Annotated in this window: 46 protein-coding genes (2 of these 46 cut by a window edge); 32 read left to right on the forward strand and 14 right to left on the reverse strand. The window is 71.9% G+C overall.

The annotated features are described in order from the left end of the window. Nucleotides 1–817, reverse strand: the 5' portion of a protein-coding gene (locus ACZ6TB_RS15955) for an LLM class F420-dependent oxidoreductase (RefSeq protein WP_465554909.1). The gene continues 110 nt to the left of window position 1, outside the view; 817 of the gene's 927 nt are visible here — the first part of the coding sequence; it begins with the start codon at nt 815–817; the stop codon falls past the left edge of the window. Between the two features lie 84 nt (nt 818–901). On the opposite strand from ACZ6TB_RS15955, the gene ACZ6TB_RS15960 reads away from it, so the two are divergent. Further along, nucleotides 902–1,699 (forward strand): SAM hydrolase/SAM-dependent halogenase family protein, encoded by a 798-nt coding sequence (locus ACZ6TB_RS15960; RefSeq protein WP_465554911.1) that lies wholly within the window; start codon nt 902–904, stop codon nt 1,697–1,699. Here the strand turns inward: ACZ6TB_RS15960 and ACZ6TB_RS15965 are convergent. Continuing rightward, entirely contained in the window at nt 1,690–2,349 is a 660-nt protein-coding gene (locus ACZ6TB_RS15965) for a hemerythrin domain-containing protein (RefSeq protein WP_465554913.1), read from the reverse strand. The genes ACZ6TB_RS15960 and ACZ6TB_RS15965 overlap by 10 nt on opposite strands. A 69-nt stretch (nt 2,350–2,418) precedes the next feature. On the opposite strand from ACZ6TB_RS15965, the gene ACZ6TB_RS15970 reads away from it, so the two are divergent. Next, nucleotides 2,419–5,133: a BTAD domain-containing putative transcriptional regulator gene (locus ACZ6TB_RS15970; RefSeq protein WP_465555561.1), complete on the forward strand. Its 2,715-nt coding sequence runs from the start codon at nt 2,419–2,421 to the stop codon at nt 5,131–5,133. 10 nt (nt 5,134–5,143) lie between these two features. Then, complete coding sequence (locus tag ACZ6TB_RS15975; RefSeq protein ID WP_465554915.1) at nt 5,144–5,938, forward strand: zinc finger domain-containing protein; 795 nt, start codon at nt 5,144–5,146, stop codon at nt 5,936–5,938. Between the two features lie 168 nt (nt 5,939–6,106). Here the strand turns inward: ACZ6TB_RS15975 and ACZ6TB_RS15980 are convergent, their stop codons facing one another. After that, a complete protein-coding gene (locus ACZ6TB_RS15980) occupies nt 6,107–10,633 on the reverse strand; it encodes an ATP-dependent helicase (protein ID WP_465554917.1) in 4,527 nt (1,508 codons plus the stop codon). A 172-nt stretch (nt 10,634–10,805) separates the two neighbouring features. Between ACZ6TB_RS15980 and ACZ6TB_RS15985 the strand changes: the two genes are divergently transcribed. The 6 genes from ACZ6TB_RS15985 (at nt 10,806) to ACZ6TB_RS16010 (ending at nt 17,885) form a co-directional block, all read left to right on the forward strand. Continuing rightward, a complete protein-coding gene (locus ACZ6TB_RS15985; protein ID WP_465554919.1) occupies nt 10,806–11,651 on the forward strand; it encodes a DUF4397 domain-containing protein in 846 nt (281 codons plus the stop codon). Between the two features lie 12 nt (nt 11,652–11,663). Then, nucleotides 11,664–12,569 (forward strand): sortase domain-containing protein, encoded by a 906-nt coding sequence (locus tag ACZ6TB_RS15990; RefSeq protein ID WP_465554921.1) that lies wholly within the window; start codon nt 11,664–11,666, stop codon nt 12,567–12,569. A gap of 78 nt (nt 12,570–12,647) precedes the next feature. Then, nucleotides 12,648–14,315, forward strand: coding sequence for a serine/threonine-protein kinase (locus tag ACZ6TB_RS15995; RefSeq protein ID WP_465554923.1), 1,668 nt, complete (start codon nt 12,648–12,650; stop codon nt 14,313–14,315). A gap of 119 nt (nt 14,316–14,434) precedes the next feature. Further along, entirely contained in the window at nt 14,435–15,742 is a 1,308-nt protein-coding gene (locus ACZ6TB_RS16000; protein ID WP_465554925.1) for a hemolysin family protein, read from the forward strand. Further along, nucleotides 15,739–16,761, forward strand: coding sequence for a hemolysin family protein (locus ACZ6TB_RS16005; RefSeq protein WP_465554927.1), 1,023 nt, complete (start codon nt 15,739–15,741; stop codon nt 16,759–16,761). The genes ACZ6TB_RS16000 and ACZ6TB_RS16005 overlap by 4 nt, the downstream gene beginning before the upstream one ends. Nucleotides 16,762–16,871: 110 nt before the next feature. Next, nucleotides 16,872–17,885 carry a sporulation protein gene (locus ACZ6TB_RS16010; RefSeq protein ID WP_465554928.1) on the forward strand — a complete coding sequence of 338 codons (1,014 nt, stop codon included), beginning with the start codon at nt 16,872–16,874 and terminating at the stop codon, nt 17,883–17,885. Nucleotides 17,886–18,274: 389 nt separating this feature from the next. Here ACZ6TB_RS16010 and leuE read toward each other — a convergent pair whose 3' ends face one another. Then, complete coding sequence (gene leuE, locus ACZ6TB_RS16015; RefSeq protein ID WP_465554930.1) at nt 18,275–18,943, reverse strand: leucine efflux protein LeuE; 669 nt, start codon at nt 18,941–18,943, stop codon at nt 18,275–18,277. A gap of 10 nt (nt 18,944–18,953) precedes the next feature. Then, the gene (locus ACZ6TB_RS16020; protein ID WP_465554932.1) at nt 18,954–20,216 is read right to left on the reverse strand and encodes a bifunctional pyridoxamine 5'-phosphate oxidase family protein/GNAT family N-acetyltransferase; all 1,263 of its coding nucleotides are present in this window, start codon (nt 20,214–20,216) and stop codon (nt 18,954–18,956) included. Nucleotides 20,217–20,267: 51 nt separating this feature from the next. On the opposite strand from ACZ6TB_RS16020, the gene ACZ6TB_RS16025 reads away from it, so the two are divergent. From ACZ6TB_RS16025 to rny, 7 genes are all read left to right on the forward strand, one after another. Further along, entirely contained in the window at nt 20,268–21,614 is a 1,347-nt protein-coding gene (locus ACZ6TB_RS16025; RefSeq protein WP_465554934.1) for an aminotransferase class I/II-fold pyridoxal phosphate-dependent enzyme, read from the forward strand. 56 nt (nt 21,615–21,670) lie between these two features. Then, nucleotides 21,671–22,333, forward strand: a complete 663-nt coding sequence (locus ACZ6TB_RS16030; protein ID WP_465554936.1) for a UdgX family uracil-DNA binding protein — start codon at nt 21,671–21,673, stop codon at nt 22,331–22,333. 36 nt (nt 22,334–22,369) lie between these two features. Continuing rightward, on the forward strand, nt 22,370–22,570 hold the full coding sequence (locus tag ACZ6TB_RS16035) for a DUF3046 domain-containing protein (protein WP_465554938.1): 201 nt from the start codon (nt 22,370–22,372) through the stop codon (nt 22,568–22,570). 201 nt (nt 22,571–22,771) lie between these two features. Beyond that, on the forward strand, nt 22,772–23,818 hold the full coding sequence (gene recA / locus ACZ6TB_RS16040) for a recombinase RecA (RefSeq protein ID WP_203377732.1): 1,047 nt from the start codon (nt 22,772–22,774) through the stop codon (nt 23,816–23,818). A 441-nt stretch (nt 23,819–24,259) separates the two neighbouring features. Beyond that, a complete protein-coding gene (locus ACZ6TB_RS16045) occupies nt 24,260–24,913 on the forward strand; it encodes a regulatory protein RecX (protein ID WP_465554940.1) in 654 nt (217 codons plus the stop codon). A 59-nt stretch (nt 24,914–24,972) separates the two neighbouring features. After that, the gene (locus ACZ6TB_RS16050; RefSeq protein WP_465554942.1) at nt 24,973–26,811 is read left to right on the forward strand and encodes a hypothetical protein; all 1,839 of its coding nucleotides are present in this window, start codon (nt 24,973–24,975) and stop codon (nt 26,809–26,811) included. A gap of 359 nt (nt 26,812–27,170) precedes the next feature. Further along, a complete protein-coding gene (gene rny / locus ACZ6TB_RS16055; protein WP_465554944.1) occupies nt 27,171–28,895 on the forward strand; it encodes a ribonuclease Y in 1,725 nt (574 codons plus the stop codon). Nucleotide 28,896: 1 nt separating this feature from the next. On the opposite strand, the gene ACZ6TB_RS16060 is transcribed toward rny, so the two are convergent. From ACZ6TB_RS16060 to ACZ6TB_RS16075, 4 genes are read right to left on the reverse strand one after another with little or no spacing between them, the layout of a single operon-like run. Continuing rightward, nucleotides 28,897–29,760 carry an amino acid ABC transporter permease gene (locus ACZ6TB_RS16060; RefSeq protein WP_465554946.1) on the reverse strand — a complete coding sequence of 288 codons (864 nt, stop codon included), beginning with the start codon at nt 29,758–29,760 and terminating at the stop codon, nt 28,897–28,899. After that, a complete protein-coding gene (locus ACZ6TB_RS16065; RefSeq protein ID WP_465554948.1) occupies nt 29,757–30,431 on the reverse strand; it encodes an amino acid ABC transporter permease in 675 nt (224 codons plus the stop codon). The genes ACZ6TB_RS16060 and ACZ6TB_RS16065 overlap by 4 nt, the downstream gene beginning before the upstream one ends. A 60-nt stretch (nt 30,432–30,491) precedes the next feature. Continuing rightward, entirely contained in the window at nt 30,492–31,358 is an 867-nt protein-coding gene (locus ACZ6TB_RS16070) for a glutamate ABC transporter substrate-binding protein (protein WP_465554950.1), read from the reverse strand. A gap of 53 nt (nt 31,359–31,411) precedes the next feature. Then, nucleotides 31,412–32,155 (reverse strand): amino acid ABC transporter ATP-binding protein, encoded by a 744-nt coding sequence (locus ACZ6TB_RS16075; RefSeq protein WP_465554952.1) that lies wholly within the window; start codon nt 32,153–32,155, stop codon nt 31,412–31,414. A 140-nt stretch (nt 32,156–32,295) separates the two neighbouring features. Between ACZ6TB_RS16075 and ACZ6TB_RS16080 the strand changes: the two genes are divergently transcribed. The 3 genes from ACZ6TB_RS16080 to ACZ6TB_RS16090 are packed head-to-tail and all read left to right on the forward strand — an operon-like array spanning nt 32,296 to nt 35,239. Continuing rightward, entirely contained in the window at nt 32,296–32,724 is a 429-nt protein-coding gene (locus ACZ6TB_RS16080) for a hypothetical protein (protein ID WP_465554954.1), read from the forward strand. Between the two features lie 20 nt (nt 32,725–32,744). Further along, complete coding sequence (miaB, locus tag ACZ6TB_RS16085) at nt 32,745–34,232, forward strand: tRNA (N6-isopentenyl adenosine(37)-C2)-methylthiotransferase MiaB (protein WP_465554956.1); 1,488 nt, start codon at nt 32,745–32,747, stop codon at nt 34,230–34,232. A 59-nt stretch (nt 34,233–34,291) separates the two neighbouring features. Beyond that, nucleotides 34,292–35,239 (forward strand): threonine ammonia-lyase, encoded by a 948-nt coding sequence (locus ACZ6TB_RS16090; protein WP_465554958.1) that lies wholly within the window; start codon nt 34,292–34,294, stop codon nt 35,237–35,239. A 133-nt stretch (nt 35,240–35,372) separates the two neighbouring features. Here ACZ6TB_RS16090 and ACZ6TB_RS16095 read toward each other — a convergent pair whose 3' ends face one another. After that, nucleotides 35,373–36,581: a DUF349 domain-containing protein gene (locus tag ACZ6TB_RS16095; protein WP_465554960.1), complete on the reverse strand. Its 1,209-nt coding sequence runs from the start codon at nt 36,579–36,581 to the stop codon at nt 35,373–35,375. A 67-nt stretch (nt 36,582–36,648) separates the two neighbouring features. Between ACZ6TB_RS16095 and miaA the strand changes: the two genes are divergently transcribed. Further along, nucleotides 36,649–37,671 (forward strand): tRNA (adenosine(37)-N6)-dimethylallyltransferase MiaA, encoded by a 1,023-nt coding sequence (miaA, locus tag ACZ6TB_RS16100; protein WP_465554962.1) that lies wholly within the window; start codon nt 36,649–36,651, stop codon nt 37,669–37,671. An 8-nt stretch (nt 37,672–37,679) separates the two neighbouring features. Then, a complete protein-coding gene (gene dapF, locus ACZ6TB_RS16105; protein ID WP_465554964.1) occupies nt 37,680–38,537 on the forward strand; it encodes a diaminopimelate epimerase in 858 nt (285 codons plus the stop codon). A 53-nt stretch (nt 38,538–38,590) separates the two neighbouring features. Here dapF and ACZ6TB_RS16110 read toward each other — a convergent pair whose 3' ends face one another. Then, nucleotides 38,591–40,051 carry an NAD-dependent malic enzyme gene (locus tag ACZ6TB_RS16110; protein WP_465554966.1) on the reverse strand — a complete coding sequence of 487 codons (1,461 nt, stop codon included), beginning with the start codon at nt 40,049–40,051 and terminating at the stop codon, nt 38,591–38,593. A gap of 173 nt (nt 40,052–40,224) precedes the next feature. On the opposite strand from ACZ6TB_RS16110, the gene hflX reads away from it, so the two are divergent. Together hflX and ACZ6TB_RS16120 are read left to right on the forward strand one after the other, a co-directional pair. Further along, nucleotides 40,225–41,646, forward strand: coding sequence for a GTPase HflX (gene hflX, locus ACZ6TB_RS16115; RefSeq protein ID WP_465554968.1), 1,422 nt, complete (start codon nt 40,225–40,227; stop codon nt 41,644–41,646). A 72-nt stretch (nt 41,647–41,718) separates the two neighbouring features. Beyond that, nucleotides 41,719–43,449 (forward strand): NHL repeat-containing protein, encoded by a 1,731-nt coding sequence (locus ACZ6TB_RS16120; protein ID WP_465554970.1) that lies wholly within the window; start codon nt 41,719–41,721, stop codon nt 43,447–43,449. Nucleotides 43,450–43,627: 178 nt separating this feature from the next. Here ACZ6TB_RS16120 and lexA read toward each other — a convergent pair whose 3' ends face one another. Beyond that, entirely contained in the window at nt 43,628–44,419 is a 792-nt protein-coding gene (lexA, locus tag ACZ6TB_RS16125; RefSeq protein ID WP_465554972.1) for a transcriptional repressor LexA, read from the reverse strand. 268 nt (nt 44,420–44,687) lie between these two features. Here lexA and ACZ6TB_RS16130 point away from each other — a divergent pair, with 268 nt between their 5' ends. The 8 genes from ACZ6TB_RS16130 to ACZ6TB_RS16165 all read left to right on the forward strand — a co-directional run bounded on the left by ACZ6TB_RS16130 (nt 44,688) and on the right by ACZ6TB_RS16165 (nt 54,673). After that, nucleotides 44,688–45,008, forward strand: coding sequence for a LysM peptidoglycan-binding domain-containing protein (locus tag ACZ6TB_RS16130; RefSeq protein WP_465554974.1), 321 nt, complete (start codon nt 44,688–44,690; stop codon nt 45,006–45,008). A 362-nt stretch (nt 45,009–45,370) separates the two neighbouring features. Then, the gene (nrdR, locus tag ACZ6TB_RS16135; protein WP_465554976.1) at nt 45,371–45,820 is read left to right on the forward strand and encodes a transcriptional regulator NrdR; all 450 of its coding nucleotides are present in this window, start codon (nt 45,371–45,373) and stop codon (nt 45,818–45,820) included. Between the two features lie 43 nt (nt 45,821–45,863). Beyond that, a complete protein-coding gene (locus tag ACZ6TB_RS16140) occupies nt 45,864–48,755 on the forward strand; it encodes a vitamin B12-dependent ribonucleotide reductase (RefSeq protein WP_465554978.1) in 2,892 nt (963 codons plus the stop codon). A gap of 106 nt (nt 48,756–48,861) precedes the next feature. Further along, nucleotides 48,862–52,413: a hypothetical protein gene (locus tag ACZ6TB_RS16145; RefSeq protein WP_465554980.1), complete on the forward strand. Its 3,552-nt coding sequence runs from the start codon at nt 48,862–48,864 to the stop codon at nt 52,411–52,413. A gap of 9 nt (nt 52,414–52,422) precedes the next feature. Then, a complete protein-coding gene (locus ACZ6TB_RS16150) occupies nt 52,423–52,683 on the forward strand; it encodes a hypothetical protein (protein ID WP_465554982.1) in 261 nt (86 codons plus the stop codon). A gap of 270 nt (nt 52,684–52,953) precedes the next feature. Continuing rightward, nucleotides 52,954–53,691, forward strand: coding sequence for a hypothetical protein (locus tag ACZ6TB_RS16155; RefSeq protein ID WP_465554984.1), 738 nt, complete (start codon nt 52,954–52,956; stop codon nt 53,689–53,691). Then, nucleotides 53,688–54,098, forward strand: coding sequence for a phage holin family protein (locus ACZ6TB_RS16160; protein ID WP_465554986.1), 411 nt, complete (start codon nt 53,688–53,690; stop codon nt 54,096–54,098). Before ACZ6TB_RS16155 ends, ACZ6TB_RS16160 begins: the two co-directional genes overlap by 4 nt. After that, on the forward strand, nt 54,074–54,673 hold the full coding sequence (locus ACZ6TB_RS16165) for a DUF3618 domain-containing protein (protein ID WP_465554988.1): 600 nt from the start codon (nt 54,074–54,076) through the stop codon (nt 54,671–54,673). Before ACZ6TB_RS16160 ends, ACZ6TB_RS16165 begins: the two co-directional genes overlap by 25 nt. Before the next feature lie 46 nt (nt 54,674–54,719). On the opposite strand, the gene ACZ6TB_RS16170 is transcribed toward ACZ6TB_RS16165, so the two are convergent. Both ACZ6TB_RS16170 and ACZ6TB_RS16175 read right to left on the reverse strand, forming a co-directional pair. Further along, a complete protein-coding gene (locus ACZ6TB_RS16170; RefSeq protein WP_465554990.1) occupies nt 54,720–55,532 on the reverse strand; it encodes an SAM-dependent methyltransferase in 813 nt (270 codons plus the stop codon). A gap of 66 nt (nt 55,533–55,598) precedes the next feature. Next, the gene (locus ACZ6TB_RS16175) at nt 55,599–56,636 is read right to left on the reverse strand and encodes a LacI family DNA-binding transcriptional regulator (RefSeq protein ID WP_465554992.1); all 1,038 of its coding nucleotides are present in this window, start codon (nt 56,634–56,636) and stop codon (nt 55,599–55,601) included. 151 nt (nt 56,637–56,787) lie between these two features. Here ACZ6TB_RS16175 and ACZ6TB_RS16180 point away from each other — a divergent pair, with 151 nt between their 5' ends. Beyond that, on the forward strand, nt 56,788–57,671 hold the beginning of the coding sequence (locus ACZ6TB_RS16180) for a glycoside hydrolase family 127 protein (protein ID WP_465555562.1). 910 nt of this gene lie beyond the right edge of the window; the window shows 884 of its 1,794 coding nt (coding positions 1–884); the start codon lies at nt 56,788–56,790; its stop codon lies beyond the right edge, outside the window.

The following is a 57,671-nucleotide window of genomic DNA, read 5'->3' on the forward strand; positions in this document are numbered from 1 at the left end:
TGATCTCGACCGCCTCGCCCGGCGTGCCCACCACGCCGCCGTTCTCCCGCATCTCCTCGACGTCGCGGCCGATCGCCGCGGCCCGGCGCCGCACCTCGGCGTCGTCGCGCCCGACGCAGAGCACGGCGGCCGCCGAGAACGCGGGCGGCGTCTCCCGGCCGATCTCGGTCGAGGCGGCACGGACCCGCTCGTACAGGGGCGCGATGTCCTCGATCTTGGAGAACGGCACGTTGAACTCGTCGGCGAAGCGGGCCGCGAGCGAGGGCGTGCGCTTCTTGCCGTGGCCGCCGATGATCACCGGCGGGTGCGGCGACTGCACGGGCTTGGGCAGGGCCGGCGAGTCGATCAGCTGGTAGTGCTTGCCCGGGAAGTCGAACGACCGGCCGGCCGGCGTCGACCACAGCCCGGTGATGATCTCGAGCTGCTCCTCGAAGCGGTCGAAGCGCTCGCCCACGGTCGGGAACGGGATCCCGTACGCGGTGTGCTCGCGCTCGAACCAGCCGCCGCCGAGCCCGAACTCGACCCGCCCGCCGCTCATCCGGTCGACCTGCGCGACCGTGATCGCCAGCGGCCCGGGCAGCCGGAAGGTGGCCGACGTCACCAGTGTGCCGAGCCGGATCGTGGACGTCTGCACGGCCAGCGCGCCGAGCGTGACCCAGGCGTCGGTCGGCCCCGGCTCGCCCGAACCGCCCATCGCGACGTAGTGGTCGGAGCGGAAGAAGCCGTCGTAGCCGCTGGCCTCGGCGGTCAGCGCGACCTTGGCGAGGTCGTCGTGGGTGGCACCCTGCTGGGGCTCGGTGAAGATCACAAGACGCATGACCCCAACCTGCCAGATCTTCGTCGGCGCGCCCTGTCGCCCCCGCCACACACCAAGCGTGTCGGGGCAGTAACGTTGGCCACCATGGCCGGGTATGCATTCATCAGCCTCACTACCGACTACGGGACGTTCGACGGTTTCGTCGCCGCGTGCCACGGGACGATCGCGCGCATCGCCCCGGGCGTACGGGTCCTCGACGTGACCCACCACGTGCCGCCGGCCGATGTGACGCGCGGCGCCGCCGTGCTGGCCCAGACCGCGCCCTACCTCCCGGCCTCGGTGCACGTGGTGGTGGTCGATCCCGGCGTCGGCACCTCCCGCCGCGGGCTGGTCGTCACGACCCCCGGCGGCCTGCTCGTCGGCCCCGACAACGGCGCGCTGATCTGGGCGGCCGAGGCGCTCGGCGGCATCGACGCTGCCTACGAGCTGTCCAACAAGGACTGGCTGCTCGGCGACGTGTCCCGCACGTTCCACGGCCGCGACGTCTTCGCCCCGGCCGCCGCCCACCTCGCGCTCGGCGCCGCGGCCGCCGACGCCGGCCCCGAGATCGACCCGGCCACGCTGGTGCGCCTGCCCGACCCGGTCGTGACCGTCGGCGACGGCTGGATCGAGGCCGAGGTGATCACGGTCGACCGGTTCGGCAACGTGCAGCTGGCGGCCGGCGGCGACGCGCTCGCCGGTCTCGGCCCCGACCTCGTGGTCAACGGCAACGTCCGGGCCCGGCGCGGCGCCACGTTCGCCGAGGTCGGCCCCGGCGAGCTGCTCGTCTACGAGGACTCGGCCGGCCACGTGGCGATCGCCGTCAACAACGGCCGGGCCGTGGTCGTGCTGTCGGTGCGTCCCGGCGACCAGATCCGGCTGACGGAGCGAAATCAGCCGTGACGTAGGCGGTCGCGGTACGAGCCGTACGTCCGGTCGCCGAACAGGCGCCAGATCAGCCGGGCCGGCGGCGGCAGCTCGGCCATGAAGCGCGCCTTCTCGGCCGGCGTCGCCTCCTCGAAGATCGAGCCGAGGAAGACCAGCGCCAGCTTGCCCTTCGGCAGCGACGCCCGGCCGCGCTCGCCGAGCGCGTTCCACTCGGCCTGGGTGATGTGGGTGGCGACGACCGGCAGGATCTCCTGCTCCTCGTCGGCGAGGTGCTCGTCGAGCGCCACCGAGGCCCGCGCGATGGTGTCGGCGAGCTCGTCCCGGTCGGCCACCCGCGCCCGCGCCCGCCACCGCGGGTTGAGCTCGGCGATCCGCTCGAGCGGCTCGTGGACGCGCTCGTGCTGCGCCTCCATCCGGTTGATCAGCTCGGTGTGCAGGGTGGCCCGTTCCAGCAGCAGCGGCCACAGCATCTCGTCCTCGGCGGTGTGGTGGTGGTGCAGCGCGTCGCCCATCTTCTCCAGGTGGAATCCGACGATCTCGGCGCGCGCGGTGTCCCCGTCCGGCACCGCGCGCACCAGCGCCGGCAGCATGCGGAAGTCGCGGCGGAAGGCGCGGTGCACGAGCACCATGTCCCAGGTGTCGGTTCGTTCGATTGTCGTCGTCATGCGAACACGGTCACCCCGTCCGCTTGCAGACTGCCTGCAAGCCGCCTGCACTCTTATGCTCGGCCGGTGATGATCGGCAGGGTCCTGGGGCCGACCGAGGTGGAGGCCGGCGGTCACGCGGTCGACCTCGGCGGTCGGCTGCCGCGCCGGTTGGTGACCGCGTTGCTGGCGGCCGGCGGCCATCCGGTCAGCGAGGCGTCCCTCGCCGAGACGATCTGGGAGGGGTCACCCCCGGCGAGTTTCTCCATCTCCCTTCAGACGTACGCCTCCCGTCTGCGCCGTTCCCTCGGCCCCGCCCGGGAGTCCCTCGAACGGTCGGGCGACGGGTACCGGCTGCTCGCGGAGACCGACGCGGCCCTGTTCACGGCCGGTGTCGCGCGCGGCCGGCAGCTGCTGGCGTCGTCCCCGGCGGCGGCGTTGCGCGCGTTCGACGCGGCGCTGGGGCTGTGGCGCGGGGACGCCTACGCCGATCTCGCGGACGTGCCGTCGGTGGCGGCGGCGCGGGCCGGACTGGCCGAGCTGCGCGCGGTCGCGGTCGAGGAGCGCCTGGCGGCGCTGCTGGCGGTCGGGGATGCGCCGGGAGCGGTGGGTGCGCTCGAGTCGGCCGTACGCGAGGAGCCGTACCGGGAGCGCCGCTGGGAACTGCTGATCGTCGCCCTCTACCGCAGTGGCCGCCAGGCCGACGCGCTGGCCGCCGTGCGCCGGGTGCGGACCCGCCTCGCCGACGACCTCGGCATCGACCCCGGCCCGGCGTTGCAGGAGCTGGAGGCGCGCCTGCTGGCCCAGGACCCGGCCCTGCTGTTCCCGCCGCCCGACCTGCCGGTCCCCGCTTCCGTCAATCGTCCCCTGTCGCACTTCCTCGGCCGCCGCGACGAGCTGGCCCTGCTCGCCTCCCTGGCGCCCGCGAGCCGTCTGGTGACGCTGGTCGGCCCCGGTGGCGCGGGCAAGACCCGGCTGGCCGTCGAGTTCGCCGCCGAGCTCCGCCCCTGGTTCGTCCGCCTCGCCGACGTCGGCGACCCGGCCCTGGTCGTCCCCGCCGTCGCCGAGGCCGCGGGGGTGCGCGCCTCGACCGCCGAGGCCCTGGCCGCCGCCCTCGGCGACCGTCCCGGTCTGCTCGTGCTGGACAACTGCGAGCACCTCGTCGACGCGGTCGCGGCCCTGGTGCTGACCCTGCTCGCCGCCTGCCCGTCGCTGCGGGCGCTGGCCACCAGCCGGGAGCCGCTCGGCATCGACGGCGAGACCCTGCTGCCGGTCGCCCCGCTGCCGGCGGCCGACGCGATCGCCCTGCTCACCGACCGGATCGCCGCGATCCGGCCCGGCTGGCGTCCCGACCCGGCGGAGTCGGCCCAGCTGGCCCGGCTGGCGACCGCGCTCGACGGCATCCCGCTGGCCCTGGAGCTGGCCGCGGCCCGCTGCCGGGTGCTCGGCCTGGGCGAGCTGCTGGAGATGCTCGACGACCGGTTCCCGGCCCTCGGCCCGGTGCCGCGCGGTGCGCTGGCCCCGCACGAGACGCTGGAGGCGGCGATCGCCTGGAGCGTCGACCTGCTCTCCGCGACCGACCGCGCGCTGCTGCTGCGGCTGTGGCCGTTCGAGGGCGGCTTCACGCTGGCGGCCGCCGACGGCGATCTGGCCGCCCTGTCGTCGCTGGTGGCCCGCTCGGTGGTGGTCGCCGACACGACCGTGACGCCGAGCCGCTACCGCATGCTGGAGATCGTCCGGGCGTACTGCCGGAACCGCGACCCGTCGCCCGCCGCGAGCCGCGCCGCGCACGCCGCCTGGGTGCGCGATCTGGTCGAGCGGATGGCGCCGGAGCTGGCCGGGGAGCGCTCGACGCACGCCATCCGGGTGCTCAACCGCGAGCGGGCGAACCTGCGCGCCGGCATCGCACATGACCTGGTCGTCGATCCCGCGGCCGCGGTACGCACGGCGGGCCTGCTCGACTGGTTCTGGTACCGCGGCGGCCACATCGTCGACGGCCTGCGCCTGCTCACCGCCGCGCTCGAGGCCGGCACCGGCGCGCCCGCCGACGATCGGGCCCGCGCCTGGCTGGGCGTCGCCACGCTGCGCTTCCTGACCGGCGAGGCGATGCCCGCCTGGGAGGCGCTGCGCCGGGGCACGGCGGCGCTGGCCGGGACGTCCGACCACGACGGCCTGATGCTGCGCGGCCAGGCGTACTACTACGAGGCGCTGCTGCACACCGCGCTGGGCGACCACGAGGAGGCGATCGTCCACGGCCGGGGCTCGATGGAGATGGGCCGGCGCCTCGGCGAACCCCGGCTGATCGCGGCCGGGGCGATGTCGCTGGGCTGGGCGCTGGCCGGCTCCGGCGACCTGGCCGGCGGCCGCCGGCTGCTGACCTCGGCGATCGAGATGGCCACCGAGATCGGGCAGACGTGGACCGCCGCGATGTGCCGCCTCTTCCTGGCCCGGATCCTGTTGCGGGGCTCGGCCGGCACGGAAGCCGGCACCGCGGCCGACCCGGTCGCCGCGATCCGCGTGCTCCGGCCGGCGGTCCGCGACTTCGCGGCCGAGGACGATGTCGGCAACGTCCTGACCGCGTTGCTCACCGGGGCGCTCGCGCTGCTCGCGCTGGGGCGCGACGAGGACGGCGTCACGCTCGCGGCGGGCGTGCGGCGCGACGCCGCCCGGCGTGGCCTGAACTTCGAGCCCGCCGACCCGATCGGCACCGCGGCCCTCGACGCCGCCCTGGCCGCGGTGAGCCACCTGGGCCCCGACGAGAAAGCGTTCGACCGGGCGTCGATGATCGCGCTGCTGGACGGGTAATGATGGGTGCATGCCCGAGGGAGATACGGTCTGGAACACGGCCCGGGTGATCGAGCGCGCCCTGGTCGGGGACGTCCTGACCGGCAGCGACTTCCGGGTGCCCCGGCTCGCCACCGCCGACCTGAGCGGCTGGACCGTGCGCGAGTCGGCCAGTCGCGGCAAGCATCTGCTCACCCGTCTCACCCGGGACGGCGACGACCCGCTCACCCTGCACTCGCACCTGCGGATGGACGGGGCCTGGCGGGCGTACGGGCCGGGGGAAAGATGGACCGGCCGCCCGGCGCACCTGATTCGCGTGGTTCTGAAGACCGCGAAGGCGGTGGCGGTCGGCTATCACCTGCACGAGGTGGCGCTGATCCCCACGGCCGACGAGGAGACGCTGGTCGGGCACCTCGGGCCCGATCTGCTCGGCGCCGACTGGGACCCGGCCGAGGCCGTGCGGCGCATCGAGGCCAAGCCGGCGGCGACGATCGCGGAGGCGCTGCTCGACCAGCGCAACCTGGCCGGCGTCGGCAACCTCTACAAGGCCGAGACGATGTTCCTTCGTGGACTGTGGCCGTGGACGCCGGTCGCCGAGATCAAGGACCTCGAGGGAACGGTCACGCTCGCGCAGAAGCTGGTGGCCTCGAACAAGGGCCGCTGGACCCAGACCACCACCGGCTCGCTGCGGCGGGGCGAGACCAGCTACGTGTACGGGCGGCGGGCGCAACCGTGCCGCCGATGCGGAACCGCCATCCGGAAGGCCGAGCAGGACGAGCGCGTCACCTACTGGTGCCCGCGGTGCCAGCCGAAGCCGGACGCCTAGACCGCCGGCGCGGGCGGGCGCCGTAGCGGATGCCGTGCCCGCGCTGACAGGTCGGCGGTAGCCGGTCAGCCTCGGCCGTCGCGACGATGGACGCCCACCCGGGTGAGCGTGCGGCCGGCGGGCGGCCGGGGCAGGGTTGTCCGCGTTCGCGTTGCGCGCGAACACCGGTCAGCCGCGCAAGCGCAACCCCCGCGGCGTGGCGCGGAACCCCGCCGACGTTAGCGCCTCCCGCAAGGGCGACGCGTGCACCGACTCCCCGTCGGCCCGCTCAACCGACATCGGCCCCAGCGCCCCCGACCGCACCGACTCCGCCAGCGCCCGCCCGGCCGCGATCAGCGTCTCCGCGTCGTCGGTGAACGAGAGCAGCGTCCGGCCGCCGCGTTCCACGTACAGCACCAGGTCGCCGGCCACCTGGATGACCAGCGCGCCCGCCTTGCGCCCCGGCCGATGGCCCGCCCGCGTCTCGCCGTCGCCGCTGTCGACCACCCGCTCCGGCCACGGCAGCGCCGCGCCGTACGGATTGGCCGGGTCGGTGGCCGCCAGCACCTGCGCCTGCGTCGCCCGGCGGGACAGCTCGTCCGGGTCGGCCAGCGCCCGCAACCGGTCGACCGCGCCCGGCACCGCGAACTGCGCCGCCCCCAGCCCCTCGACGAAGTACCCCCGCCGGGCCGCGCCGCGCTCCTCGAGCGCACCCAGCACCGGGTAGACCGCCGCGAACCCGCCCGTCACCCCCTCGGCCATCACCGCGCCGCGGGTCACCACGCCGTGCCGCTCCAGCAGCAGGTCGGCCAGCGCCGCCGCGCGCCGGGTCGGGTCGAGATCACGCTCGGGCAGCCGGGACCAGCGGCCCGCCATGTTCGGCGGACCACCGCGCGCCGGCATGGACGGCCGGCCGGGGCGGCGGTAACGCGTACGCGCCGGGGCCGCCTTTGCCTTGTGCGCCCCGCTCCCGCCGAGCAGGGCCCGCAGCGGGGCCAGCGTGTCGTTGGTCAGCTGGCCGGCCCACACCAGGTCCCACACCGCGGCCGACAGCTCGGTGTCGTTCGTGGCGCCGATGCGGTCGGAGAGCGAGCGGAAGAACAGCGCCTGCCCATCGCCGAGCGCGTCGAGCACCCGCTGATGCAGTGGCGTGAGGGCGAGCTCGTCGTCGGGCGGCGGCAACAGCAGTGGCGCGCTGTCGGCCCAGGCCAGCGTGATCCAGCCGTCGTTCGACCCGATCGAGCCCGACCCCGCCCACAGCACGTCCCCACCCGCGGACAGCTCGTCGAGCAGCGGCGGTGCGTAGTCCGGGATGCGGGCCGGCAGCACCAGCCGCTCCCAGGCCGAGGCCGGCACGGCGATGCCCTGCAACTGCTCGATCGCGGCGGCCAGCCCGTCGACCCCGCGCGCGTTTCCGCCGATCTGATGCCAGCGCGGCAGGAACGCGGCCAGCACCCGGGGCGGCACCGGCTCGATCTCGCGGCGCAACGCGGCCAGCGAGCGGCGGCGCAGCATGCGCAGCACTTCGGCGTCGCACCACTCGGTACCGGCGCCGCCCGGGGAGAACTCGCCGGACGTGACCCGTCCGGTCGCGCCGAGCCGCTTGAGCGCCTGCTCGACCACGAACACGCCGAGGCCGAACCGGGCGGCACAGGTCGCGGCGGCGAACGGACCATGCGTACGCGCATAGCGGGCGACCAGATCGCCCAGCGGGTCGGCCACCGGCTCGAGATAGGCCTCGGGGAGGCCGACCGGCAGCGCGACCCCGAGCGCGTCGCGGTAGCGCCCGGCGTCGTCGATGCCGATCCACCGCTCCTCGCCGGCCACCCGCACCCGGATGGCCCGGCGCGTCGCCTCGAGCTCGGCCGTCCACGCGGAGTCGATGCCCCGCATCGCCAGCTCGTCGGCCGACAGGTCGCCGAGCAGGCGCAGCACCTCGGCCGCGTCCTCGGCGTCGCGCGGCTGGCGGCGGCTGCTCAGCCACTGGAGCTGCGACTCGGTCTCGCCGACCACCTCGGGGTCGAGCAGCTCGCGCAGGTCGACCCGGCCGAGCAGCTCGCCCAGCAGCGTCGAGTCGAGCGCGAGGGCCGCGGCCCGCCGCTCGGCCAGCGGCGCGTCGCCCTCGTAGAGGAACGCGCCCACGTAGCCGAACAGCAGCGAGCGGGCGAACGGCGACGGCCGCGGCGTCTCCACCTCGACCAGCCGCACCTTGCGCCCGGCCACCTCGCGCATCAGCCCGACCAGGCCGGGCACGTCGAACACGTCCTGCAGGCACTCGCGGGCCGCCTCGAGCGTGACCGGGAAGTCGGCGAACTCGCGGGCCACGTCGAGCAGCTGGGCCGAGCGCTGCCGCTGCTGCCAGAGCGGCTGCCGGCGGCGCGGGTCGCGGCGGGGCAGCAGCAGCGAGCGGGCCGCGCACTCGCGGAAACGGGACGCGAACAGCGCCGACGTGCCGACCGACTCCTCGACGATCTGGGCGATCTCCTCGGCGTCGAACGCCACCAGGTCGGCGCCGGGCGGCTCCTCGGCCGTGTCGGGCAGCCGCACCACGATGCCGTCGTCGGAGGGCATGACCTGGCCGTCCACGCCGTACCGCTCGGACAGGCGGCGGGCGATCGCCAGCGACCAGGGCGCGTTGACCCGGGCGCCGAGCACGCAGTGCACGGTCATCCGCCAGTCGCCCAGCTCGTCGCGGAAGCGCTCGACCAGGATCGTCCGGTCGTCGGGGAGATTGCGGGTCGCCTCCTGTTGCTCCCGGAGATAGGCCACCAGGTTGCTGGCCGCCCACTCATCGAGGCCGGCCTCGCGAAGACTGACCGCGGCGGAGTCCCCGGCCCGGACCAAGGTGCGTAGCTGCTTCCCGATCGCCCGGCCGAGCTCGATCGGCCGGCCCAGCGCGTCGCCCTTCCAGAACGGCATGCGGGCCGGGGCGCCGGGCGCGGGCGTGACCAGCACCCGGTCGGGCGTGATGTCCTCGATGCGCCAGCTCGTCGAGCCCAGCAGGAAGACGTCGCCGACCCGCGACTCGTACACCATCTCCTCGTCGAGCTCGCCGACCCGGGCCGCCCGCTCGGCGCCGGCCAGGAACACGCCGAACATGCCGCGGTCGGGGATGGTGCCGCCGCTGGTCACCGCCAGCCGCTGGGCGCCCGGGCGGCCGGTCAGCACGTCGGTGCCGCGGTCCCACACCAGGCGCGGGCGCAGCTCGGCGAACGCGGTCGACGGGTAGCGGCCGGCGAGCATGTCGAGCACCGCGTGCAGGGCCGACTCGGGCAGCTCGGCGAACGGCGCGGCCCGGCGCACGAGCGCGGCCAGCTCGTCGACCTGCCACGCGTCGAGCGCCACCATCGCCACGATCTGCTGGGCGAGCACGTCGAGCGGGTTGCGCGGGTAGCGCAGCTCCTCGATCGCCCCGGCGCCCATCCGGTCGGCCACCACCGCGCACGAGACCAGGTCGCCGCGGTGCTTGGGGAAGACCACCCCGCGCGAGACGGCGCCGACCTGGTGACCGGCCCGGCCGATGCGCTGGAGCCCGGCCGCGACCGACGGCGGCGCCTCGATCTGCACCACCAGGTCGACCGCGCCCATGTCGATGCCCAGCTCGAGGCTCGAGGTCGCGACCACGGCCGGGAGGAGGCCCGATTTCAGCGCCTCCTCGATCTGCTTGCGCTCCTCGCGGGAGACGCTGCCGTGGTGGGCGCGGGCGACCACGGGCGGGGCGCCGCCGGTCTGCCCGGCCTGGGCCATCACCTGGGCCGGCGGCTTGACGACGGGCTCGAGCTCGACGCCGGCCCGCTCGGCGGCCAGCTCGTTGATGCGGGCGCAGAGCCGCTCGGCACCGCGCCGCGAGTTGGTGAAGACGATCGTCGACCGGTGCTCCTGGATGAGGTCGAGCACCCGCTCCTCGACCGCCGGCCAGATCGACGGCGTGTGCCGTTGATCAGGGTTGTCGGGATCGACATCGGGAACCTCGTCGAGCCGGGTCATGTCCTCGACCGGGACCTCGACCGTCACCTCGATGGTCTTGGCGCTCGGCGGCTGGACGATCTCGACGTCGTGCGCGCCGCCCAGGAAGCGGGCGGTCTCGTCGATCGGCCGGACCGTCGCCGACAGGCCGATGCGCTGGGCGGGCCGGCCGAGCAGCGCGTCGAGCCGCTCGAGGGAGAGCGCCAGGTGGGCGCCGCGCTTGGTGGCGGCGACCGCGTGCACCTCGTCGAGGATCACCGTCTCGACGCCGCGCAGCGAGTCGCGGGCGGCGGAGGTGAGCAGCAGGAAGAGCGACTCGGGGGTGGTGATCAGGATGTCCGGCGGGGTGCGGGCGAACAGCCGCCGCTCGTCGGCCGGGGTGTCGCCGGTGCGCATGCCGACGGTGATGTCGGGCGGCGGGACACCGAGCCGGCCGGACGCCTGCCGGATGCCGGTGAGCGGGGCCCGCAGGTTGCGCTCGACGTCGACCGCGAGGGCCTTGAGCGGGCTCACGTAGAGCACCCGGCAGCGTTGCTTCGGGTCCTTGGGTGCGGGCTCGTGGGCCAGCCGGTCGAGCGACCAGAGGAACGCGGCGAGCGTCTTGCCGGAGCCGGTCGGGGCGACGACCAGCGCGTTTCGCCCGGCGCCGATCGCACGCCAGGCGCCCGCCTGGGCGGCCGTGGGCGCGGCGAAGGCGGCCGTGAACCACTCCCTGGTGGCCAGGCCGAAGGACTCCAGCACGTCTAGCACCCGACCATCTTCTCTCGGGGGTACGACAAAAATTTGCGGAGCGACGGTGGTCTATCGGTCAGGCGGGCACGGAAGGGACATCCGTCCAGCGGTATTTACTGCCACGCCGGACCATGGTGGGGTCAACGAACGAGGATTAGACGTTAGAGGCCCCCACCCGACAGGAGGCTCCGTGTTCAGCAGCGCACCACACGTCCGGCGCCTCGTGAGCGTCGCCGCGATCCTGGCGGCCGTCACCCTGTTCCCGACCCCGGCCCGCGCGGCCGGCGACGGCTACGTCCGTCTCGCCCACCTCTCCCCGGACACGCCGGCGGTGGACGTCTATCTCCGCTCCTCCGACAACGCCGTCAAGCCGCAGACCTTCAAGGGCGTCGCCTACGGCGCCATGTCGGCCTACCTGCGGCTGCCGACCGGCACCTACCAGGTCGCGATGCGCAAGGCGGGCGCGCCCGCGAGCACCAAGCCGGTCATCACCACCCAGGTCGGGGTGGAGAACGGCGACGCCTACACGGTGGCCGGCGTCGGCCGGTTCGCCGACCTCGGGCTCCGCGTGCTCAAGGACGACCTGAAGCTCCCCGACCCGGGCAAGTCCAAGGTCCGGATCATCCAGGCGTCGGTCAAGGCGCCGGTGCTCGACGTGGCCGGCAAGAACGGCAAGACCATCGCCGACGGCGTCGAGTTCGCCACCACCACCAACTACCGGGAGGTCAATCCGGGCAAATGGAGCGTGCAGGTGGTGCCGACCGGCGGCGGAAAGACCAGCGTGCTGCCCTGCACGCTGGGCGCGGGCAGCGTCTATTCGCTGGTCGTGCTCGACGATCGGAGCGGCGGCCTGAAACCGGAGCTCCACGTGGACGCCGAACGGCAGGGCACGGTTCCGCTGGGCGGCGTGGCGACCGGTGGCGGTGGCAGTCAGCCGGCCTCGCCGGTGCCGACGGCGCTGCTGTTCGCGGGCGTCGCCGCGGTGCTCACCGCCGGTCTCGTCGTGGTGCTGCGGCGCCGGCTCCGGGCGGCCTGAGCGAGGCCGTCCATGGCTGACGAGATCCTGGAGGCCGAGGAGCCGACCTACGTGGGGGTGGCGGTGGTGCCGGGCGCGCTCTCGGTGCCCCGCCGCCCTTCCCGGCTTCCGCGCGGGGTGGCGAAGGTCGACTACGCGTCGGCGACCAAACTCGCAAAACCGGCGTCGGTGGTGGAGATCCCGGCGATCCGGGCGCCGGTTCCGATCGACGAACGAAGAGCCGATCCGCCCGTACGGCGAAAAGCTCGTCTCTCGCATTTCGGACGGCGCGCCGCGTTGCCCGCCGGCGCCGCCGCCCTCGCCGCGTTCGTCGTCGGAACCACTTACCTCGCGCTCGCCGGGCGCGCTGGTGTCGCGGGCACCGATCCCGGCCTCGGGCGATGGGCAGCATCGGCGCAGATGACGCTGCCCGGCGCCATGGAGGCCGCGGGAAACGGGGCACGACCGCCGGGAGACCCGTTCGCGAGTGCGGCGGTGGCGGCCGCCGGCGCGCCCACCCGGGTGCGCGTGGCGGCGATCGGACTCGACAGCTCGCTCGAGACGTTGCACATCACCAAGGGCGCGTTGCAGCCGCCGGCCCGGTTCGACCGCGCCGGCTGGTACGCCGACGGGACCGCGCCGGGTGACATCGGTCCCGCGGTGATCGCCGGCCACGTCGATTCGAAGGCGGGGGCGGCGGTGTTCTACCGGCTGCGCGAGCTCACGACCGGTGACACGATCGAGGTGCTCCGCGGCGGCAAGACGCTGCGGTTCACCGTCACCCGAACGGTGTGGTACCCGAAGAAGTCCTTCCCGGCCGAGGAGGTGTACGGTCCTACGCCCGACCGGCAGCTGCGCCTCATCACGTGCGGCGGCGTGTTCGACCACAAGCTGCGGTCCTACAAGGACAACCTCGTGGTCTACGCGGTGGCCGGGTGATCGCCGTTCCGTGACAAGGGGCGGCTTGCTTATCCTGAAATCGAGTCGACGGGTGGGGGCGGGATGGCGGTCAGACGCATGCTCATCGCCGGTCGGTATCGCATGCTCGAGCCGGTCGGCTCCGGCGGCATGGGCCGGGTCTGGCTCGCGCGCGACGAGATGCTGGACCGCGACGTCGCCGTCAAGGAGTTCGTCCCGCCCGACTGGATGACCGACGACGAGAAGACACGCCTGCGCGACCGCACCCTGCGCGAGGCGCGCAGCGCGGGCCGGCTCAACCATCCGCACGTGGTCCGGGTCTACGACGTCGTGCACGCCGACGGCCTGCCCTGGATCGTCATGGAGTACGTCCCGTCCCGGTCCCTGCACCAGGTCATCAACGAGGACGGGCCCTACTCGCCGGTCGCCGCGGCCCGCATCGGCCTGTCCGTGCTCGACGCGCTGAGCGCCGCCCACCGGGCCGGCGTGCTGCACCGCGACGTCAAGCCGCACAACGTGCTGATCGGCAACGACGGCCGCGTGGTGCTCACCGACTTCGGGCTGGCCACGTTCGTCGACGACGGCTCGGTGACCGGTCCGGGCCTGGTCGTCGGTTCCCCGCAGTACGTCTCGCCCGAGCGGGCCCGCGACGGCGCGTCCACGGTGGAATCGGACATGTGGTCACTCGGCGCCACGCTCTACGCGGCGGTCGAGGGCCGCTCGCCGTACCAGCGCGAGACCGCGATGGCGACGCTGATGGCCCTGGCCACCGAGCCGCCCGACCCGCCGGGCAAGTCCGGCGCGCTCGGCCCGGTGCTGCTCGGCCTGCTCAAACACGAGCCGGGGGAGCGGCTGACCGCCAGCGAGCTGGAGCGGCGGCTGCGCACGGTGGTGGCCGCGGCGCCGGGTGGCGGCGGCGTGCCCTCGCCGCGGCGAGCCGCGCGGGCGGTGGCCTCGGTCGCCTCCCTTCCCGTGGTGGTACGCACGGTGCCCGCGCAACGCGTCTCGTCGGCGCCGGTGTCGCCGGCCGTGCCGGCAGCGCCCGTTCCGCCCTCGCGCCACCGCCCGCGTCCCCGCTCGATGCTGGTCGCGCTCGGCCTCGCGGTGGTGGCCGTGATCGGCGCCGCCGCGATCGTGGCCAGCTACCTGATCCAGCACACCGACGTCCCGACCGTGGCCCAGCCCTCGGCCGCGGCCCGGACGACGGCCCCGGCGCTGGTCACCGTCGGCTTCTCGCCCGCGGTCTGCGCCGGCCCGGCCCCCTCGGCCGCGCCCGCGCTGCCGCTCAAGGGCGCCGCTCACGGCGTCAACGGGTGGAACCTGATGGCCGGCTGGTCCTACTTCTCGGACGGATCCGGCTTCCACATCGCGGTCCCCGACGGCTGGAGCTACGCCCGGCTCGGCACGATGTACTGCTTCCGCGACCCGGCCGGCGAGCGGGTGCTGAGCCTGGACACCGGGCGCAATCCGGCCGGCGACCCGGTGAAGGCGTGCCGGGCCGAGGCGGCCCGCCTGGTCAAGGCGGGCGCGCTGCCGGCGTACCAGGAGATCACCATCGAGCCGCGGCCGCTGCTCAACAAGGCCGCCGACTGGGAGTACCGCTATCAGGGCGAATCGGGCGCCCTGCTGCACGCGAGGACGCGCTGGTTCGCCAGCAACGGGCGCGGCTACGCGCTCAGCTGGGCCACCCGCGAGATCGACTGGACGGCCGACCTCAGCAAGATCAACATGATCCTGAGCACGTTCTACTCCGAGCGGCCCAGTTAGCTCACAGCAACCACTCAGGCGGTGTTGTTACCGTCTGTATCCATGATCGGCAGTACCCAGCCGGGCTCGGCCCGGCTTCGTGTCTACCGTTGTTCCTCCCCGTCCGAGCGCCTCCGGCCATGCTGATCCTCGTCGGTTTGGCGCTGGTCCTTCTCGTCACGGCCGTGACCGGCTATTTCGTGGCGCAAGAGTTCGGTTACGTGGCGGCCGACCGCGGCCGGCTCCGGGCCGACGCCGCCCGGGGCGACAAGGCCGCGGCGCGCGCCCTGCGGGTCACCGAGCGTCTCTCGTTCGTGCTGTCCGGCGCCCAGCTCGGCATCACCGTGACCGCCCTGCTCGTGGGCTACGTCGCCGAGCCCTTCCTGGGCGGGGGCCTGGCCGCGATCTTCGGGGTGGCCGGCGTGCCCGAGGCGGTGAGCCTGCCCGTCTCGGTGGCGCTCGCGCTGCTGGTGGCGACCGTCGTGCAGATGGTGTTCGGCGAGCTCGCGCCCAAGAACCTCGCGATCGCCCGGCCCGAGGCGGTGGCCAAGGGACTGAGCCGGTCGACGCTGCTGTACCTGACCGCGTTCGGCCCGCTCATCCGGCTGTTCGACCGGTCGGCGTCGCGGCTGCTGCGCCGCATCGGCGTCGAGCCGGTCGAGGAGCTGCCCGAGGGGGCGACCTCGGCCGACCTCGAGCAGATCATCTCGGCCTCGCGCGCGGAGGGCCGGCTCTCCGGCGAGCTCTCGGCGCTGCTGGACCGGGGGCTGGACTTCCGGGGGCGTACGGCCGCGGAAGTCATGATTCCCCGGGTCGATGTGCAGTTCGTCGACGCTTCGACGTCGGCGGCCGCCGTGGTCGAGCTGCTGGACACGGGCCATTCCCGCTTCCCGGTCCGCGGCGCGACCTCCGACGAGATCCTCGGCATCGTCGCGATCTCCGACGTCATCGCCGTGCCGCCGGCCGACCGCACGACCACGCCGGTCTCCTCGCTCCTCCGCGAGGCGATCATGGTGCCGTCGTCGCTGCGGCTGCCGGCCGTGCTCGAACGACTGCGCTCCGGCCGCCGTCAGATGGCCTGCGTGGTGGACGAGTTCGGCGGTTTCGCCGGGGTCATCACGCTCGAGGACATCGCCGAGGAACTGGTCGGCCCGATCCGCGACGAGGACGACCTGCCCGAGCCCGCCCCGGTCCGTCAGGACGACGGTTCCTGGCTGGTGCCGGCGCGCTGGCGGCTCGACGAGATCAGCGACGCGACCGGCGTCGACCTTCCGGTCTCCGACGACTACGACACGGTGTCCGGCCTGGTCATGGCGCGGCTCGGCCGGGTGGCCGAGGCCGGGGATTCGGTCATTCTCGACAACCTGCTTGCCGTACGGGTGGAGAGCGTCGACCGTCATGTCCCGCAGACCGTGAGATTGTCGCTTCCGCAGGGGTCGTCCCGATGAACGCCATCTGGGCCCTTCTTCTCCTGATCGGCAACGCGTTCTTTGTGGCGGCCGAGTTCGCCCTGGTGGCGAGCAAGAGTCATCGCCTCGAACAGGCCGCCGCCTCGGGCAGCCGCGCCGCCTCGGCCGCCCTGGCCGGCACCCGCGAGCTGCCGCTGATGCTGGCCGGCGCCCAGCTCGGCATCACGCTGTGCTCGCTGGGCCTGGGCGCGCTCGCCGAGCCGGCCCTCGCGCACTGGCTGACCCCGGCGCTGCACGCGGTCGGCCTGCCGGCGTTCGCGAGCCACGCGATCGCGTTCGTGTTCGCGCTCGCCGTGGTCACGTTCCTGCACCTGGTCGTCGGCGAGATGATGCCGAAGTCGTGGGCGATCACCGACCCCGAGCGCTCGGCGACGCTGCTGGCGGTGCCGTTCCGGGCCTTCGCGCGGATCGTCGGCCCGGTGTTGCGCCTGCTGAACGCGCTGGCCAACGCGGTGTTGCGGCCGTTCGGCGTGCGCCCGCAGGACCAGTTGGCGGTCTCGCACGGCCCCGCCGAGATGCGGATGCTGCTCGACCGGTCCCGCGAGGAGGGGCTGCTCGAGGCCGAGCAGACCGAGCTGCTGACCAGCGTGCTCGGCCTGGACGCGCTGACCGTCGGCGACGTGGCGCTGCCACTGTCCGCCCTGGTGACCGTCCCGTCGACGGCGCCGGCGGCCGAGATCGAGCTGGCATCGCTGGCCAGCGGCCGATCCCGCCTCGGCGTCACCGACCCCGCGGGCACGATCGTCGGCTTGGTGCACATCCGCGAGGTGGCCCGGGCGACGACCGCGGGCCGTTCGGTGACGGCGTCCGCGCTGATGGACGACCCGTTCGAGCTCGCGGCGTCGGACCGCGTCGTGGACGCCGTCGCGGCCATGCGAGCCGGCCGCTCCCAGCTGGCCTTGCTCGAGGAAGGCGCCGGCTTCGTGGCGCTCGAGGACCTGCTCGAACAGGTGCTGGGCCGTTTCGACGACGAGACCGATCCCGTACCCGTGGCCTGATTCGCCCTTCGCCCCCTGTTGGTTTGCCACCCCCGTTTGTGTTGCCGCCCCGCTTGTTTTGCCACCCCGTTTGTTTTGCCACCCCGTTTGTTTCGAGGAGGAATGACCCGGTGGTCTTCAAGAAGATGATGCGAGCCTTCGGCGTCGGCGGCCCGTCCGTCGACACCGTGCTGGCCAACCCGAACACCCGCCCCGGCCTGACCTTGGACGGCCAGGTACGCATACTCGGCGGCGACCACGACGCGGCCATCGAACAGGTCGTCCTGGGCCTGGTGACCCGCGTGGAGCACGAACACGGCGACGGCCACGTCGAGTTCCACCGAGTCCCGGTCGCGGGCGCCTTCCAGCTGGCCGCGGGCTCGCAGCGGGACCTGCCGTTCTCGTTCCCGGTGCCCTGGGAAACCCCGATCACCGACGTCTACGGCCGGCGCCTGCCCGGCATGACGATGGGCTTGCGCACCGAGCTGTCGGTGGCCAAGGCGGTCGACAAGGGCGACCTGGACCAGGTGGCGATCCACCCCCTGCCGGCCCAGGAGCGAATCCTGGACGCCTTCGCCCAGCTGGGCTTCCGCTTCGCAAGAGCAGACCTGGAGCACGGCGGCATCCACGGCGTCCACCAGCAGCTCCCGTTCTACCAGGAGATCGAGTTCCACCCGGCCCCCCACCTGTCCGGCGCGATCAACGAGGTGGAGCTGACCTTCATAGCCGACCCGTCGGGCGTGGAGGTAGTCCTGGAGTTCGACAAGCGAGGCGGCTTCCTGCAGCCCGGCCACGACGCGTACGGCCGTTTCCGTGTAGCCCACACCGAAGCCGAGTCCACCGATTGGACCGCGGTCGTCGGCTCGTGGGTGAGCGAGGCGTCGGGCCGTTACCGGGGCCTACGCGGCGCCGCAGGTTCCGGTGGCCACGGCGCGCCCGGTTACGGCAGCGGCCATGGCGCTTTCGCCGGCCACGGCGGCCAGGCCCCGCACGGCTACGGCCACCACGGCCACTACCGCCGAGGCCCAGGCATGGGCGCGATGGCCGCAGGAGTGGCAGGCGGCGTCCTGGGCGGCATCGTCCTGGGCGAGGTAGCCGAGGAAGTCGTCGAAGACGACGGCGACAGCTTCGACTTCGACGAGTAACCAGATCCCGGTGGCGCTCCCTTCCTGCGGGGAGCGCCACCTTCTCGCCCAGCGCCCCGCACCAAGCTCGCGCCCCGCGCCCCGTGCCCAGCTCCCGGCCCGCGCCAAGCCCGCGGCCCCGCGCGCCCCGCGCCCCGCGCTCAGCTCCCGGCCCGCGCCAAGCCCGCGTCCCGCGCTCAGCTCCCGGCCCGCGCCAAGCCCGCGTCCCGCGCCCAGCCCACGCCAAGCCCGCGCCCAGCGCTCAGCGCCCGGCCCGCGCCAAGCCCGCGCCCCGCGCTCAGCTCCCGGCCCGCGCCAAGCCCGCGCCAAGCGCCCAGCGCCCGGCCCACGCCAAGCCCGCGCCCCGCGCGCATCTGCCGGCCTACGCCCCCAACCAGCCGCGCTCGCGGTCAGCTGATGCTGGCGGTCGCGAGCTTGATGCCGAACCCCACAAACACGGCGCCCACCCCAGTCGTCACGCCGGCCGCGAGTTTGCGACGCCGGCGGAACTGGCCCGCCAGGAACTTCCCTCCGAAGATCAGCGCCGTCAGGTAGAGCGAGCTGAAGAACTGCACCACCGCGCCGAGCACCAGGAACGACACTGCCGGGTGCGCGTACCCCGGCTCGACGAACTGGATGAAGAACGACACGAAGAACAGGATCGCCTTCGGGTTGAGCAGGCTGATCACGGCCGCCCGCCGGAACGGATGCCGCATGTCGCCCATGCCGTCGCTCTCGGGGACGGCCGGCGCACCCTCCCGCGGCGCGACGCGGCCCGCCCGGATACGCCGCCACGCGCCGCGGATGATGGTGAAGCCGATCCAGAACAGGTAACCCGCGCCCGCGTACTTGATGACCAGGAACAGCGGCGGATACGCCCGCAGCAGCGACGCCACCCCGGCCGCCGACAGCGTCATCAGCACGGCGTCGCCGAGGAAGACCCCGCCGGCCGCCGCGTAGCCGGCGCGCACACCACGGCGCGCGCCGACCGACAGCACGAAGATCGAGTTCGGCCCGGGGAGCAAGATGATGGCCGCGGTGCCCAACACGTACGTCCAGAAATCAGTGATGCCCAGCACGACGCCGACCTTAAGCGTTCGTCAGCTCGGCCGAACCACCCGCGGCCAGCCGTTCCCGCAGGCGCGCGGCGGCGGCCGGCCACTCCTCGGACGTCATCGCGAACACCACCGTGTCCCGCCAGGTGCCGTCGGGCCGCAGCCGCTGCTTGCGCACCAGGCCGTCCCGGGTCGCGCCGAGCCGGGCGATCGCCTGCTGGGACCGGTTGTTGCGAATGTCGGTATACCAGAACACCTTCGCCGCGCCGAGCGTCTCGAACGCGTGCTCCAGCAGCATGAGCTTGGCCTCGGTGTTCACCCCGGTGCGCCACCACGGCCGGCCGACCATGGTGTGCCCGATGCCGAGCGAGCGGTTGACCGGGTCGATGTCGTGGTAGCTGGTTATGCCGATCACCGTGCCGGTGGCGGGGTCGACCTGCGCCCAGGGAAGCTGGAACCCGATCCACTGCCGTTTGTGCATGTCGGCGACGTGGTTGACCATGCCCTCCCGGGTGCGGATCGGCAGGGTCGGCAGGTAACGCCAGACCTCCTCGTCGGCGAGCGCTTCCAGCAGCCCGTCGACGTGCGAATGGGCCAGCGGCTCCAGCCGCACGTGCCGGCCCTCGAGCACGACGGGCCGCACCCAGGGCGAACCACCACCGGGCAGATAGGCCGGGGGAGCGGCGGACACCCCGTCGGCGGTCACCGGCGGCCCGTAGGCGCGGCTCATCGGCAGCACGCCCGCCCAGTGCGGAAGTGACAGGTCGTCCTCGTCGTCGTTCACCCCGCCCGCGCGGGACCGCACCGAGACCTCGGCAAGTGGCAGCGCGAGCACCGTCGTCTGCGCCAGCTCCTGTTTGGTGGGCGGCCGACTGTCGGCGGCTCGCCCGGCACCGATCTTGTCGGCGAGCGCGGCCATCGCGGCCCGTTTCGCCTCGGCCTCCAGCACCGGTTGCGCCACACCGTGGACGACCACCGACCGGTAGTTGGCGCTGTGGTGGAACTGCGAACGCGCGTACACGATCGCATCGAGGAGGGTGACGCTCACGCAGACCGCGATTCCGTCGCCGCGGGCCGTGAGGCCCACCCGGCCGCCGCTCGACGCGTGCAGGTAGAGGGTGTCGCCGACGCGCACGTGCAGGGTGGGCAGCACGCGGGGCTCGCCGTCGACGACGAACGCGACGGAACAGTCGTAGGCCTCGTCCAGAATGGCGTGCGCCGCGGGCCGGTCGTAGGCCATGCGGTCGCGGTAGCGGGTGGCGGTCGTGCGGTCCGTCTGGGGGTAGAGGTCAGACATTCCGGCTCCTCGGGCTTGCATTTCCATCTGTACTAGTACAGGATCTGTCTTGTGCCAGCACATTATCAGGTCATCGGTGACAGCGCCGCCTCGATTTCGCAGAGCATCGAGACCGGCGTTCTGCGGGGCGACTTCGTCTGGGGCTCGGCCCTCCCGGCGATCCGCGCCCTCGCGGCCGACCTCGGCGTCAGCCCGGCAACCGTCGCGAAGGCCTATCAGGAGCTGCGGCAACGCGGTGTGGTCGAGGCCGACGGCCGCCGGGGCACGCGGGTGCGATCACGTCCGGCCGTCGTCGGCGAGCGGTCGGCGATGCGCCTTCCCGTGCCCGAGGGAGTGCTCGATCTCTCATCCGGCGAACCCGATCTGCGCTTTCTTCCGCGCATCGGTCCGGCTCTGCGCCGGGTGGCCGAGCAGACCGACATGCCTCAGGGGTACGCGTCGGCCGTCGCCATGCCCGAGCTGATCGATCTCGCGCGGCCCCGTCTGGCCGCCGACGGAGTGCCGGTCGAGGGCGCCGCCTTCACCGCCACGTCGGGCACGCTCGACGCCATCGAGCGCCTGCTGAGCGTCCATCTGCGGCCGGGCGACGCGGTCGCGGTGGAAGACCCGGGCTGGGCCAACCTCCTCGATCTGCTCGCCGTGCTGGGCCTGCACGCGATCCCGGTCGCGATCGACCAGGAGGGTCCCGATCCCGACTCGCTCGCCGAGGCCATCCGGGCCGGGGCGCGAGCCGTCGCGATCACGGTTCGCGCGCAAAATCCGACCGGCGCCGCGGTCTCGGCGATCCGGGCGGCCGATCTTCGCGAAGTGCTGGCCGACCACCCCGGCCTCCTGCTGATCGAGGATGATCATGCCGCCGAGCTGGCCTGCGCGCCGCTGCACTGCATCGGCCCGGTGACCGATTCGTGGGCGTTCATCCGCTCGGCGTCCAAACCGTTCGGCCCCGACCTGCGCATCGCGGTGGTGGCCGGCGACGAGACCACGATCGCCCGGGTGGTCGGCCGCATGCGCCTGGGCACCGGCTGGGTCTCCACGATCCTCCAGTGGGTGCTCGTCGATCTCTGGCGCGACAAACAGGTGACGGCCCTGGTCCGCGATGCCGCCGACGGCTACGCCCGGCGGCGCGGAGCTTTGCGTGCCGCACTCCAGGAGCGCGGGCTCGAGGCCGAGGGGGCGACAGGCATAAATGCGTGGGTGCGCGTACGGGATGAGACCCGCACCATCGGATTGCTGCGCGACGCCGGTTACGCCGTCGCCCCCGGTTCCCTCTTCCGCATCAACACGCCGCCCGGGGTCCGCATCACGGTCAGCCCGCTTGACGACGAGGACATCCCGGCCCTCGCCGACGCCGTGGCGGCCGCGGCCCACCCGTCCGGTGTCCCGGCGCCGTCCCGCTAGCCCGTCGCGCCGGTCGCGGGGTGCGTGGCTCCTGTCGGTTCGGGTAGAACCATGGGATGCCAGTGACGGATGCGCCCGTCGGCGCGCAGCAATGGGTGCCCGACCACCCGCGGAACATCGAGGAGCTGAAGTCGGCGGCGGCCGGCTGCCAGGGCTGCGAGCTCTACGAGAACGCGACCCAGACGGTCTTCGGCCGCGGCGCCGAGCACGCGCGGATCGTCTTCGTCGGCGAGCAGCCGGGCGACGTCGAGGACCAGCACGGCCTGCCGTTCGTCGGCCCGGCCGGGCGCCTCCTGCGCGAGGCCGTCGACGACGCCGGCATCGACCCGGCCGAGCTCTACATCACCAACGCCGTGAAGCACTTCCGGTTCGAGCTGCGTGGCAAGCGGCGCATCCACCAGACGCCGGGCCCGGCGCACATCACCGCCTGCCGGCCCTGGGTCGTCGCCGAGTTCTCGCTGCTCCAGCCCGAGCTCGTGGTGCTGCTCGGCGCGACCGCGGGCAAGGCGCTGCTCGGTCCCTCGTTCCGGGTCACCCAGCAGCGCGGCCGCCTGATGCCCTGGCCGGCCTCGGCCCAGCATCCGGAAGACTTCCCGGTCGCCGAGATCCAGGCGATGGCCACGATCCACCCGTCGGCCGTGCTGCGCGCCGACGACCGGGAGACGGCCTATCGCGGGCTGGTCGACGATCTGAAGGTGGCGGCCGCCGCGATCCGCTGAGTGCTGTCCTTCTCGGCCGCTGAGTAATCTCGGGGGGTGCGGTTGACGGATTTCTGGACGCGCCTCGAGCAGGCATTCGGCGCGGGCTATGCGCGCAGCATCGCGGCCGATCAATCTTTCGGCGATCTCGGGGATCGGACGATCGATCAGGCCATTGCCGACGGTATCGATACGGCTACTATCTGGCGCGCCGTGGTCGTTGCCTACCCCGATCGGGTGCCTTCTCGCCTGCACTGATCACATTTTCGTACGCTTGTTCTGCGTGTCGCATCGATCTAGTACAGGTGTTCGGCTATTGTCCACAGCGGCCCGGTCATCCACAGCTCTCGGCAGGGCGGCGGATTTTTGTCATACCCACCGCCTACCTTGTAGCCCGTGGTGATGAACAGAGGCTCATCGGCGAAGACGCCTGCAAAGTCGAATACAGGGGTGGCGGACATGGTGGCAGGACCTGACCGAGACAAAGCGCTCGATCTCGCGTTGGCTCAGATCGACAAACAGTTCGGCAAGGGCTCGGTGATGCGGCTCGGGGAGCGGCCGGTCGTGGAGACCGCCATCATCCCCACCGGCTCCATTGCCCTCGATGTGGCGCTCGGCGTCGGCGGTCTGCCGCGCGGCCGGGTCATCGAGGTCTACGGCCCGGAGTCGAGCGGTAAGACGACGGTCGCGCTGCACGCCGTGGCCAACGCCCAGCGCAACGGCGGCATCGCGGCGTTCATCGACGCCGAGCACGCGCTCGACCCGGAGTATGCGAAGGCGCTCGGCGTCGACACCGACGCCCTGCTCGTCTCCCAGCCCGACACGGGTGAGCAGGCGCTCGAGATCGCCGACATGCTGATCCGCTCCGGCGCGCTCGACATCATCGTCATCGACTCGGTGGCCGCGCTCGTGCCGCGCGCCGAGATCGAGGGCGAGATGGGCGACAGCCACGTCGGTCTCCAGGCCCGTCTCATGAGCCAGGCCCTCCGCAAGATCACCGGCATCCTGAACAACTCCGGGACGACGGCGATCTTCATCAACCAGCTCCGCGAGAAGATCGGCGTCATGTTCGGCTCGCCCGAGACGACGACCGGTGGCCGCGCGCTGAAGTTCTACGCGTCCGTGCGTCTCGACGTGCGCCGCATCGAGAGCCTCAAGGACGGCACCGACGTGGTCGGCAACCGCACCCGCGTCAAGGTCGTGAAAAACAAGGTGGCGGCCCCGTTCAAGCAGGCCGAGTTCGACATCATGTACGGCAAGGGCATCTCCCGTGAGGGCTCGCTCATCGATGTCGGCGTCGAGCAGAGCATCATCCGCAAGTCCGGCGCCTGGTACACGTACGACGGCGACCAGCTCGGCCAGGGCAAGGAGAAGGCGCGGGAGTTCCTCAAGGAAAACCCCGACGTCGCCGCCGAGATCGAGAAGAAGATCCTGGAGAAGCTCGGCGTAGGCCAGACCACGGGCGACGCCGCCGGTGGCCCCGAGCTCCCCCCGGTCGACTTCTGATCGAGGTAACGCCACATGGCCGGACGGCGCGGCGCACGGTCCGGGCGAGGTTGGGACGCCATCCCGCCCCGCCCGGCGCGCCACGCCGCCGATGAGCACCCGCCCGGCGAGGCCACCGGCGACGAAGCGGAACGCGGCAACGTTCCCGCCCGCCGCCGGCGCCCCTCGCCGGGCGGAAACCCCACAGCGCCCCACGGCGCCGTCGACTGGGCGCGCTCGGTCGACGATTTCCTCCGAGAGAAATCGCCCCGGCCCGACGACACCCGCGGTGTGCGGGCGAATCCCGGCGGCGCCGAGGCCCATCTCGACGAATCCGGCTCGACCGGCGACGAGTCGAAGGGCGAGCGGTCCGGTCGGGCCGGCTCCGGCGGCGATGAGTCGCGGCATGGGTGGTCTGGTCGGGCTGGGTCCGGTGGCGGCGAGACGGAGCGTGGGGGAGCGATGCGCGCGAGTTCCGGGAGTGGGCGGTCGGGGCGCTGGGGCGGGCGCGGCCGGGTCGGCGGAGGCGGCGCTGGGAGTGCCGGCGCCCGGAGTGGTGACGTCGGCGCCGGGCGGGGGCAGCCTGAGCAGACTGAGAGTGAGCGCGCGCGGGAGATCTGTCTGCGGCAGCTTTCGGTGCGGCCTCGGACTCGGGTTGAGCTGGCCAAGGTGCTCGCCAAGAAGGAGATCTCGGCCGAGGTGATCGCCGAGGTTCTCGATCGGTATGACGAGGTCGGCATCATCGATGATGCGGCGTTCGCGCGGGCCTGGGTGTCCAGCCGGCATCACGGGCGAGGGCTGGCTCGGCGGGCGCTGGCCAACGAGCTCCGGCAGCGCGGGGTGGACGCCGAGGTGGCCGGCGAAGCGCTCGAGGTGCTCGACGACGAGGAAGAGGCCGAGACGGCGCGGGCGCTCGTCGATCGGAAGCTGCGGACGGCTCGGGGCGCGCCCGATGCGGTGTTCCGGCGGCTGGTCGGCATGCTGGCCCGGAAGGGATATCCGGCGGGGGTGGCGGTCCGGGCGGTGAAGGACGCGCTCGCCGCGCGTGATGCCGAGGCGGCCGAGTTCGCCGAGCAGATCGACGCCGACGCCATGGAGGATGAGGACCGGTCATGAGCTGGTCACATGCCTGACTAAAGATCGACATTGGCCACTGGCTGCTAGCCTGAGGGACCGTGACCGAGAACTCGCGCAACCAGTTGCGGGGCTACGGTTCCTTGCCGGAAGGCGCCGAACCGACCGAGCGGATCGCCGATCAGCACCAGGACGGCGACCAGTCGAAATCTGTGCCCGCACCGGTTTCCCCCGCGCAACACAGCATCCCCGACCAGCCGGTGGCCGGACGGGCCGCCCACCCGTGGAGCGCCCCGCCGGCGACGGCGTCGGGACCCTACTTCGCGCCTCGGCTCGTGCCGCCCAGCGAGAGCCCGTGGGCGCGGACGAGGCCGGAGGCGCGGCCCGAGACGGACCCGTGGGCGCAGACGAGGCCGGAGGCACGGCCGGAGACGGACCCGTGGGCGCCGCAGTCGGCACCGCCGGCGGGCGGGCCGCCGTCGGACCTGGACCGGTGGGACGCACAACCGACCCCAGCACCGAGCGGCGACGACAACTCCTGGGACGCCTACGTGGCCCAGCGCCCGACCGCATCACCGTCCCCGGCCGGCGACGTCTACGCGCCCCGGCCCCCGGTCGGCCCTGACAACGCCGACGCCCACGCGCCCGAGCCTTCCCCGGCGCCGACCTCGCCGTCCGGCGCGGACACCTGGGATGTGCTCCCGGAGCCGCCGGTCCGCCCGCCCGGCGCGGGTGAGCCCACCGAATGGAACATCCAGCCGGAGAGCAGCAGCGCCCCGGAGTGGAGCGGCCAGCCCGTGGCCGGCGGCGCCCCGGAGTGGGACGGCCAGCCGGCGAGCGGCAGCGCCTCGGACTGGAACGGTCAGCCCGTGGCCGGCAGCGCCCCGGAGTGGAACGGTCAGCCCGTGGCCGGGAGTGGCCCGGAGTGGAGCGGTCAGCCCGTGGCCGGCAGCCCCCCTGAGCGGAGCGGCCAGCCCGCGAGCGGCAGCGCCCCGGAGTGGAACGGCGAGCCCGTGGCCGGAAGTGCCCCGGAGTGGAACGGTCAGCCCGCGAGCAGCAGCGCCGCGGAATGGAACGCCCGGGTGGCGAGCGGCGCCAACCCCACCGCATGGGATGCCCACGAGCAGGACCCGGATTACGACCCCTACGGCGCCAACTGGCCCACCCCAGCGAGCCAGGCGCCGGCGAGCCAGGCACAGGTCAGCCAACAACCAGACCTCTACCCGCCCCGCGACTCGTTCGGGCTCTCGGAGGCCGGCGCCCCGCGGATCGCGCCTAGCCCGCCACCCCCCAGACCCACCCGCCTCCTCACCGGCATCCTGGTCGGCCTCCTGGCGGGCCTCCTCGTCTTCGGCACCGCGGCCTTCTTCCTCGGCCGCACCACCGCCGGCACGAGAACGCCGACCGCCACCGGCACCAACACGACGGCGGGCAAGGGGGGAAGCAAGGCTACTCTCGGCGTCTTCGAGCAGAACCAGGCCCGGCTCAACCAGAAAGACTTCCAGGGCACCCCGCTGGCGACGATCGCGCAGGGCTGGCTGCCCTACCTCTCGACCTGCGGCCGGGGCACCCCGCGCGCGAGCGAGGGCGAGAAACTGCGGATCCGCTGCACCGTCGACGGCATGAGCGCCCTCTTCATCGAGTACAAGTCGGCCGCCGATCGGGACAAGGCCCGCCAGAAGACGCAGGAGCAGGACGCCGCGAAGCTGGCCCCGGGGGCGGCCCCGCCGAGCAAGCAGCGGACCCCGAGCGGGCGCACCACGGGCAACTACGTTGAGTACGCATACCGCTTGACCGAGGGTGGCGTCACCCGGACCGTCGCCGGGATCTGGTGGGATGACGCGCAAACGCCCATCGCCGCCTATCTTCTGGCGTACTGGAAAGATGGGGTGGGCGAGCGCTGGGAGCCGATGCGCGATCTCTGGTCCCGGTACGCCTGAAATGCCCGCCAACTTCGTGAGCTGCGCGTAAGCAGGTCTGTGCCCTAAGTCCCATCCGCGACCAAATCATGGATCCTTGACCGAAGTGCCACTCGCGACCTAGCCTCGCGTTACACAAGGTTTGTTCGACCATCGCATGCAACACGCACAACATAGATCGCATTACATTACGGCATCACTTGTGGCCGCCTCCGTAACCGGAGGTCACCGCCTAGATAGCAACTGAAGAGCCGGATGTGCCGATGACGGCACGTCTCGGCTCGACATAGCCTGCGTTCTCCACGCCTTGGTCGGGCATCCGCGGAGAGCCCGCGCGCACAAAAGCGCACGCGCGGGGCGGCGAAGGGAGACGCGGCGAGATGACCGCCCTGGACTGGGTGCTGGTGGTGGCGATCGTCGTTCTCGGCGCGCTGGTGGTGGCCGGCCTGGTGGTCGGCGCCCGGGCACTGCGCCAGATGCAGAGCGACCGCGCCGACGCCCAGGTGCGCGAGGACCAGGCGGTCGGTGCGGCGCAGGCCAAGGTCGCCGACGCAAATGCCAAGGCCGCGTCCGTACGCGCCGAGGCCGCCGCCTCCAAGGCCGAGGCCGCCGCCGCCCGCGCCGAGGCCCGCCGGGTTCTCGAAGCCGCGCACAGCGAGGCCGACACCATCCTCGAACACGCCCACCGCCAGGCCGAGGCCGACGCCGAGCAGGTGCGGGTCGCCGCCCGGCGCTCCGGCGAACGCGAGGTCGCCCTGCTCAACGCCACCCTCAAGGAGCAGTCGGCCGAGGTCGAGCGCCGCGCCGCCCGGATCGACGAGCGCGAGCGCCTGCACGGCGACGAGGTCGAGCGGCTGGTCGGGCGCGAGCGCCGGCTGGTCGCCCAGGACGCCGATCTCGCCGTACGGGAAAACGCTCTCGCCGCGAAGGAGGCGTCGCTCGCCGGCGTCGAGGAGGAGAAGCGGCGGGAGCTCGAGCGGATCGCCAAGCTGACCGCCGAGGCCGCCCGCGCCGAGCTCGTCGAGAACATCGAGGTCCAGGCCAAGCGCGAGGCCGCGATCATGGTGCGCGACATCGAGAACGAGGCCAAGAGCACCGCCGACAACCGGGCCCGCCGCATCGTCGTCGACGCCATCCAGCGGATCGCCAGCGAGCAGACCGCGGAGAGCGTGGTCAGCGTCCTGCACCTGCCCAGCGACGAGATGAAGGGCCGGATCATCGGCCGCGAGGGCCGCAACATCCGGGCGTTCGAGTCGGTCACCGGCGTCAACCTGATCATCGACGACACCCCGGAGGCGGTGCTGCTTTCCTGTTTCGATCCGGTACGCCGGGAGGTCGGCCGCCTGACGTTGGAGAAACTCGTCCTCGACGGCCGCATCCACCCGCACCGCATCGAGGAGGTCTACGACAGCGCCAAGAACGAGGTGGACGTCCTCTGCGACCGGGCCGCCGAGGAGGCGCTGGTCGACATCGGGATCACCGACCTCCACCCCGAGCTGGCCCGGCTGCTCGGCCGCCTGCGCTACCGCACCAGCTACGGGCAGAACGTGCTCAAGCACCTGATCGAGACCGCGCACATCGCCGGGATCATGGCGGCCGAGCTGGGCCTCGACGTCCCCTCGATGAAGCGGGCGGCCTTCCTGCACGACATCGGCAAGGCGCTCACGCACGAGGTCGAGGGCAGTCACGCGCTGATCGGCGCCGACCTGGCCCGCAAGTACGGCGAGTCGGAGGACGTGGTCCACGCGATCGAGGCGCACCACAACGAGGTGCCGCCGCAGACGATCGAGGCGGTGCTGACCCAGGCGGCGGACGCGTGCTCGGGCGGCCGGCCGGGCGCCCGGCGGGAGAGCCTCGAGGCGTACGTCAAGCGCCTGGAGCGGATCGAGGAGATCGCCGCCGGCAAGGTCGGCGTGGAAAAGGTCTTCGCGATGCAGGCCGGGCGCGAGATCCGGGTGATGGTCCGCCCCGACGACATCGACGACATCGGGGCCGCGGTCCTGGCCCGCGACGTCGCCAAGCAGATCGAGGAGGAGCTCACCTACCCGGGACAGATCCGCGTGACCGTGGTCCGCGAGTCCCGGGTGACGGAGCTCGCCCGCTAGCTCACTGCTCGGTCGCCTCGACCAGGATCGCCGGCTGCGTCGGCCGCGGCGCCTTCCCGCTGCGCCGGGTGCGGCGGCTGAGCCAGCCGGCGACCGCGGTCAGCGTGGCGTTGATCGTGATGTAGATGATGGCGGCGACGATCGCGGCCTGCACCACGTTGCCGAAGTTGGCGGCCACGTTGTTGACGCCCAGCTGCAGCAGCTCGTTGTAGGAGATGATGTAGCCGAGCGCGGTGTCCTTCACCAGCACCACGAGCTGGCTGACGATCACCGGGAGCATCGCGCGGGCGGCCTGGGGGATCAGGATCTGGCCCATCACCTGACCCTTGCGCATGCCGATCGCGTACGCCGCCTCGCTTTGCCCGACCGGCACCGCCCGGACGCCCGCCCGGAAGGCCTCGGCCAGCACCGATCCGTTGTAGAGGGTCAGCGCGATCACCACCGCCCAGAGCGGCGACATCGGCTTCTCGGTCACGAACGGGATGCCGAAGAAGATGAAGAACATCATCAGCAGCAGCGGCACGGCCCGGAAGAACTCGACCACGATGCCGGACGGGATGCGCACCCACCAGTGGTCGGAGAGGCGCCCGACCGCGAACAGGATGCCGAACGCCAGCGACAGCACCATGGCGATCGCGGCCGCGATCAGCGTGCCTTTGAGGCCGGGCAGGATGTACGCGGTCCAGGTGCTGCTCTGGGTGAACGGCTTCCACAGCGTCGCCGCCCACTGGCCCTTGTCGTCGAACTTCGAGTAGATCCAGTAGAGCAGCGCCAGCACCACGACGCCGAAGGCGACCGTGAAGATGCGGTTGCGGGCGCGGGCGCGGGGACCGGGGTAGTCGTAGAGAACGGCGTCGGTGCTCACCGCTTCACCGCCAGTCGGTTGGCCAGCCAGCCGAAGCCGTAGCCGGTGGGGATCAGGACGACCGCGAACGTGCCGGCGAAGACGAAGAAGATCTGGAAGACCGCGTTGCCGTTCGAGTTGATCAGGTCCTTCATCGCGTTCGAGGACTCCATCAGGCCGATCGTCCCGACGATCGTCGCGTTCTTGGCGAGCGCGATGAAGATGCTGCCGAGCGGCGCGATCACGGCCCGCCCGGCCTGCGGCAGGACGATCATCGTGAGCGTCTGGCGGAAGGTCATCCCGATCGCCCGCGCCGCCTCGGCCTGACCGGGCGGCACCGTGTTGATGCCCGACCGGATCGCCTCGCAGACGAACGCGGCCGTGTACACCGACAGGCCGACCACGCCGAGCCAGTAGTTGTTCAGCTCGAGGTTGTTCGAGGGCGTGAAGCCCAGCGTCGAGTACAGGCCGAAGTAGCAGAAGAAGATGATCAGCGTCAGCGGCGTGTTCCGGAAGATGTTGACCCACGCCGTGCCGAACCCGCGCAGCACCGGCACCGGCGAGACCCGCATGGCCGCGATCAGGGTGCCGACCACGAGCGCGAGGACGGACGAGGCCAGGGTGAGCTTCAGGATCCAGAGGAACCCGGTCACGTACACGTCGCGGTTGGCCGGATCGGAGAAGACTTCCATCGCCACCTCAGCAGCACGAGCCGGCGGGGCCGTTCGAGACGGCCCCGCCGGGAGGAGAAATCAGGCGCAGTTGGTCAGCTTGGAGGTGTCCAGCTCGGGCGCGGCCTTGCCGCTCTTGCCGAGCGTGTCGTCCCAGGCCTTCTTGTACGAGCCGTCGGCCGCGGCCGCCTTGAGGATTTCGTTGATCTTGTTACAGCCGGCGGTGTCGTCCTTCTTGACGCCGATGCCGTACGGCTCGGTGCTGAACGGCTTGCCGACGACCTTGAACTTGCCCGCGTACTGATCCTGCGACGCGTAGCCGGCCAGGATGATGTCGTCGGTGGTGACCGCGTCGACCTGGCCGCCGGCCAGCGCCGTCACGCACTTGGAGTACGAGTCGAACTGCTGCAGCTGGGCCTGCTTGTAGTCGGTCTGGATGCGCTTGGCCGGCGTCGAGCCACTGACCGAGCAGACCTTCTTGCCGGCCAACGACTCCGGCCCGGTGATCGTCGAGTTGACCGGCACCAGCAGGTCCTGCCCGGCGATGAAGTACGGCCCGGCGAAGTTGACCTTCTGCTTGCGCTCGTCGTTGATCGTGTAGGTCGCCACCACGACGTCGACCTGGCCCTGCTGGATGTACGCCTCGCGGTTCGCCGACACCGTGGTCTTCCAGGTGATGCCGCTGTCGGGGACGCCGAGGCCCTTCGCGATGATCTTCGAGATCTCGATGTCGAAGCCGGCGTAGGTGGTGCCGGTCTGGAGGCCGAGGCCCGGCTGGTCGGCCTTGACGCCGAACGTCAGCTTCTTGTCGCTGGAGGCCTTGCCGACAATGCCGGAGGCGCCCCCGCTGCCGCTCGCGTTGTCGGCGTCGTCGCCGCCACAGGCTGCCGACCCGGCCAACACCATGGTCATTACACCGAACGTCGCTGCCAATCGGGTGATGCGCATCATTACGCTCCTCGAAATAGTTGCTTGCGTCTGGACGAAGAGTGTTCGCACGATCAATGCGTAAGGATTTTCGAGAGGAAGTCTTTGGCACGGTCGCTTTTCGGACTCGCGAAGAACTCGGCCGGCGGCGCCTGTTCCACGAGTTGTCCGTCGGCCATGAAGACCACCCGATTGGCGGCGTGGCGCGCGAATCCCATCTCGTGCGTGACGACGACCATCGTCATGCCCTCCTTGGCCAGCGAGGTCATCACCTCGAGCACCTCGCCGACCATCTCGGGGTCGAGCGCGCTCGTCGGCTCGTCGAAGAGGAGCGCCTTGGGCTGCATGGCGAGGGCCCGGGCGATCGCCACCCGCTGCTGCTGGCCGCCGGAAAGCTGGGCCGGGAACTTCTCCGCCTGGTTGCCGATGCCGACCCGATCGAGCAGCGCCATGGCCCGCGCGCGAACTTCGACGGGTTTCTCCTTACGCACCTTGACGGGTCCGATCATGACGTTCTGCAGGATCGTCTTGTGCGCGAAGAGATTGAACGACTGGAATACCATGCCGACCTCGCTGCGCAGCCGGGCGAGGGCGCGGCCCTCCGCGGGCAGCTGCCGGCCGTCGAACGTGATGGTTCCCGAGTTGATCGGCTCGAGCCGGTTGATCGCGCGGCACAGCGTCGACTTCCCGGAGCCGGACGGTCCGATCACGACGACCACCTCGCCGCGGGCCACCGACAGACTCACATCGTCGAGCACGTGCAGCGGGCCGAACCATTTGTTGACGTTCTCGAGGACGATGAGAGCATCGTCGGACACTGTGAGACCACCGTCCGTTCGTTGCGGATCACCCGGATGGGCCAACTCTAAGTGGACCGATGTATCGGTTCGCGCCGAGAATGGTCACGGAGCGGTAACTTAGCCGATGGAAGGTCCAGGCATTGTCCACCATGTTCGGTATGGCTGACGGGGATCCGACACCCGGGCTGTGGAACTGGGCGTTCGGAAATCGAATTGATGCGGATCGAGTCCGCGGCGCGCTGGCCGGCACGCTGGAGCGCAGCGTCGTGTCGCTGGACGACGACGGCGACGTGCTCTGCGACGTCTACGAGGTGGGTGGCGGCGACTTCCCGACACTCGCCGACGTCTACCTGGCGCCGGCCGGCATCGCCGAGGCCACGGCCGCGAGCGCCGTCTCGGTCCGGCTGGGCGAGGCGGTCCTGCTTCCCGACGATTCCCTCAACCCGACGCGGTACGTGCTGGCGGAGCCCGACGGGACGCTGCGAGCCGTGCACGTCGACGAGATCGAGACCGACGACGGCCCGGAACGGCGCCATCTCCGGCCGTGCACCGGCACCGATCCGGCCTGCGCGATGGACGGCAGGTAGCAGTACCCTGGTCAATTGCCATGACTACCGAACTCGAAGGCGCCCCGCGCACCTATGACGTGCGCACCTACGGCTGCCAGATGAACGTGCACGACAGCGAGCGCATCTCCGGTCTCATGGAGGACGCCGGCTACGTGCGCGCCGCGAACCCGGACGCGGCGGACGTCGTGGTCTTCAACACCTGTGCCGTGCGCGAGAACGCCGACAACCGCCTCTACGGCAACCTCGGCCACCTGCGTCCCACCAAGCTCAAGCACCCCGGCATGCAGATCGCGGTCGGCGGCTGCCTGGCCCAGAAGGACCGCGGCGAGATCGTCAAGAAGGCGCCCTGGGTCGACGTCGTCTTCGGCACGCACAACATCGGCTCGCTGCCCGCGCTGCTCGAACGCGCCCGGCACAACGAGGAGGCCGAGGTCGAGATCCTCGAGTCGCTCGAGGTGTTTCCCTCCACGCTCCCCACCAAGCGCGAGTCCACGTACGCGGGCTGGGTCTCGATCTCCGTCGGCTGCAACAACACCTGCACCTTCTGCATCGTCCCGTCGCTGCGCGGCAAGGAGAAGGACCGCCGGCCGGGCGAGATCCTGGCCGAGGTCGCGGCCCTCACCCAGGAGGGCGTCCTCGAGGTCACGCTGCTGGGGCAGAACGTCAACTCGTACGGCGCCGAGTTCGGTGACCGCCTCGCGTTCGGCAAGCTGCTGCGGGCCACCGGCGAGATCGAGGGCCTCGAGCGGGTGCGCTTCACCAGCCCGCACCCCAAGGACTTCACCGACGACGTGATCGCCGCGATGGCCGAGACGCCGAACGTGTGCCACTCGCTGCACATGCCGCTGCAGTCCGGCTCCGACCGGGTGCTCAAGGCCATGCGCCGCAGCTACCGCCAGGAGAAGTACCTGGGGATCATCGACAAGGTGCGCGCGGCCATGCCCGACGCGGCGATCACCACCGACATCATCGTCGGCTTCCCGGGCGAGACCGAGGAAGACTTCGAGCAGACCCTCGAGGTCGTACGCCGGGCGCGGTTCTCCAGCGCGTTCACCTTCCAGTACTCGATCCGTCCCGGCACCCCCGCGGCGACGATGGCGGACCAGGTGCCCAAGGCGGTCGTCCAGGACCGCTACAACCGGCTGATCGCCCTGCTCGAAGAGATCACCTGGGCCGAGAACAAGAAGCTGGTGGGCGAGAAGGTCGAGGTGCTGGTCGCGGTCGGCGAGGGACGCAAGGACGAGCGCACGGGCCGGCTGAGCGGCCGGGCCCGGGACGGCCGCCTGGTCCACTTCGCCACCGGCGACCTCACCCCGCGACCGGGCGACATCATCGAGACCATCGTGACGTACGCGGCCCCGCACCACCTGAACGCCGACGGCGCGCCGCTCTCGTACCGCCGCACCCGGGCCGGCGACGCCTTCGAGGCCGGCCGCACCCCCCGCCTCCAGGGCGTCTCCCTGGGCCTGCCCACGGTCGGCGTCCCCGCCCCGCTGCCGGCATCGACGAGCGGCTGCGCGCTCTAGGGCCGGTCACCGCCGATTGGCCGTCGACCGGCGCGGCCCGCGGCGTCGAGTATCGGGGCATGGAGCTCACCCTCGACGACGTCCGGGCGGCCCGCGAGGTCGTCAACCGCTACCTGCCGCCCACCCCGATGTGGTCCTACCCGGTGCTGAACGCGACGGCCGGCGCCACGGTGCTGGTCAAGCACGAGAACACCCAGCCGGTCGGCGCGTTCAAGGTGCGCGGCGGCCTCAACCTGCTGGCGGCGCTGGGCGATCTCCCGGGCGGCACGGTCACCTACTCGACCGGGAACCACGCGCAGTCGATGGCGTACGCGAGCAAGGTCTTCGGCGTGCCCTGCACGGTGGTCATGCCCGCCGCCACCAGCCCGAACAAGGTCGCTGCGGTGGAGGCGTGGGGCGGTGACGTGGTGCTGACCGGCGCGAACTTCGGCGAGGCCGAGGAGCACGCCACCAAGCTGGCCGCCGACACCGGCGCCCACCTGGTCAGCCCCGGCGACACGCCGGAGCTGCTGGCCGGCGTGGCCACCCTCTACCTGGAGATTCTCGAGGCACGCCCGGATCTGGACGCGATCGTCGTCCCGGTCGGCAGCGGCTCGGGCGCGGCCGCCGCCACCATCGTGACCCGCGCGCTGGCCCCCGACTGTGCCGTCATCGGCGTCCAGTCCGCCGCGTCCCGCGCCGCCCACGACGCCTGGCGCTCCGGCGCGCCCGAGACCCGCCCCAACCAGACCCGCGTCGAGGGCCTGGCCACCGGACGCTCGTTCGACGTGCCTCAGCGCTACCTGCGCGGCGCCCTCGCCGACTTCCTGCTGGTGACCGACGACCAGATCGCCGAGGCCCAGCACACGATGGCCACGAAGACCCACACCTTGACCGAGGGAGCGGGCGCGGCTCCGTTGGCCGCCATCCTGGCGAATCGGTCCGCATTCGCGGGCAAAGAGATCGCAATCGTGTGCTCCGGCGGCAACGCATCGCCGGCGGAGCTGGCGTCAATGGGTCGAGGGTGACCCGTCGCCACACGCGATAGGGGCGCTACGGCCAGATCCATCTACGGATCTGGCCGTGTCAAAACGGGACTGATCAAAATCCCGTATTAGATGATGCCCTTGAATGTGATCTTGATGTTGGGCGGAACGAAAATCAACCCGCCTGCTCGGCCAGGGCCAGGAACTGCTTCTTGGAGGAGAGCGCCTGCTCGGCCTCCTTGATGCGGCGGGCGTCGCCGGCGGCCTGGGCGCGGGCCAGCTTCTCCTCGGCCTCGGCCACCTGCTCGCGCATCTGCTGGAGCAGCGGGTTGTCCTGCGGCGCCGTCTTGCGCCAGGCCGAGTCCATCGCGACCCGGATGCGGTCCTCGGCCGCGCGCCAGCGGCGGTCGAGGGAGGCCGACGACTCGCGCGGCACCCGCCCGGCGTCGTGCCACGCGGCCTGCGCGTCCCGCAGCTTGTTCTGCGCGGCGCGCGGGTCGGCGTCGACGTCGACGGCCTCGAGGTCGGTCAGGATCGCCTGCTTGCGGTCGAGGTTGCCCTTGTACTCGGCGTCGCGGGCCGAGAAGACCTCGCTACGCCGGGTGAAGAAGCCGTCCTGCGCGGCGCGGAACCGCTCCCAGAGGCGCTGCTCGGCGTCCTTGGCGGCGCGGGGCGCCGCCTTCCACTCCGACATCAGCTCCTTGAGGCGGTTTGCCGTGGTCGACCACTCGGTCGACTCGGCCAGCCCCTCCGCCTCCTTGACCAGCTCTTCCTTGGCGGTCTGCGCCTGCTTGCGCTGGCCGTCGAGGGTCGCGAAGTGGGCGCCGCGGCGGCGGGTGAAGCCGTCCCGGGCGGCCGCGAAGCGCTTCCACAGCTCGCCGTCGGTCTTCTTGTCGACGCCGCGGATCGTCTTCCACTCGTCGAGGATCTCCTTGAGGCGGTCGCCGGCCGTCTTCCAGCCGGTGGCGTCGGCGGCGATCTTCTCGGCCTCTTCGACCAGGGCGGTCTTGCGCGCCAGCGCCTCGCCGCGGGCCGCCTCGCGGGCCGCGCGGGCCTCGCCCGCCTTCTCGTCGGCGACGCCGGCGAGCCGGTCGAGCCGGGCCGCGAGCCCGTCGATGTCGCCCACCACGTGCGCCTCGTCGAGCTGGGAGCGCAGCCGCTTCACGGTGGCGAGCGCGTGCGGCGCGTCCGCCGCGCCGGACTTGAGACGAGCCTCCACCAGGTCGACCTCGGTGACCAGGTCCGCGAATCGCCGGGCGAAGTGGGCCAGGCCCTCCTCGGGGGTGCCCGCCTGCCAGGAGCCGACCACACGGTCGCCCTCCGCGGTCTTCACGTACACGGTGCCGTCGGCATCCACGCGTCCAAAGGCCGTCCAGTCGTTCATAACCCGTCCTCAAGTCTCCCGGCGCCGCCACCCGCGAGGGCGACGACCACCGCCGCAGCGCAGTCGAATGCCAAACCTTCTCCACGGCATTCTTTCTCGCGCATTGTCACAGGTCCAACCCGGTTATGGGGAAGCGCCCGCCGATGACCGTGACACAACCTTGTCCTACGGTTGCTCCGTGCCGATCCCATTGGTCCCCCGTGTGATCACCGTCGTGGGGCCGACCGCCGCGGGAAAGTCGGCCCTGAGCATCGCTCTCGCCCACGAGCTGGGCGGCGAGGTGATCAACGCCGACTCCATGCAGCTGTACCGAGGGATGGACATCGGGACCGCGAAACTGACCTCCGACGAGCGCGAAGGCGTCCCGCACCACGTGCTCGACATCTGGGACGTGACGGTGCCGGCCGCCGTCGCCGAGTACCAGGCGGTGGCCCGGGCGGCGATCGACGACGTCCTCGCGCGGGGCCGGGTGCCGTTGCTGGTGGGGGGCTCGGGACTGTATGTGCGGGCGGTGCTGGAGGAGTTCGAATTTCCCGGCACCGATCCCGCCATCCGGGCGCGGCTCGAGGCCGAGCTGGCCGCGGACGGGCCCGGGCCGCTGTTCGAGCGCCTGCGGGGGTGGGATCCGGCGGCGGCCGGCAAGATCCTTCCCTCGAACGGGCGGCGGATCGTGCGCGCGCTCGAGGTGATCGAGCTGACCGGCCGGCCGTTCACCGCGTCGCTGCCGGCGCCCACCCCGCACTACCCGTCGGTGCAGATCGGCGTCGACCGGGAGCCGGCGGCGCTGGACGAGCGGATCGGGCGGCGGGTCGACCTCATGTGGGCGGGCGGGATGCTCGACGAGGTGCGCGGCCTGCTGCCGCTCGGCCTGCGGGACGGGCGGACGGCGAGCCGGGCGCTCGGCTACCAGCAGGCGATCGCCCAGCTCGACGGCGAGCTGACCGAGGACGGCGCGAAGGCGGAGACGGCGCAGGGCACGCGGCGGTTCGTGCGGCGGCAGCGGTCCTGGTTCCGGCGCGACCCGGCGATCCACTGGCTGGACGGGGCGTCGGACACACTCGTGGCGGACGCCCTGGCGCTTGCGGGATGATGGACGACGTGCATTTCACCAAGGGCCACGGCACCGGCAACGACTTCGTGATCATCGCGGACCCGGACGGCGTCCTCACGCTGCCGCCCGCGCGGGTGGCGGAGCTGTGCGACCGCCGCTTCGGCATCGGCGCGGACGGCGTGCTGCGGGTGGTGCGCGCGGCGAAGGACCCGGACGGGGTCGCGTTCGCCGCCGACGCCGAGTGGTTCATGGATTACCGCAACAGCGACGGCTCGATCGCCGAGATGTGCGGCAACGGCGTGCGGGTCTTCACCCGGTTCCTGATCGAGAACGGTCTCGCCACGCCCGGCCCCGAGGGCCTGCCGGTGGCCACGCGAGCCGGGGTGGTGGTCGCGGTCCTCGAGGGCGACGAGATCAAGGTGCGCATGCGGAGCCCCCGGGTGTACGCGGCGAGCACCGCGACCGTGGGACCGCTGACCTTTCCCGGCGTGGCCGTCGACTGCGGCAACCCGCACCTGGTCTGCGGCGTGCACGACGGCCTCGACCTGTCGTCGCTCGACCTGACCGCCTCGCCCGGGTTCGACCCGGCGCTGTTCGGCCAGGGCGTCAACGTCGAGTTCGTCGTCGCCGGCGAGCCGGTCGAGGGCGCCGACCGGCACGTATCCATGCGCGTCCACGAGCGCGGCTCGGGCGAGACGCTGTCCTGCGGCTCGGGCGCGCTCGCCGTCGGCGCCGCCGCCCTGCGCGAGGCCGGCCTGGCCACGGGCGTGGTCGCCGTCGACGTCCTCGGCGGCCGGCTCACGGTCACCCACGACGAGGCCGACCGCTGGTGGCTGGCCGGCCCCGCGGTGCTGGTCGCGACCGGCGAGGTCCTGGCCCGCGGCGCGGGACGCACGCCGGTCTAGAAGGCCTCCCGGACCGCACGCCGGTCTAGAAGACCTCCGGACCGCACGCCGGTCTAGAAGGCCTCCCCCGGGGCCTCGTCCAGCTCGGCCTCGGGCATCGCCGCCGCGTTGTGCGGGGCGGCGCCGCCCTTGACCGCGGCCCGGATCGCCGCGGCCACGGCCGGGGTCACGCGCGGGTCGAAGACGCTGGGGATGATGAAGGTCGGGTTGATCTTCTCGTCGCCCACCACGTTGGCGATCGCCTGGGCCGCGGCCAGCGCCATCTCCTCGGTGAACCCCTCGGCGCTCACGTCGAGCATGCCGCGGAAGACGCCGGGGAAGGCGAGCACATTGTTGATCTGGTTGGGCTGGTCCGAGCGGCCGGTGGCCACCACCGCGGCGTGCTGGCGGGCCTCGCGCGGGTCGACCTCGGGGTCGGGGTTGGCCAGCGCGAAGACGATCGACTTGTCGGCCATCTTGGCGATGTCGGCGCCGGTGAGCAGGTTCGGCGCGCTCACCCCGATGAAGACGTCGGCGCCCACGATCGCGCCCGGGAGATCACCGGAGTAGTTGGCGCGGTTCGTGTTCTCGGCGAGCCAGTGCCAGGTGGGCGTCAGATCGGGCATGCCGCGGTGCAGGGCGCCCTTCCGGTCGTACGCGATGATGTCCCCCACGCCCTGCCGGAGCAGCAGCTTCATGATCGCCGTCCCCGCGGCGCCGGCCCCGGAGACCACCACCCGCACGTCCTGCATGCGCTTGCCCACCACCCGCAGCGCGTTGGTGAGCGCGGCCAGCACGCAGATCGCCGTGCCGTGCTGGTCGTCGTGGAAGACCGGGATGTCCAGCTGCTCGCGCAGCCGCTCCTCGATCTCGAAGCAGCGCGGCGCGGCGATGTCCTCGAGGTTGATGCCGCCGTAGGCCGGCGCGATCGCCTTCACGATCCGGACGATCTCGTCGGTGTCCTGCGTGTCGAGCACGACCGGCCACGCGTCCACCCCGCCGAAGCGCTTGAACAGCGCCGCCTTGCCCTCCATCACCGGCATCGCCGCGGCCGGGCCGATGTTGCCGAGGCCGAGCACCGCCGAGCCGTCGCTGACCACGGCCACCGTGTTCCGCTTGATCGTCAGCCGGCGGGCGTCGGCCGGGTTCTCGGCGATCGCCATGCAGACCCGGGCCACGCCCGGCGTGTAGGCCCGGGAGAGCTCGTCGCGGTTGCGCAGCGCGACCTTGGAGTTGACCTCGATCTTGCCGCCGAGGTGCAGCAGGAACGTGCGGTCGGAGACCTTGCGGACGTCGACCCCGTCCAGCTCCTCCAGGGTCTTGACCACCTGGTCGGCGTGGCTCGAGTCGGCGGTGTCGCAGGTCAGGTCGACCAGCACGCTGGTCGGGTCCGAGTCGACGACGTCGAGCGCCGTCACGATCGCGCCGGCCTCCCCGACGCAGGTCGTGAGGCGGCCGATCGACGAGGCGTCCGCGGTAACGGCGATACGAATCGTGATCGAGAATCCTGCGCTCGGCAGGCGGGTGGTCACCACGGTGTGTCCTCCGGATCGGGCGGGTTGCTCCCCCGCATTGTTGCTCTTCCGGAATACCCGGTTCCAGCCGGTCGTTGTTTCTTGCTCAGGCACCCATAGCCAACGTCCGGCCTTGTTATGTGGATGCGCCCGCCCTCGTGACGTGCCACGATCGGGCCGAGGAGGTCACTTTTTTGCGAAACACTTACCAGGCACCCGTCCTCGACGAGTTCGAGGCGGACCCCACGACCGGCGAGCTCGAGCTCGAGGAGCGGCATTCGCTGCGGCGCGTCGCCGGCCTCTCCACCGAGCTCACCGACGTCACCGAGGTCGAGTACCGGCAGCTGAGGCTCGAGCGGGTCGTCCTGGTCGGCGTCTGGACCGAGGGCACCATCGCCGACGCGGAGAACTCGCTGACCGAGCTGGCGGCGCTGGCCGAGACGGCGGGCTCCCAGGTTCTCGAGGGTCTCATCCAGCGGCGCGGCCGGCCCGACGCGGCCACCTTCATCGGCCGGGGCAAGGTCGCCGAGCTGCACGACGTGGTGGTCTCGTCCGGCGCCGACACGGTGATCTGCGACGGCGAGCTGTCCCCGTCCCAGCTGCGCAACCTCGAGCAGCAGACCAAGGTCAAGGTCGTCGACCGGACGGCGCTGATCCTCGACATCTTCGCCCAGCACGCGAAGAGCAAAGAGGGTAAGGCGCAGGTCGAGCTGGCCCAGCTGCAATACCTGCTGCCGCGTCTGCGCGGCTGGGGTGAGTCGCTCTCCCGCCAGGCCGGTGGCTCCGGCCGCGGTGGCGGCGCGGGCGGCGGCGTGGGCACCCGTGGTCCGGGTGAGACCAAGCTCGAGACCGACCGCCGGCGGATCAACAACCGCATCGCGCGCCTGCGTCGTGAGATCAAGGCCATGCGCACCGTACGGGTGACCAAGCGCTCCCGCCGGCAGGCGAGCGGCGTTCCCGCCGTCGCGATCGCCGGCTACACCAACGCCGGCAAGTCCAGCCTGCTCAACCGGCTGACCCAGGCCGGCGTGCTGGTGGAGAACGCGCTGTTCGCCACCCTCGACCCGACCACCCGGCGAACCGCGGCCGAGGACGGGCGGGTCTTCACGCTCTCCGACACGGTCGGGTTCGTCCGGCACCTGCCGCACCAGATCGTCGAGGCGTTCCGCTCGACGCTCGAGGAGGTGGCCGAGGCCGACCTGGTCGTGCACGTGGTCGACGGCGCGCACCCCGACCCCGAGGGTCAGGTCAGCGCCGTGCGCGAGGTGCTGAGCGAAGTCGGCGCCGACCGCATCCCGGAGCTGCTGGTCATCAACAAGGTGGACGCGGCCGACGAGGAGAGCCTGCTGCGGCTCAAGCGCACGTGGCCGGACGCGGTCTTCGTGTCGGCCCGCAGCGGCGCCGGCATCGCCGACCTGCACGCGGCCATCGCCCAGCGGCTGCCCCGCCCGGCCGTGGACCTGCGTGTCCTTCTTCCGTATGACCGGGGCGACCTGGTCGCCCGGATTCATCGGTCCGGCCAGGTGCTCAACACCCGCTACACGGATGACGGGTCCGAGCTCCAGGTTCGGGTCGGCGAGCAGCTCGCCGCCGAGCTGGAGTCGTTCCGCAACTGAGCGTCAGCGGGCCGACCCGGGGTTGATCAGAGCGAAACACCGCTTCGAGACGCCGCATGCGACACTGATCGGATGCGGCGTCTCGTGTTTCCGGCTATCGCGGCCGTTGGCCTGGTGATGGTCGGTCCGTCCAGCGCGTTTGCGGATGATCCGGCACCCACCGTCAGCGTCAAGGCGACGGCGGGCAAGAAGGTCTGCAAGGTCACCGACCCCAAGCTCGACGAGCTGTCCGGGATGGTGGCCACCAAAGACGGCTTCGTCGTCGTGAACGACAGCACGAACACCGACAGTCACCGCAAGGTGTTCTTCCTCGACAGCAAGTGCAAGATCGTCGATGAGAAGGCGTTCGCGGGCACGCCGCGCGACCCCGAAGACCTGATCCTGGCGCCGGACGGCAAGACGTTGTGGATCGCCGACATCGGCGACAACAACTTCGACAAGGACGACGGCACCCGCCGGCCCTCGATCGGCGTGTGGAAGATGCCGCTCGACGGGTCGAAGAAGCCGGTCCTCTACCGCATGAAGTACCCCGAGGGCGACTACCACGACGCCGAGGCGCTGCTGATCACCGGCAACAACGTCCCGCTGATCGTCACCAAGGAGATCGGCACGGCGGCCGGGCTCTACGAGCCGACCGCGGCCCTCAAGGCGAGCAGCGAAGAGGGCATCCCGCTGCAGAAGGTCGGCACGCTCTCGGTGTCGAAGACCGAGACGGCCGGCAACCCGTTCGCCCGCATCGGCAACCAGACCATCGACGGCGCCGCGATGTCGGCCGACGGCTCCAAGGTCGTGCTGCGCACCTACACCGACGCGCTCGAGTGGGACGTCGCGAACGGCGACGTGCTCGCCGCGATCAAGGGCAAGCCGCGGATCACCGGCCTGCCGAACGAGACGCTCGGCGAGTCGATCACCTTCAGCGCCGACGGCAAGCTCTTCTACACGGTCTCCGACATGAGCGGCGACCACGACACGGCCAACTACATCCTCTCGTACGTGCCGTCGACCGAGATCGCCGTCGCGAAGAAGGGCTCGTCCAGCTCGACCGGCGCCGGCGACCACTGGTACTCGAACCTCACGATCGACGAGATCACCTACGCGGTCGGCGGCATCGGGCTGATCGGCCTGATCCTGGTCGGCGTCGGCGTGCTCGGCATCGCCCGGCACCGCAAGCGGCTCGCCCTCAACCCGCAGCCGCTGGACCGCTTCGACGACGAGCCCGGCGACCCCGAGACCGAGCTCATCGGCGTCGGCGGCGCGCCGCAGCAGCAGCGGGCCGGCATGTACGGCGGCGCCCGCTCGGGCCCGGCGGCCGGCCCGGTCTACGGCGGTCAGCAGCCGGGCGGCGCACCGCCGCGGGGCGGACCCCAGCGCGGCGCCGGGCCGGTCTACGGCAGCGGCGGTGGCGGCCAGGGCGGTGGTGGCCAGGGCGGTGGTGGCCAGGGCGGCGGTCCGCAGTACGGCCGTCCCCCGCAGGGCGGCCAGCCCCCGCGCGGTCCCCAGGGTCAGCCGGCGCGCGGCCCGCAGGGTCAGCCGGCGCGTGGCCCGCAGCCCGGCGGTCGCGACGGCGTCTACGGCGGCGGTGGCGGCGGTGGCGGCCAGCAGTACGGCCAGCCTCGCGGGCCGCAGCAGGGCCAGCGCCCGCAGCGCCCCCAGCAGGGTGGCGGCCAGCCCCGCGGCCCGCAGCAGGGCGGTGGCGGCCCGCGTGGCGCCTACGGCGGCGGCCAGCAGGGTGGCCGTGACGGTTATGCGGACCGCAACGGCCGTCCCGAGGGGCGCTTCGACAACCCGGGCTACCGCCGCTGACGGACAAGCAAGACGAGGCCGGCCGCACCGTTGGGTGCCGCCGGCCTCGCTTTTTGTTCTTGGGGTGAGCCCGGGCATGCAGGACAGCCCGGAAGCCGGGCGCGGAGCGTGCGCACCGCGCCGGCCGGCCGCCTCGGCGTGACTCGTCCTACCCGTACGTCCGCCTGAATTTGATCTTTCAGACGCGGCGCAGGACCGCGACCACCCGTCCCATGATCGTGGCGTCGTCGCCGGGGATGGGGTCGAAGGCCTGGTTGGCGGGCATGAGCCAGACGTGGCCGTCGCGCTGGCGGTAGCTCTTCACCGTGGCCTCGCCGTCGATCATGGCGGCCACGATGTCGCCCGCGTTGGCGGTGGGCTGCTGGCGCACCACGACCCAGTCGCCGTTGCAGATGGCCGCGTCGATCATCGAGTCGCCCTTGACCTCGAGCATGAAGACGTCGCCCTCGCCGACCAGCTCGCGCGGCAGCGGGAAGAACTCCTCGACGGCCTGCTCGGCCAGGATCGGACCGCCGGCGGCGATGCGGCCGACCAGCGGGACGTAGGCCGGCTGCGGACGCGCGCTGCGCAACGTCTCGTCGTCGACCATCTCGCTGGGGGCGCGCACGTCGACGGCACGCGGGCGGTTGGGATCGCGGCGCAGGAAGCCCTTGGTCTCCAGCGCCTTCAGCTGATAGGCCACGCTGGACGGTGAGACCAGGCCGACCGCCTCGCCGATCTCGCGGACGCTCGGCGGGTAGCCGTAGCGCTCCACCCAGTCGCGGATGAACTCGAGGATGCGCCGCTGGCGGGCCGTGAGATCGGCGGTCACCAGGTCGGGGAAGTGGCTGACCACGGGCGTGACCGACCGCAGCTGCGGCACCTCGCCGGCGCGCGCCCGGCCCGGCGTGCTCCGACGGCGCAGCGTCGATGTCGCCTCGGGCTTGGAGATCTGCTCTTGTTGCCGGCTCGTCCGGTCGTCGGTCGACACGTCCGCCCTCCTTGTCGGCCAGTGCCTCGTCGGCACGTGGTGCGTTCGCGGAACCGGGGCGGAACGTCGTGGGGATGACATTCGCCCGGCTGACCCCTCTTGTCGGGAAACCGTAGTGCTGGGGTGCGACATATTCAAACATCTGTACGACATTCGCTTCGGCGTGTCGCCCTCAAGTGCTCGACTTCCGTACGTGTGTTCTGGTAGACCGTCGTACGGGCGTTCTATAGAACAGGCGTCCTAACTGTGGATCTTGGGGGTCCGTGTCATGGTGGCGCACTCGATTCGGTCGGCTCAGCCGTCGCTGCGCTTGACCCGCCGGGGCCGGGCCGTGCTGCTCGGTCTGCTGGTGCTGGCCGCGTCGGTGGCGAGCGCCGTGTTGTTCACCACGGCGTCCCGGGCCTCCGCCGACCCCTCCGCGCCGGCGCCTACGATCACAGTCCGGTCCGGCCAGACGCTGTGGGACATCGCCGCGGCGAGCTCGTCCCGGCGCGACGGCTGGGCCCGGGTGGCCGAGATCCGCGAGCTCAACCACCTGCCGGGCAACGACGTGCAGGTCGGTCAGGTGCTGGTGCTCCCGCGCGGCTGATGCTGTTCCTCCCGCGCGGCGGATTTGGGTCCGGCCGGGCCGTGATCAAGCGGCCAACGGCGCGTTGATCTTGCATGAACGGCGCAAAGAGCGGCGTTCGGTAACCGGCGGTACACCGCACGTGTTGAGTCCGAAAATACGGCGCGCCGACGCGCCGCTGAGCTTGCGTCCGCGTCCGCCGAGGAATAGCGTCTACCCCAACATCTAGTAGTTACAAGGGTGTAAGTCATCCACTGGTTGGGGTTTCACCTTCCCGGTTATCCACTCGTCGTCCACGGCGCCGCGTTGGCAGTGACCATCGCGTCGGCGGGTTTCGGCGTGTCCGGAGACGCCATGGGGGAGGGTCCCGGAGGGAGATCGCGGTGCGCTGCCCGTACTGTCGCCATGCCGACTCGCGCGTGGTCGACTCGCGCGAGGCCGACGACGGCGCTTTGATCCGTCGCCGCCGCTCGTGCCCCGAGTGCGGCAAGCGGTTCACCACCGTCGAGGAAGCGGTTCTGGCCGTCGTGAAACGCAGCGGCGTCACCGAGCCCTTCAGCCGGACGAAGATCATGAGTGGGGTCCGCAAGGCCTGCCAGGGCCGGCCCGTCGACGAGGACTCGATCGCGAAGCTCGCGCAACGTGTCGAGGAAACCGTCCGGGCCCGGGGCGCGGCCGAGATCCCCAGTCACGAGGTGGGGCTGGCGATCCTCACCCCGTTGCGAGAGCTCGACCAGGTGGCTTATCTCCGGTTCGCCAGCGTCTACAAATCCTTCGACTCGCTCGACGAGTTCGAGAAGGAGATCGCGGAGCTGCGCGATGCCAACAGGTGACGAAGCGCGAGTGACAGAAGCAGTGTCGACGAGGGGGAGCAGTATGGCCGGGGACGGCATCACAGCAGGGCGGCAGCGCAGTCGTGCGAACGGCAGCGCGGCCGCCGGGGGGCTGCGGGTCGAGCGGGTCTGGACGACGGAGGGCGTTCACCCGTACGACGAGGTCGAGTGGGAGCGCCGCGACGTCGTCATGACGAACTGGCGGGACGGCTCGATCAACTTCGAGCAGAAGGGCGTCGAGTTCCCCGCGTTCTGGAGCGTGAACGCGGCGAACATCGTGACCACCAAGTACTTCCGGGGCGCGGTCGGCACCCCGGAGCGGGAGTGGACGCTCAAGCAGCTCATCGACCGGGTCGTCTCGACCTACCGCAACGCCGGGGAGAAGCACGGCTACTTCGCCTCCAAGGCGGACGCCGAGCTGTTCGACCACGAGCTGACCTGGATGCTGCTGCACCAGGTGTTCAGCTTCAACTCGCCGGTGTGGTTCAACGTCGGCACCAAGTCGCCGCAGCAGGTCAGCGCCTGCTTCATCCTGTCGGTCGACGACTCGATGGACTCCATCCTGGACTGGTACAAGGAGGAGGGGCTGATCTTCAAGGGCGGCTCCGGCTCCGGCGTCAACCTGTCCCGCATCCGCTCGTCCAAGGAACTGCTGTCGTCCGGGGGGACCGCCAGCGGACCGGTGAGCTTCATGCGCGGCGCCGACGCGAGCGCCGGGACGATCAAGTCCGGCGGCGCGACCCGCCGGGCGGCCAAGATGGTCATCCTCGACGTCGACCACCCGGACATCGAGGAGTTCGTCTTCACCAAGGCGCGCGAGGAGAACAAGATCCGCGCGCTGCGGGACGCCGGCTTCGACATGGACCTCGGCGGCGCCGACATCGTCTCCGTGCAGTACCAGAACGCCAACAACTCGGTCCGCGTCTCCGACGAGTTCATGCGGGCGTACGAGGAGGGCACCGACTTCGCCCTGCGCGGCCGGCTGGACGGCGAGGAGATCGAGCGGGTCGACGCCAAGAAGCTGTTCCGCGGCATCGCCCAGGCCGCGTGGGAGTGCGCCGACCCGGGCCTGCAGTACGACGACGTCATCAACGACTGGCACACGAACCCCGAGACGGGCCGGATCACCGCGTCCAACCCCTGCTCGGAGTACATGTCGCTGGACGACTCGTCCTGCAACCTGGCGTCGCTCAACCTCATGAAGTTCCTCAAGGCCGACGGCGGCTTCGAGGTGGAGAAGTTCGTCAAGAGCGTCGAGTTCATCATCACCGCGATGGAGATCTCGATCGCGTTCGCCGACTTCCCGACCGAGAAGATCGGGATCACCACCCGCGCCTACCGTCAGCTCGGCATCGGCTACGCGAACATCGGCGCCCTGCTGATGGCGTCCGGCCTGCCGTACGACTCGGAGGGCGGCCGCGGGGTCGCCGCCGCCATCACCTCGCTGATGACCGGCACGGCGTACCGCCGCTCGGCCGAGATCGCCGGCGTCGTCGGCCCGTACGAGGGCTACGCCCGCAACGCCGACGCGCACAAGCGGGTCATGCGCAAGCACGCCGCCGCCAACGACGAGATCCGCTCCACCAACCTCGTCGCCACCGAGATCACCCGCGAGGCCACCAAGCAGTGGCAGTCCGGCCTCAAGATCGGTGAGAAGAACGGCTGGCGCAACGCCCAGGCGTCGGTGCTCGCCCCGACCGGCACCATCGGCCTGATGATGGACTGCGACACCACCGGCATCGAGCCCGACCTGGCCCTGGTCAAGTTCAAGAAGCTCGTCGGCGGCGGCTCGATGCAGATCGTCAACCAGACCGTGCCGCGCGCGCTGCGCAGCCTCGGCTACCCCGAGGAGCAGGTCGAGGCGATCGTCGAGCACATCTCCGAGCACGGCAACGTCGTCGACGCCCCCGGCCTCAAGCCGGAGCACTACGCGGTCTTCGACTGCGCCATGGGCGAGCGCGCGATCGCGCCGATGGGCCACGTGCGGATGATGGCGGCCGTGCAGCCGTTCATCTCGGGCGCCATCTCCAAGACGGTCAACATGCCCGAGACGGCGACCGTCGAGGAGATCGAGAACATCCACTACCAGGGCTGGAAGCTCGGCCTCAAGGCGCTCGCGATCTACCGCGACAACTGCAAGGTGGGCCAGCCTCTCTCGGCCGCCGGTTCCTCGTCGAAGAAGGCGGCCGAGCCGGCCGCGGTCGAGGTCGCGCCCGTGGTCGAGAAGGTCGTCGAGTACCGCCCGGTCCGCAAGCGGCTGCCGAAGAAGCGGCCGTCGGAGACGGTGTCGTTCTCGGTCGGCGGCGCCGAGGGCTACCTCACCGCGTCGTCCTACCCCGACGACGGTCTCGGCGAGGTCTTCCTCAAGATGTCGAAGCAGGGTTCCACGCTGGCCGGCGTCATGGACGCCTTCTCGGTGGCGATCTCGATAGGACTCCAGTACGGCGTCCCGCTCGAGACCTTCGTCGGCAAGTTCACGAACATGCGCTTCGAGCCGGCCGGCATGACCGACGACCCGGACGTCCGCATGGCGGCGTCGGTGATGGACTACATCTTCCGTCGCCTGGCGCTCGACTTCCTGCCCTACGAGACCCGGGCCGAGCTCGGCATCTTCACGGCCAAGGAGCGCTCCGCCCAGGTCCAGGCCGAGGCGGCGGCCGAGGCCGCGGCGGCGTCCGCCGACTTGGCCGGCATGGCCGTGTCGGCGCCGGTGTCGGCCCCGGTGGGCGCGGCGTCCTCGGTGGACGCTCCGGCCCCGGTGACACCGACCTCGATCGGTTCGCCGACCTCCGTCGGTTCGTCGACCGAGCTGCTCGAGGTCGTGATGGGGCAGGCGGCCGACGCGCCGCTCTGCTTCACCTGCGGCACCAAGATGCGGCGCGCCGGCAGCTGCTACGTGTGCGAGGGCTGCGGCTCGACCTCCGGCTGTAGCTGAACCAAGACGGATGCCTCCCGCCCGAAACTGGGCGGGAGGCATCTCTCTGTCGCCTTCGCGGCAGCGATGTTGACAACTTCCGGTCACCCCGCGAAGTGTTCGGATCGTGACCGACCGCGAGGACGTGCACCGTGAGCAGCGCCGGAGCCGGAAACGGCGGCGTGCCGCGTTCCGCGCCGCCTACAACGCCCGGCTGCTCGCGGGGGTGGACCCGGCCGCCCTCGACGAGGCGATGGCGGCCCGCCGGGCCGGCCGGGGAGCGGACGTGCCGGCGGCCGGGCGCTGGGTGCCGATCGGTCCCTCGGTCGTCCGGAAGGGGCAGGCCGTCGACCATCCGCGGGTCAGCGGGCGGATCCGGGACCTCGCCGTCGATCCGACCGGCCGGCGGGCGTACGCGGCCACGGCCAAGGGCGGGGTCTGGTACACCGCGGACAGCGGGACGACGTGGTCGCCGATCACCGCCTCGGTCGAGCGGTCCGGCCTGCCCGGCGGTCCCAGCAACGCTCAGGTCTGCGGCAGCCTGTTGGTCGAGTTCGGCGCGGGCGCGGAGTCGGACGTGGTCCTCGTCGGCACCGGCGAGCCGTCCCTGACCGACTTCCCCACCGTCCCCGACAGCGTGTTCGCCGCCTGGACCGGCGGTATCGGCGTTCTCGCGGGGACCGGGCCGGCCGCGGCCGGCGAGTCCCGCAATCCGTGGCAGCAGAGCGGGCGGGAACTGCTCGGCGGCGCGGGGACCTACCGGCTGGTGCGCGACCCGTCGACCCGGCCCGGCGTGGACGGCGACCGGGTGCTCGCCTGCACGACCGCGGGCGCGTTCGTCGGTGAGCGGCGGGGCGGCGTGTACGGCTGGCGGGCCGTGCAACCGCTCCACGACGCGTACGTGAGGATCGGGGTCTGCGACGCGGCGTGGTTGCCCGAGGGGCGGCTGCTCGTGGTGCTCGTGAACGGCGTCCTCGCCCTGATGAAGGAGCCGGACGGCATCCCGATCGAGCTCGCGCTGCCGATGCCGGAGGACGCCGTCCGCTCCGGGGTCGCCAGCCTGGCACCGGCGGCCGCCGACCGGTTCTACCTGCTCGGCGAGATCATCGGAACCGATCCGGCCCGGCGGAACCGGCCGGAGCCCAGCCTGTGGCGGATCGACTTCACCGCCGGACCGTCCCCGCGCCGTACCCGGATCGCCGGCGTGCCGAAGGACCTCTGGGGCCGGCAGCGGGACTACGACCAGGCCCTGGCCGTGGACCGCGCCGGCGACACGGACCGCGTCTACCTGGGCGGGGCCGGGGTCGGCACCCCGACGCTGAAATGGGGGGACGCCGCCGCCGCGCTGTACTGCTTCGACGTACGCGACGATGCCCTCGTCCCGGTCGACGGCCTGTCGCGGACCGGTTTCGGCGCCGGTGGCGCCGGCGCCCTGGCTCCCGGTCTGATCGGCAACAACGTCCATCCCGACGTGCACACCATCCGGCTGGCCGGACCTCCGGCGCGACGGCAGGTGTGGGTCGGCACCGACGGCGGCGCGTTCGTGTCCGACCGCGCCGGTCAGGTGTACACCTTCTGCGCGGCGAACAACGGGATCGCGTCGCTGGAGCCGCAATTCGTGCGCGGGCATCCGGGGTCGAGCCAGTTCGCCGCGATCGGCGTGCAGGACAACGGCACCCCGATCCGCACCGGCGACACCACCTGGGAGCTGCTCGAGGAGGGCGACGGCGGCGGCGTGATCTTCGTGCCGACCGCGCCGGCCATCCTGTTCCGCCAGTACATCAAGGGCGACTGGCGGTCCGGCGTCGGCCATGTCGTCGACCCGCTGACCCGGCACGAGTTCTGGCCCAAGTTCCCCATGTCCGGCGACGAGGTCGTCGACCAGGAGTACCGGGACGCGCTGTTCTACTCGGGCGGGGCGGCCGTCGTCGACGACCGGAACGATCCACCGAGCACGCGCCTGGCGATCGGCACCAACCGGGTCTGGCTCAGCGACGACATCACCGCCGAGCCGGGCGAGGAGCCGAACCGCTGGTACGTGCTGCCCGTCAATAGCAGCACCACCGACGATCCCCGGGCCGACTGGCCGACGACCGGCACGTACGACGCCGAGTTCGGGGTGCCCGGGCTGGACGCCGTGGTCACCATGTCCTGGGCCTCCCCGTCCGAGCTTCTGGCGCTCTACGAGAAGGGGATCGTCCGGTACACCGAGACCGATCACTGGTCGAGCCTCTGGTCGGCGCGCGTCCTGCGTCCCGGCGGCGCGACGGTGCTGACCGACGTCTGCGCCGTCCCCGGCACCCGGGACTTCTACCTCGCGACCACCGGGGTGGAGGACACCGGCGCGGACACGCTCTGGCTGTACCGCGAGGCGGACCAGCAGTTCCACCCCACCGGCCTGCGGACACAGCTGGATCCGCGCGACCCGGTCTTCGCCGTGGTCCTCGACCCGGCCGACCCGGCCGTCGTCTTCGCGGGCACGGCCACCGGCGTCTGGCGTGGCGTCCGGCACGACACCGGCCACCACTGGGACGAGTACGTCACCGGCCTGCCCCAGGCGATCGTCCAGGACCTGAGCACGTGGACCGATCCGGCCGGCACCGACGGAGCGCCGCGGCTGCTGCGCGCGGGGGTGATGTCGCGCGGCGTCTGGGAGGCCGACCTCGCCCACGACGCGAGCCGGCGCACCTGGATCCGTGCCACCGCCCACGACGACCGGCGGATGCCGATGGCCGTGGCGGACGATCCCACCCCGTACCCGTCCGGCCGGCCCGAGACCTTCACCGCCAGCCCCGACATCGTCGTCCGTCCGCGATGGACGGCCACGACGGCGCCGCCGCGGTTCCACCGCCGGCTCGCGACCGACACCAGCCAGGAATGGGAGCAGTTCAGCGAACGGCAACCCGATCATCAGGTGTGGACCTTCCAGACCGCGTTCCGCTGGCTCTACCCCGGCGTGCCGGCAACCGGTCTCTGGTCGTACGCGATGGACGGCTTCGTCACCCTGCACCGTGCGTCGATGGGCCTGTCCGCCGAACCCGTCGTCGACAAGCCGCTCTGGGACGCGGTGATGCGGACCCGCCTGACCGCCGGCGGCGAGCCGACCGCCGACCCGGCCGGCACGCCGGCGGTCTACCGGGCGCCGTGGCAGACCACCCGGTCGCCGGACGCCGCGCCGTGCGAGGCCGACCTGAGCGAGCTTGTCGTGCCACCGTCGATCGCCGAGGACGGCACCTGGCAGGTCTACCGCGAGCCGTGCACGATCGACGTCGTGGTGCATCACCGGGACAGCCGCGAGGTGCCCGCCGGAGCCGCGTCGGTGACCTTGCTGTGGCGCACCGGCGGCCGGTCGGCGGCCGAGCTGATGAGGACACCGGTGCGCGGCATCGTGGAATACCTGACCGGCGCGGCGGCGACCGTGCCCGCCGGCTGGAACACCGTTCACCGGCCGCTCGCCGTGCCGGTCGGCGGCCGCCTGCCCCGCGGCGTGTCGATCGACGTGGACCTGTCCGGCGCGCCGACCGGCAAGTACGTGCTGCTCCTGGCGTACGTGGCCGCGACCGTCGACGACCGGCCGCTGCTGCGGCCCGCGGTCGCCGCGCCTCGATCGGTCACCGAGCTGGTCCGCGGCTGGCCCTACCTGGCCGCCCGGGTCGTCGCCGTCGCCAACCGTCCCTGACCAGCGGAGATGTCGATGTTCGGTGCCGCGCACCCGGTCCGCCGGGCCCGTGTCCAGCTGATTCTCGCCGGCCTGAGCCTGGGCCTCGCCGTTCTGGCCGCCCTGGCGCCCGAGTGGGTCGAGGAACTCACCGGCGTCTCGCCGGACGGCGGCAACGGCGTCCTCGAGTGGCTGCTGCCCCTCCCGTTCGCCGTCGCCGGGGTCGTCCTCGGCGGTCTCGGCCTGCGCACCCGCCGCCGGGCGTTGCGGCCGGGCGGCACATCCGGCTGACCGGCCCGGCCGGGGAGTCCCCAAGAACCGAAAGCGTCCCTGGGTCGTAATGGACCCGGGACGCATTCTTTGTGTGATCAAAATGGTGATCGATCAATTAGGCGGAGGCGCCACCATGGCTGAATGCCCTGGTTACCCCCGCGTAGAACGACCAAACTCGATGCTTGCCATGGGTGAATTAACGGATGGAAAGACCGGTCGACGGTGTGGATTAGACGGAGTGCGACGGGGGATTTCGGAGGCGGAACAACCACTCAAGTAGGAGGCAACGTGTCCGACCTACCGACCGGCGCCACGCCGGACCGATCCCCCTCAGGTGCGTCGTCCACGGCCAAGGAGGTTGCCGGGCGCGGTGCTCAGGCGGCCGGCCACGCGGCGACGGACGTCAAGGAAACCGCGACCGAGCAGGCCCAGCGCGTCGGCGCCGAAGCGAAGGCACAGGCCCGCAGCCTGGCCGGCGATGTGCGTGACACGCTGACGCAGCAGGCGCGTACGCAGCACGAGAAGCTCTCCGGCACCATCCGGCAGACCGCCGACCAGCTGGACGAGATGCGCGGCGACCGCAGTGACTCGCCGGCCGCGACGGTCGTCTCCCGAGTCGCCGACGGTGGCCGCCAGCTTGCCGACTATCTGGACCGCAACGGTCCCGAGGGCGTCCTGCGCGAGGTGCAGGACTTCGCCCGGCGCCGTCCCGGCGCATTCCTGGCGACCGCGCTCGCGGCCGGCTTCGTGGTGGGCCGCCTGGGCAAGGGCGTCGCCAAGGCCGGCTCGTCCGACGGCGGCAGCAAGCCGGCGGGCGACTCCTTCTCCAGCAACTACCCGCCGGCCGCGGTCAGCCAGCCGCCCGTCTACACCGAGCCGCCCGTCTACACCGAGCCGCCCGTCTACACCGAGCCGACCGTCACGACCACGACGGCCTATCCGGAGACTGCCGGCACCGAGTACGCGGCGACCGGCACCGGGCGCCCGGAAGTGGTCGAGGAGTTCCCGCCGGAGACGCGGCGATGACCGCCCCCCGCGAGCACACCGACCAGGTGGCCGAGACGTCGATCGGCCAGATGATCGGCGACATCAGCAACGATCTTTCGCAGTTGTTCCGCCAGGAGGTCGAGCTGGCCAAGGCGGAGCTCAAGCAGGAGGCGAGCAAGGCCGGCAAGGCCGCGGGCATGCTCGGCGGCGCCGGGTTCGCCGGCTATCTCGCCGTCGTCCTGCTCAGCTTCGCGCTCGTCTTCGGCCTTGCGAACGTCATGGACGCCGGATGGGCGGCGCTCATCGTCGCCGTCATCTGGGCGATCATCGGCGCGGTGCTCTACACCACCGGCCGCAAGAGGCTCAAGACGGTGGACCCCGTTCCCCGGCGGACGGTCGACACGATCAAGGAGGACGCCCAATGGCTGAAGAACCCGACCGGCTGAGGCAGAACATCGAGAGCACCCGAGCCAGCCTGACGCGCGACGTGGACCGGCTGGCCGAGAAGACGAGTCCGAAGCAGGTGGCGCGTCGCCGGTGGACCGCGATCCAGGAGAAGGTCATGGGAAGTGCAGAGCACGGCCGGCACGCCGTGAGCGACACCGCGTCGTCGGCGGCGAGCACCGTCGGCGACAAGGCATCGTCCGCGGCCGGCGCCGTACAGGAGAAGGCGCACGACGCCGCCGACGCGGTTCGCTCCGCGCCGCAGGCCGTCGCCACGCGGACGCAGGGCAATCCGCTGGCCGCCGGCATCATCGCGTTCGGGGTGGGCTTGCTCGCCGCGACGCTGATGCCGGTCACCGAGGCCGAGCGCCACGCCGGCGAGCAGATCAAAGAGCACAGCGGCGACCTGACCGACCAGCTCAAAGACGTCGCGTCCGAGGTCAAGGACGATCTGACCGGCTCCGCCCGGCAGGCCGTCGAAGAGGTCAAGTCGACCGCCCAGGACGCCGCGCAGACGACCAAGCAGCAGGCTCAGTCGTCGGCGCAGGACGTCAAGGACGAGACCCGGAACGCCTGAGAAACCCCAGTAGCGGCCTCCCGCTCGGCATCAAGGGCGGGAGGCCTCAGCGTTTGTAGGCGAGCGCGGCGTACATGCCGACCGGCTGGGCGGCGCTCTCCCGCTCGGCCGGCCCGGGGTGCCAGCGGTTGACCGCGACGATGCCCGGGTCGGCGATCTCGAGGCCGCCGAACAGGGCCGCCACCTCGTCGAGCGTGCGGCACACCAGGTTGATGCCGCCGGCCCGGCCGGCGGCGATGATCTGCGCGACCCCGTCCGGATCGTCGTTGGGGACCACCAACGACAGCACCAGCGCGCTGCCGGGGGCGAGCCGGCCCATGACGTCGGCGATGACCGAGCCGGCGGTGGGGTCCTCGATCAGCTGGAGGACCGCGATCATCGTGACCGCGACCGGCCGGGACAGGTCGAGGGTGCCGGTGACCTGCGGCGCGGCGAAGATGGCGCCGGGGTCGCGGAGGTCGCCGTGCAGATATTCGAGCTTGCCGGTCGCGCCGGGAACCTTGGTGAGCAGCGCCTGCGCGTGCCGCAGGACCATCGGGTCGTTGTCGACGTAGACGATGTCGGCGTCGGGGACGATCTTCTCGACGATCTCGTGCAGGTTCGGCTGGGTGGGCAGGCCGGTGCCGATGTCGAGGTACTGCCGGAAGCCCTGGGCGGCCAGATGGGCGGCGACGCGGGCCATGAACTGCCGGTTCGCCCGCATCGACGGCGCCAGCAGTGGGCTCGCGGCCATCATGGCCTCGCCGACGGCCCGGTCGACGGCGAAGTTGTCGTGCCCGCCGAGGACGTAGTCGTAGATGCGGGCCGCCTGCGGGATCTCTGAGTTCAGCCCGGCCCGCTCGGGTGCGGCATCAGCCATGACGCTCCTCAGGGGACGGCGATGATCAGTCACCCTGCCACATCGGACGCCGCGACCGCAGCCCCGTTACGTGCCCAAACGCGGGATCGGGCCGGCGACCGCCGTCGACTCGCGCACCACGAGGCGGCCGGGCTGGCGGATCACGCCGGAGTGGTGGTCGCCGTCGAGGGCGGCGAACAGGTGCTTGGCGGCCGTCGTGCCGAGCTGTTCCAGGTTGAGGTCGACCGTCGTCAGCGGCGGGCGGCACTCGGCGGCCAGGACCTCCCAGTTGTCGTAGCCGACGATGGCCACGTCGTCGGGGACCGAGCGGCCGAGGTCGCGCAGGGCCTCGGTGACGCCGGAGGCGATCTGGTCGCTGCCGCAGAAGATGGCGTCCACGTCGGGGTGCGAGGCCAGCAGGCGGGACGTCGCGTGCCGGCCCCAGCGCTGCGACCACTGACCGAACAGCGGCTCGCCGACCAGCGGCAGACCGGCCGCGTCGAGCACCTCGGTCATCGCGGCGGCGCGGTCGCGGGCCGCGCGGTAGCCCGGGTCGCCGGTGATGTGGGCGATCCGTTTGCGGCCGAGCGTCACCAGGTGCTCGGCGGCCAGGCGGGCGCCGCCGGCGTCGTCGGCCACCACCGAGAGATCCGACGGGTCGTCCGACTCGCAGTACGCGTACACGACCGGGACCGGGATCTCCTGGCTCAGCGACGGCCTTATCTCGTTCGAGTCGCCCAGGATGATGAAGCCGTCCACCTGGCGCGACAGCAGCGTGCGGATGTAGTGCCGTCGCCGGATCGCGTCCCCGCGCGCGTCGCAGAGCAGCACGCTCATCTGCTCGTTGCCGAGCGCGTTCTCGGCCCCGAGCAGCACCGGGATCGCGAACCGGGCCGCCGCCAGCTCGTCGGTGAGCAGCCCGACCGTGCGCGTGTTGCCGGAGATCAGCCCCCGCGCGAGCACGTTCGGCACGAACGACAGCTCCGCCGCGGCGAGCTGCACCCGCTGCCGCGTCGCCGGAGCGACCTCGGCGCGCTCGTTGAGTGCCTTCGAGGCGGTCGCCACCGAGACCCCCGCCCGTTTGGCGACGTCGGTGAGCGTTACCTGCGCACGCTTCCTGCCCAACCCGAATCCTCCGAACCGCCCGAAACTCTTTCGGCAGCATAGCCAGCCCAGGCCCCTGATGCCAATCCAGAAATCCACTGTTGACACTGCAGAAACCGACTGACAGCATTCCCGAAAAGGTTTTCGAGGATTTCGGGAGGTGATGGCGGTGATGGGACCTGTCGCGCCGTCGCGCGGTGCGCTCCGGCCCGTCGACATGCAGCGGGTGCGGCTGAGCGGAGGCTTCTGGGGCCGGCGCCAGGTGGTCAACGGCACCGCCACCATGGAGCACAGCCGCACCTGGGTGGACCGCCTCGGCTGGAGCGGAAACTTCCGGGAGCCGAGCGGCGACCGGCGACGCGGGCGCGAGTTCAGCGACTCCGAGGTCTACAAGCTGACCGAGGCGCTGTGCTGGGAGTCGGCGCGGCCCGGCGGCGTCCGGCACGACGCGGCGCTGGCCGAGCTCACCGCGCTCATCGGGGGTGCGCAGGACGCCGACGGCTACCTGCACACGGCGTTCGGGCGGCCCGGCCAGCCGCCGCGCTACAGCGACCTGAATTTCGGGCACGAGCTCTACTGCGCCGGCCACTTCTTCCAGGCGGCCGTCGCGGGGGCGCGCACCGGCGCGGCGCCCGGCCTGCTCGACATCGCCATCCGGCTCGCCGACCACATCTGCGGCGCCTTCGCCGACGAGGGCTTCTGCGGGCACCCCGAGGTCGAGACGGGGCTGGTCGAGCTGTTCCGGCTCACCGGCGAGCGGCGCTACCTCGATCAGGCCGCCAAGTTCGTGGCCCGGCGCGGCCATCGCACGCTGCCCGAGCACGAGTTCGGCTGGCAGTACTTCCAGGACGCGGTTCCGGTGCGCAACGGCGAGGTGTTCCACGGGCACGCGGTCCGCGCGCTCTACCTGGCGGCCGGCGCCGTCGACGTCGCCGTCGAGACCGGCGACGACGAGCTCCTCGAGACGGTGGCCCGGCAATTCGACCGTACGCTGGCGCGCCGCACCCACATCACCGGCGGCATGGGCTCGAGGCACCTGGACGAGAGCTTCGGCGA

The sequence above is a fragment of the Actinoplanes sp. NPDC051537 genome (assembly GCF_055586105.1).

Coding starts and splice junctions, on each gene's coding strand:
- ACZ6TB_RS15960 (WP_465554911.1), top strand. CDS start 902: ATGGCCGGGTATGCATTCATCAGCCTCACTACCGACTACGGGACGTTC.
- ACZ6TB_RS15965 (WP_465554913.1), bottom strand. CDS start 2,349: ATGACGACGACAATCGAACGAACCGACACCTGGGACATGGTGCTCGTG.
- ACZ6TB_RS15970 (WP_465555561.1), top strand. CDS start 2,419: ATGATCGGCAGGGTCCTGGGGCCGACCGAGGTGGAGGCCGGCGGTCAC.
- ACZ6TB_RS15975 (WP_465554915.1), top strand. CDS start 5,144: ATGCCCGAGGGAGATACGGTCTGGAACACGGCCCGGGTGATCGAGCGC.
- ACZ6TB_RS15990 (WP_465554921.1), top strand. CDS start 11,664: ATGGCTGACGAGATCCTGGAGGCCGAGGAGCCGACCTACGTGGGGGTG.
- ACZ6TB_RS15995 (WP_465554923.1), top strand. CDS start 12,648: ATGCTCATCGCCGGTCGGTATCGCATGCTCGAGCCGGTCGGCTCCGGC.
- ACZ6TB_RS16000 (WP_465554925.1), top strand. CDS start 14,435: ATGCTGATCCTCGTCGGTTTGGCGCTGGTCCTTCTCGTCACGGCCGTG.
- ACZ6TB_RS16005 (WP_465554927.1), top strand. CDS start 15,739: ATGAACGCCATCTGGGCCCTTCTTCTCCTGATCGGCAACGCGTTCTTT.
- ACZ6TB_RS16020 (WP_465554932.1), bottom strand. CDS start 20,216: ATGTCTGACCTCTACCCCCAGACGGACCGCACGACCGCCACCCGCTAC.
- ACZ6TB_RS16030 (WP_465554936.1), top strand. CDS start 21,671: ATGCCAGTGACGGATGCGCCCGTCGGCGCGCAGCAATGGGTGCCCGAC.
- recA (WP_203377732.1), top strand. CDS start 22,772: ATGGTGGCAGGACCTGACCGAGACAAAGCGCTCGATCTCGCGTTGGCT.
- ACZ6TB_RS16045 (WP_465554940.1), top strand. CDS start 24,260: ATGCGCGCGAGTTCCGGGAGTGGGCGGTCGGGGCGCTGGGGCGGGCGC.
- rny (WP_465554944.1), top strand. CDS start 27,171: ATGACCGCCCTGGACTGGGTGCTGGTGGTGGCGATCGTCGTTCTCGGC.
- ACZ6TB_RS16065 (WP_465554948.1), bottom strand. CDS start 30,431: ATGGAAGTCTTCTCCGATCCGGCCAACCGCGACGTGTACGTGACCGGG.
- ACZ6TB_RS16070 (WP_465554950.1), bottom strand. CDS start 31,358: ATGCGCATCACCCGATTGGCAGCGACGTTCGGTGTAATGACCATGGTG.
- ACZ6TB_RS16080 (WP_465554954.1), top strand. CDS start 32,296: ATGGCTGACGGGGATCCGACACCCGGGCTGTGGAACTGGGCGTTCGGA.
- miaB (WP_465554956.1), top strand. CDS start 32,745: ATGACTACCGAACTCGAAGGCGCCCCGCGCACCTATGACGTGCGCACC.
- ACZ6TB_RS16090 (WP_465554958.1), top strand. CDS start 34,292: ATGGAGCTCACCCTCGACGACGTCCGGGCGGCCCGCGAGGTCGTCAAC.
- ACZ6TB_RS16095 (WP_465554960.1), bottom strand. CDS start 36,581: ATGAACGACTGGACGGCCTTTGGACGCGTGGATGCCGACGGCACCGTG.
- miaA (WP_465554962.1), top strand. CDS start 36,649: ATGCCAAACCTTCTCCACGGCATTCTTTCTCGCGCATTGTCACAGGTC.
- ACZ6TB_RS16120 (WP_465554970.1), top strand. CDS start 41,719: ATGCGGCGTCTCGTGTTTCCGGCTATCGCGGCCGTTGGCCTGGTGATG.
- ACZ6TB_RS16130 (WP_465554974.1), top strand. CDS start 44,688: ATGGTGGCGCACTCGATTCGGTCGGCTCAGCCGTCGCTGCGCTTGACC.
- ACZ6TB_RS16140 (WP_465554978.1), top strand. CDS start 45,864: ATGGCCGGGGACGGCATCACAGCAGGGCGGCAGCGCAGTCGTGCGAAC.
- ACZ6TB_RS16150 (WP_465554982.1), top strand. CDS start 52,423: ATGTCGATGTTCGGTGCCGCGCACCCGGTCCGCCGGGCCCGTGTCCAG.
- ACZ6TB_RS16160 (WP_465554986.1), top strand. CDS start 53,688: ATGACCGCCCCCCGCGAGCACACCGACCAGGTGGCCGAGACGTCGATC.
- ACZ6TB_RS16165 (WP_465554988.1), top strand. CDS start 54,074: ATGGCTGAAGAACCCGACCGGCTGAGGCAGAACATCGAGAGCACCCGA.
- ACZ6TB_RS16170 (WP_465554990.1), bottom strand. CDS start 55,532: ATGGCTGATGCCGCACCCGAGCGGGCCGGGCTGAACTCAGAGATCCCG.